56 protein-coding genes, 2 tRNA genes and 2 pseudogenes (1 of these 60 running past the window's edge) are annotated in these 57,671 nt (G+C 38.4%); 35 read left to right on the forward strand and 25 right to left on the reverse strand.

The window, feature by feature from the left end; translation table 11 throughout:
• The 3 genes from dnaA to EZY12_00015 all read left to right on the forward strand — a co-directional run bounded on the left by dnaA (position 1) and on the right by EZY12_00015 (position 3,258).
• Positions 1-1,377, forward strand: coding sequence for a chromosomal replication initiator protein DnaA (gene dnaA, locus EZY12_00005; protein QSX68151.1), 1,377 nt, complete (start codon positions 1-3; stop codon positions 1,375-1,377).
• Positions 1,378-1,662: 285 nt separating this feature from the next.
• Entirely contained in the window at positions 1,663-2,094 is a 432-nt protein-coding gene (locus EZY12_00010) for a nucleoside deaminase (protein QSX68152.1), read from the forward strand.
• 525 nt (positions 2,095-2,619) lie between these two features.
• Positions 2,620-3,258, forward strand: coding sequence for a transaldolase (locus EZY12_00015; GenBank protein ID QSX68153.1), 639 nt, complete (start codon positions 2,620-2,622; stop codon positions 3,256-3,258).
• A 676-nt stretch (positions 3,259-3,934) separates the two neighbouring features.
• On the opposite strand, the gene EZY12_00020 is transcribed toward EZY12_00015, so the two are convergent.
• Together EZY12_00020 and EZY12_00025 are read right to left on the reverse strand one after the other, a co-directional pair.
• The gene (locus EZY12_00020) at positions 3,935-4,426 is read right to left on the reverse strand and encodes a hypothetical protein (protein ID QSX68154.1); all 492 of its coding nucleotides are present in this window, start codon (positions 4,424-4,426) and stop codon (positions 3,935-3,937) included.
• A 140-nt stretch (positions 4,427-4,566) separates the two neighbouring features.
• Positions 4,567-5,280 (reverse strand): rubrerythrin family protein, encoded by a 714-nt coding sequence (locus tag EZY12_00025; GenBank protein ID QSX68155.1) that lies wholly within the window; start codon positions 5,278-5,280, stop codon positions 4,567-4,569.
• Between the two features lie 67 nt (positions 5,281-5,347).
• On the opposite strand from EZY12_00025, the gene EZY12_00030 reads away from it, so the two are divergent.
• On the forward strand, positions 5,348-6,733 hold the full coding sequence (locus EZY12_00030; GenBank protein QSX68156.1) for an aldehyde dehydrogenase: 1,386 nt from the start codon (positions 5,348-5,350) through the stop codon (positions 6,731-6,733).
• 172 nt (positions 6,734-6,905) lie between these two features.
• Here the strand turns inward: EZY12_00030 and EZY12_00035 are convergent, their stop codons facing one another.
• Positions 6,906-7,082, reverse strand: coding sequence for a 50S ribosomal protein L32 (locus tag EZY12_00035; GenBank protein QSX68157.1), 177 nt, complete (start codon positions 7,080-7,082; stop codon positions 6,906-6,908).
• 88 nt (positions 7,083-7,170) lie between these two features.
• Entirely contained in the window at positions 7,171-7,668 is a 498-nt protein-coding gene (locus EZY12_00040) for a hypothetical protein (protein QSX68158.1), read from the reverse strand.
• Between the two features lie 319 nt (positions 7,669-7,987).
• On the opposite strand from EZY12_00040, the gene EZY12_00045 reads away from it, so the two are divergent.
• Positions 7,988-9,835 (forward strand): caspase family protein, encoded by a 1,848-nt coding sequence (locus EZY12_00045; GenBank protein QSX70454.1) that lies wholly within the window; start codon positions 7,988-7,990, stop codon positions 9,833-9,835.
• An 83-nt stretch (positions 9,836-9,918) separates the two neighbouring features.
• Here the strand turns inward: EZY12_00045 and EZY12_00050 are convergent, their stop codons facing one another.
• From EZY12_00050 to EZY12_00065, 4 genes are all read right to left on the reverse strand, one after another.
• A complete protein-coding gene (locus tag EZY12_00050) occupies positions 9,919-10,296 on the reverse strand; it encodes a Mo-dependent nitrogenase C-terminal domain-containing protein (protein ID QSX68159.1) in 378 nt (125 codons plus the stop codon).
• 912 nt (positions 10,297-11,208) lie between these two features.
• Complete coding sequence (locus EZY12_00055) at positions 11,209-12,975, reverse strand: ribonuclease J (protein ID QSX68160.1); 1,767 nt, start codon at positions 12,973-12,975, stop codon at positions 11,209-11,211.
• A 219-nt stretch (positions 12,976-13,194) separates the two neighbouring features.
• A complete protein-coding gene (gene dapA, locus EZY12_00060) occupies positions 13,195-14,079 on the reverse strand; it encodes a 4-hydroxy-tetrahydrodipicolinate synthase (protein ID QSX68161.1) in 885 nt (294 codons plus the stop codon).
• 211 nt (positions 14,080-14,290) lie between these two features.
• Positions 14,291-15,301 (reverse strand): aspartate-semialdehyde dehydrogenase, encoded by a 1,011-nt coding sequence (locus tag EZY12_00065; GenBank protein ID QSX68162.1) that lies wholly within the window; start codon positions 15,299-15,301, stop codon positions 14,291-14,293.
• Positions 15,302-15,913: 612 nt separating this feature from the next.
• On the opposite strand from EZY12_00065, the gene EZY12_00070 reads away from it, so the two are divergent.
• The 13 genes from EZY12_00070 to EZY12_00130 all read left to right on the forward strand — a co-directional run bounded on the left by EZY12_00070 (position 15,914) and on the right by EZY12_00130 (position 27,508).
• Entirely contained in the window at positions 15,914-17,323 is a 1,410-nt protein-coding gene (locus EZY12_00070) for a trigger factor (GenBank protein ID QSX68163.1), read from the forward strand.
• A gap of 243 nt (positions 17,324-17,566) precedes the next feature.
• Positions 17,567-18,244 carry an ATP-dependent Clp endopeptidase proteolytic subunit ClpP gene (clpP, locus tag EZY12_00075; GenBank protein QSX68164.1) on the forward strand — a complete coding sequence of 226 codons (678 nt, stop codon included), beginning with the start codon at positions 17,567-17,569 and terminating at the stop codon, positions 18,242-18,244.
• 30 nt (positions 18,245-18,274) lie between these two features.
• Complete coding sequence (clpX, locus tag EZY12_00080; GenBank protein ID QSX68165.1) at positions 18,275-19,618, forward strand: ATP-dependent protease ATP-binding subunit ClpX; 1,344 nt, start codon at positions 18,275-18,277, stop codon at positions 19,616-19,618.
• A gap of 238 nt (positions 19,619-19,856) precedes the next feature.
• The gene (locus EZY12_00085) at positions 19,857-20,681 is read left to right on the forward strand and encodes an alpha/beta hydrolase (GenBank protein ID QSX68166.1); all 825 of its coding nucleotides are present in this window, start codon (positions 19,857-19,859) and stop codon (positions 20,679-20,681) included.
• Positions 20,682-20,848: 167 nt separating this feature from the next.
• A complete protein-coding gene (locus tag EZY12_00090) occupies positions 20,849-21,295 on the forward strand; it encodes a DUF29 domain-containing protein (protein QSX68167.1) in 447 nt (148 codons plus the stop codon).
• A 208-nt stretch (positions 21,296-21,503) separates the two neighbouring features.
• Positions 21,504-21,950: a DUF29 domain-containing protein gene (locus EZY12_00095; protein ID QSX68168.1), complete on the forward strand. Its 447-nt coding sequence runs from the start codon at positions 21,504-21,506 to the stop codon at positions 21,948-21,950.
• A 90-nt stretch (positions 21,951-22,040) separates the two neighbouring features.
• Entirely contained in the window at positions 22,041-24,089 is a 2,049-nt protein-coding gene (locus EZY12_00100) for a hypothetical protein (protein ID QSX68169.1), read from the forward strand.
• 190 nt (positions 24,090-24,279) lie between these two features.
• Entirely contained in the window at positions 24,280-24,495 is a 216-nt protein-coding gene (locus tag EZY12_00105; protein ID QSX68170.1) for a hypothetical protein, read from the forward strand.
• A 275-nt stretch (positions 24,496-24,770) separates the two neighbouring features.
• Positions 24,771-25,073, forward strand: coding sequence for a DUF4351 domain-containing protein (locus tag EZY12_00110; GenBank protein QSX68171.1), 303 nt, complete (start codon positions 24,771-24,773; stop codon positions 25,071-25,073).
• Positions 25,074-25,199: 126 nt separating this feature from the next.
• Positions 25,200-25,487: a hypothetical protein gene (locus EZY12_00115; protein QSX68172.1), complete on the forward strand. Its 288-nt coding sequence runs from the start codon at positions 25,200-25,202 to the stop codon at positions 25,485-25,487.
• Positions 25,478-25,897 carry a type II toxin-antitoxin system VapC family toxin gene (locus EZY12_00120; protein ID QSX68173.1) on the forward strand — a complete coding sequence of 140 codons (420 nt, stop codon included), beginning with the start codon at positions 25,478-25,480 and terminating at the stop codon, positions 25,895-25,897. Before EZY12_00115 ends, EZY12_00120 begins: the two co-directional genes overlap by 10 nt.
• Positions 25,898-26,099: 202 nt before the next feature.
• Positions 26,100-26,696 carry a hypothetical protein gene (locus tag EZY12_00125; GenBank protein ID QSX68174.1) on the forward strand — a complete coding sequence of 199 codons (597 nt, stop codon included), beginning with the start codon at positions 26,100-26,102 and terminating at the stop codon, positions 26,694-26,696.
• A gap of 362 nt (positions 26,697-27,058) precedes the next feature.
• The gene (locus tag EZY12_00130; GenBank protein ID QSX68175.1) at positions 27,059-27,508 is read left to right on the forward strand and encodes a DUF29 domain-containing protein; all 450 of its coding nucleotides are present in this window, start codon (positions 27,059-27,061) and stop codon (positions 27,506-27,508) included.
• 155 nt (positions 27,509-27,663) lie between these two features.
• On the opposite strand, the gene EZY12_00135 is transcribed toward EZY12_00130, so the two are convergent.
• Positions 27,664-28,650 carry a GntR family transcriptional regulator gene (locus tag EZY12_00135; protein QSX68176.1) on the reverse strand — a complete coding sequence of 329 codons (987 nt, stop codon included), beginning with the start codon at positions 28,648-28,650 and terminating at the stop codon, positions 27,664-27,666.
• Positions 28,651-28,970: 320 nt separating this feature from the next.
• Between EZY12_00135 and EZY12_00140 the strand changes: the two genes are divergently transcribed.
• From EZY12_00140 to EZY12_00150, 3 genes are all read left to right on the forward strand, one after another.
• Complete coding sequence (locus EZY12_00140; GenBank protein ID QSX68177.1) at positions 28,971-29,711, forward strand: dienelactone hydrolase family protein; 741 nt, start codon at positions 28,971-28,973, stop codon at positions 29,709-29,711.
• 40 nt (positions 29,712-29,751) lie between these two features.
• A complete protein-coding gene (locus tag EZY12_00145) occupies positions 29,752-30,654 on the forward strand; it encodes a 30S ribosomal protein S1 (GenBank protein QSX68178.1) in 903 nt (300 codons plus the stop codon).
• A 232-nt stretch (positions 30,655-30,886) separates the two neighbouring features.
• Positions 30,887-33,157 (forward strand): FdhF/YdeP family oxidoreductase, encoded by a 2,271-nt coding sequence (locus EZY12_00150; protein ID QSX68179.1) that lies wholly within the window; start codon positions 30,887-30,889, stop codon positions 33,155-33,157.
• Between the two features lie 236 nt (positions 33,158-33,393).
• On the opposite strand, the gene EZY12_00155 is transcribed toward EZY12_00150, so the two are convergent.
• The 9 genes from EZY12_00155 to EZY12_00195 all read right to left on the reverse strand — a co-directional run bounded on the left by EZY12_00155 (position 33,394) and on the right by EZY12_00195 (position 42,466).
• Positions 33,394-33,465 (reverse strand) — tRNA-Thr (locus tag EZY12_00155).
• Positions 33,466-33,546: 81 nt separating this feature from the next.
• Positions 33,547-33,629 (reverse strand) — tRNA-Tyr (locus tag EZY12_00160).
• A 114-nt stretch (positions 33,630-33,743) separates the two neighbouring features.
• Entirely contained in the window at positions 33,744-35,561 is a 1,818-nt protein-coding gene (locus EZY12_00165; GenBank protein QSX68180.1) for an ABC transporter ATP-binding protein, read from the reverse strand.
• 426 nt (positions 35,562-35,987) lie between these two features.
• A complete protein-coding gene (locus tag EZY12_00170) occupies positions 35,988-36,764 on the reverse strand; it encodes a hypothetical protein (protein ID QSX68181.1) in 777 nt (258 codons plus the stop codon).
• A 58-nt stretch (positions 36,765-36,822) separates the two neighbouring features.
• Complete coding sequence (locus tag EZY12_00175; protein QSX68182.1) at positions 36,823-37,230, reverse strand: heme utilization protein HuvX; 408 nt, start codon at positions 37,228-37,230, stop codon at positions 36,823-36,825.
• Between the two features lie 255 nt (positions 37,231-37,485).
• Positions 37,486-38,439 (reverse strand): PhoH family protein, encoded by a 954-nt coding sequence (locus EZY12_00180; protein ID QSX68183.1) that lies wholly within the window; start codon positions 38,437-38,439, stop codon positions 37,486-37,488.
• 366 nt (positions 38,440-38,805) lie between these two features.
• The gene (locus EZY12_00185; protein QSX68184.1) at positions 38,806-39,219 is read right to left on the reverse strand and encodes a KH domain-containing protein; all 414 of its coding nucleotides are present in this window, start codon (positions 39,217-39,219) and stop codon (positions 38,806-38,808) included.
• On the reverse strand, positions 39,200-39,460 hold the full coding sequence (gene rpsP / locus EZY12_00190; GenBank protein QSX68185.1) for a 30S ribosomal protein S16: 261 nt from the start codon (positions 39,458-39,460) through the stop codon (positions 39,200-39,202). Before rpsP ends, EZY12_00185 begins: the two co-directional genes overlap by 20 nt.
• An 873-nt stretch (positions 39,461-40,333) precedes the next feature.
• The gene (locus tag EZY12_00195; GenBank protein ID QSX68186.1) at positions 40,334-42,466 is read right to left on the reverse strand and encodes a PatA/PatG family cyanobactin maturation protease; all 2,133 of its coding nucleotides are present in this window, start codon (positions 42,464-42,466) and stop codon (positions 40,334-40,336) included.
• Positions 42,467-42,535: 69 nt separating this feature from the next.
• Between EZY12_00195 and EZY12_00200 the strand changes: the two genes are divergently transcribed.
• From EZY12_00200 to EZY12_00210, 3 genes are read left to right on the forward strand one after another with little or no spacing between them, the layout of a single operon-like run.
• The gene (locus tag EZY12_00200) at positions 42,536-42,952 is read left to right on the forward strand and encodes a XisH family protein (protein ID QSX68187.1); all 417 of its coding nucleotides are present in this window, start codon (positions 42,536-42,538) and stop codon (positions 42,950-42,952) included.
• A complete protein-coding gene (locus EZY12_00205; GenBank protein QSX68188.1) occupies positions 42,940-43,275 on the forward strand; it encodes a XisI protein in 336 nt (111 codons plus the stop codon). Before EZY12_00200 ends, EZY12_00205 begins: the two co-directional genes overlap by 13 nt.
• Before the next feature lie 42 nt (positions 43,276-43,317).
• Entirely contained in the window at positions 43,318-43,923 is a 606-nt protein-coding gene (locus EZY12_00210) for a hypothetical protein (protein QSX68189.1), read from the forward strand.
• Between the two features lie 199 nt (positions 43,924-44,122).
• On the opposite strand, the gene EZY12_00215 is transcribed toward EZY12_00210, so the two are convergent.
• The 5 genes from EZY12_00215 to EZY12_00235 all read right to left on the reverse strand — a co-directional run bounded on the left by EZY12_00215 (position 44,123) and on the right by EZY12_00235 (position 46,487).
• A complete protein-coding gene (locus EZY12_00215; protein ID QSX68190.1) occupies positions 44,123-44,287 on the reverse strand; it encodes a hypothetical protein in 165 nt (54 codons plus the stop codon).
• 474 nt (positions 44,288-44,761) lie between these two features.
• Entirely contained in the window at positions 44,762-44,917 is a 156-nt protein-coding gene (locus EZY12_00220) for an anacyclamide/piricyclamide family prenylated cyclic peptide (protein QSX68191.1), read from the reverse strand.
• Between the two features lie 369 nt (positions 44,918-45,286).
• Positions 45,287-45,427, reverse strand: coding sequence for an anacyclamide/piricyclamide family prenylated cyclic peptide (locus EZY12_00225; GenBank protein QSX68192.1), 141 nt, complete (start codon positions 45,425-45,427; stop codon positions 45,287-45,289).
• A 369-nt stretch (positions 45,428-45,796) separates the two neighbouring features.
• Positions 45,797-45,940, reverse strand: a complete 144-nt coding sequence (locus EZY12_00230) for an anacyclamide/piricyclamide family prenylated cyclic peptide (protein ID QSX68193.1) — start codon at positions 45,938-45,940, stop codon at positions 45,797-45,799.
• Between the two features lie 406 nt (positions 45,941-46,346).
• Positions 46,347-46,487 (reverse strand): anacyclamide/piricyclamide family prenylated cyclic peptide, encoded by a 141-nt coding sequence (locus EZY12_00235; GenBank protein QSX68194.1) that lies wholly within the window; start codon positions 46,485-46,487, stop codon positions 46,347-46,349.
• Between the two features lie 706 nt (positions 46,488-47,193).
• On the opposite strand from EZY12_00235, the pseudogene EZY12_00240 reads away from it, so the two are divergent.
• From EZY12_00240 to EZY12_00265, 6 genes and pseudogenes are all read left to right on the forward strand, one after another.
• Positions 47,194-48,327: pseudogene (locus EZY12_00240) on the forward strand (S8 family serine peptidase).
• 58 nt (positions 48,328-48,385) lie between these two features.
• Positions 48,386-48,994, forward strand: coding sequence for an IS607 family transposase (locus tag EZY12_00245; GenBank protein QSX68195.1), 609 nt, complete (start codon positions 48,386-48,388; stop codon positions 48,992-48,994).
• Positions 48,995-49,021: 27 nt separating this feature from the next.
• Positions 49,022-50,503, forward strand: a complete 1,482-nt coding sequence (locus EZY12_00250) for an addiction module component (protein ID QSX68196.1) — start codon at positions 49,022-49,024, stop codon at positions 50,501-50,503.
• 20 nt (positions 50,504-50,523) lie between these two features.
• Positions 50,524-51,366 (forward strand): annotated as a pseudogene (locus tag EZY12_00255) (PatA/PatG family cyanobactin maturation protease).
• A 220-nt stretch (positions 51,367-51,586) separates the two neighbouring features.
• Entirely contained in the window at positions 51,587-51,790 is a 204-nt protein-coding gene (locus EZY12_00260) for a cyanobactin biosynthesis system PatB/AcyB/McaB family protein (protein ID QSX68197.1), read from the forward strand.
• Positions 51,791-51,804: 14 nt separating this feature from the next.
• Positions 51,805-51,993 (forward strand): cyanobactin biosynthesis PatC/TenC/TruC family protein, encoded by a 189-nt coding sequence (locus tag EZY12_00265; protein QSX68198.1) that lies wholly within the window; start codon positions 51,805-51,807, stop codon positions 51,991-51,993.
• Positions 51,994-52,042: 49 nt separating this feature from the next.
• Here EZY12_00265 and ffh read toward each other — a convergent pair whose 3' ends face one another.
• On the reverse strand, positions 52,043-53,491 hold the full coding sequence (gene ffh, locus EZY12_00270; GenBank protein ID QSX68199.1) for a signal recognition particle protein: 1,449 nt from the start codon (positions 53,489-53,491) through the stop codon (positions 52,043-52,045).
• 495 nt (positions 53,492-53,986) lie between these two features.
• On the opposite strand from ffh, the gene EZY12_00275 reads away from it, so the two are divergent.
• On the forward strand, positions 53,987-54,211 hold the full coding sequence (locus EZY12_00275) for a hypothetical protein (protein ID QSX68200.1): 225 nt from the start codon (positions 53,987-53,989) through the stop codon (positions 54,209-54,211).
• Positions 54,212-54,219: 8 nt separating this feature from the next.
• The gene (locus EZY12_00280; protein ID QSX68201.1) at positions 54,220-54,597 is read left to right on the forward strand and encodes a type II toxin-antitoxin system VapC family toxin; all 378 of its coding nucleotides are present in this window, start codon (positions 54,220-54,222) and stop codon (positions 54,595-54,597) included.
• 29 nt (positions 54,598-54,626) lie between these two features.
• On the opposite strand, the gene EZY12_00285 is transcribed toward EZY12_00280, so the two are convergent.
• Positions 54,627-56,093, reverse strand: coding sequence for an ATP-binding protein (locus EZY12_00285; GenBank protein QSX68202.1), 1,467 nt, complete (start codon positions 56,091-56,093; stop codon positions 54,627-54,629).
• 738 nt (positions 56,094-56,831) lie between these two features.
• Here EZY12_00285 and EZY12_00290 point away from each other — a divergent pair.
• The 3 genes from EZY12_00290 to EZY12_00300 all read left to right on the forward strand — a co-directional run.
• The gene (locus EZY12_00290; protein QSX68203.1) at positions 56,832-57,050 is read left to right on the forward strand and encodes a hypothetical protein; all 219 of its coding nucleotides are present in this window, start codon (positions 56,832-56,834) and stop codon (positions 57,048-57,050) included.
• Positions 57,043-57,462: a putative toxin-antitoxin system toxin component, PIN family gene (locus EZY12_00295; protein ID QSX70455.1), complete on the forward strand. Its 420-nt coding sequence runs from the start codon at positions 57,043-57,045 to the stop codon at positions 57,460-57,462. The genes EZY12_00290 and EZY12_00295 overlap by 8 nt, the downstream gene beginning before the upstream one ends.
• Before the next feature lie 112 nt (positions 57,463-57,574).
• Positions 57,575-57,671 carry the 5' portion of a type II toxin-antitoxin system HicB family antitoxin gene (locus tag EZY12_00300; GenBank protein QSX68204.1) on the forward strand. 65 nt of this gene lie beyond the right edge of the window, so 97 of the gene's 162 nt are visible here — the first part of the coding sequence; the start codon lies at positions 57,575-57,577; its stop codon lies off the right edge, out of view.

Genomic DNA, 57,671 nt, shown 5'->3' on the forward strand with positions numbered 1-57,671 from the left:
ATGGAAATTCCCATAGATGGTTTGTGGAATCGTGTATTAGAGCGTTTACAGTTAGAGTTAGCTCCTCCTACCTTTGAAACTTGGATTAAGACAGCTAAAGCACAGCAACTAGAAAACAACTGCTTGGTAATATATGCTCCTAATCCTTTTGCTCGCAATTGGCTTCAGAAGTATTACATTCATACTATTGCTAATGTAGTCCAAGATATTGTGGGTTATCCAATAGAAATTTATATTACTGTAGTTGAAGATGAGGAAGTTTCTTCTTTGGGGAAACAGGAACTGGGGGGAAATTTACCAGCAATAAATCATATTTTGGCAAATGCCACTATAAATAACCAAAAAACTTCAGATTTAAATTCTAAATATGTTTTTTCTCGGTTCGTTGTTGGTGCTAATAATCGCATGGCTCATGCGGCTTCCTTAGCTGTGGCAGAATATCCAGGGAGGGAATTTAATCCGTTGTTTTTATGTGGTGGTGTGGGTTTGGGGAAAACTCACTTAATGCAAGCGATTGGTAATTATCGCTGGGAAATCTGTCCTAATTCTAAGATATTTTATGTGTCTACGGAGCAGTTTACCAATGATTTAATTACTGCAATTCGTCAAGATAGTATGCAAAGTTTCCGAGAACATTATCGGGCTGCTGATATGTTGTTAGTTGATGATATTCAATTTTTGGAGGGGAAAGAATATACTCAAGAAGAATTTTTTCATACTTTTAATACTTTACATGAGGCGGGTAAGCAAGTTGTAATTGCTTCAGATCGTCCTCCTAATCAAATTCCCAGTTTGCAAGAGCGGCTCTGTTCACGGTTTTCTATGGGGCTAATTGCGGATATTCAAACGCCTGATTTAGAAACAAGAATGGCGATTTTGCAGAAAAAAGCTGAGTATGAAAATATTCGCTTACCACGGGAAGTGGTTGAATATATTGCCACTAATTGTACTTCTAATATTCGTGAGTTGGAAGGAGCGTTAATTCGGGCTTTGGCTTATATTTCTATTTGGGGTTTACCTATGACTGTGGAAAATCTGGCCCCGATTTTAGGGACTCCTAGCCAGAAAATAGAAACGACTCCAGAGATAATTTTAAAGATAGTCGCAGATGCTTTGAATGTTTCTATTGAAGACTTAAAGAGTAATTCCCGTCGTCGAGAAATTAGTTGGGCTAGACAAATAGGAATGTATTTAATGCGACAGCTTACAAATTTGAGTTTACCGAAAATAGGTGAGGAGTTTGGTGGTAAAGACCATACAACAGTGATGTATAGTTGTGAGAAAATTACCCAGTTACGAGAGAGTGATCAGAGTTTAATTCAAACTTTACACCAATTGAGCGATCGCATTCAAATGGCCACTCGTTCGCAAAAATAGAATTAATTTCCTTGATGTTTTCCACAACCAAGAAACTAATTTATGAAATTAAAATCTCTCCTATTCAGTCTAAATTTTAAGATAAATATCATAAATGATTAATTTTTATTTAAGATTGCGGTAAAAATCCAACTTTTTGCAGAAAATCTGGGGAAAAATTGATTTTATTATTTGTCAGTTTTATGAAGTATTGTTATTTTGTAAAAATTGAGGATAGGTTTTCCACAGCTTTTCCACAGGCAAACATTTATATTAGTTGTTTTTTTATATCAGGAGCATTGACAAATGGACGAATTTATGAATGCGGCAATTTTGGAAGCTCAACAGGGTAGACAAGAAGGGGGAATTCCTATTGGTTCTGTTTTGGTGAAGGATGGTAAAATTGTCGGCAGAGGACACAATAAGCGCGTACAAGATGCTGATCCTGTTACTCATGCGGAAATTGATTGCCTCCGTAATGCGGGCAGAATTGGTAATTATAGAGGCACAACACTATACTCAACACTAATGCCGTGCTATTTGTGTGCTGGTGCTGTAGTCCAGTTTGGCATCAAAAAAGTAATTGCTGGAGAATCAAAAACTTTTCCTGGTGCTAAGGAGTTTATGGTATCTCATGGTGTGGAAGTCATAGATTTAAATTTAGATGAATGTGAACAATTGATGAGTGATTTTATTGCCACTAACCCGGAACTATGGAATGAAGATATCGGTAAATGAAGTTTGGATGTAATTTGATTAATCTGCTGATCATGAGGACAACTTTTCTGATTTTTGGAGAATAAGAAAAATAAATAATGGCAATTATCTTCTTCAGTTATAGTAAGTAAGTGAACAAAAAAACAAAGGTGTGTAAAGATACAGCGGTTCTTGATTGAGTGAGTTACATGAACCCCACCCCCAACCCCCTCCCCGCTCTTCGAGAGGGGGCTATGATGTACCTCATAACAGCGGGAAGTGCTGTAACATCGCTGTTGAGAAGTTTAGGCATTATGGAAAAAGTGCAAAAGCCAAGGTTTATATATGTTTTTTCTTCCTAAATATCGCTCATGAGAATGGCAACATCTTAAACTAGATTTTACATACCTTTAAATTTTTCTGTTCACCTACTTACAGCGGTTTGCGCTCTTATGAGGTACATCTTAGCCCCCTCCCCGCAAGCGGGGAGGGGGTAGGGGGTGGGGTTCATGTACCTCATAACATCGGGAAGTGCTGTAATCTTCATAAGTTCTTACGAGGATAAATATGGCACTTTACTTAGATTCAGCTATTACCGCAGAAGCCGAGATCGTTAAAAAATGGGGTTGGGTAAAAGGTATCACCACCAACCCCACATTATTAGCGCAAGCTAACACCCCAGCAGAAACCACCCTGAAAACATTAGTTTCCTTAACTTCAGGCCCGGTATATTATCAACTCCTCGCTTCAGAACAAGAGAAAATGATAGCTGAAGGTAGAAAAGCTTTTCAAATAATTGGTTCTCAAACCATCTTGAAAATACCCGCCACACCCCTAGGATTTGAGGTAGTAGCCATACTATCAGCAGAAATCACCTGTTCCGTTACTGGTATTTATAGCCCCACACAAGCTGCAATTGCCAAGGAAGCGGGGGCAAAAATCGCCATAGCTTATGTGAATCGTGCTGAACGCTTATTAGGAGACGGTATTGCCTTGGTACGAGATATGGCCATCATTCTCAAGGGCAGTGATGTGGAAATTTTAGCAGCTAGTATCAAGTCACCAGCGGAAGCAGCCGCGTCTCTTCAAGCCGGTGCGAATCATCTCACCTTACCTTTACCAATGTTGACAGCCATAGCCACCCATGAATTTTCTGATCAAACCGTGATTGATTTTGCGACTGGAGGAATTGGTTTAACAATTTAACTTGATAGCCAAAAATCCTAGATAGAGAATACAGTTAGTGAATCAATGAAGGGTTTCACCCCTCATCCTTAAAACCTTGATTTTGCATGATCAAAGTATGATAAAATCGGTTTTATAGTCGTAAATTAAATGCCTTGAAAACCTGTAAGATTAAGTCATATTAGGGATGATGGGTGTGACCCCCTATTAATTATTCCCGGAAAATATAGATTAAAAAACTGTTAGATATGAACAAATAAAAAATTTTAAAAGAAATGCCAAATTGGCAACCATGATGAAACGAACCAGGATAAATTATATAAAGACAAGGGCAAACAAGAGAGCGGTTAAGAGGCTGAATCAATTAACTTCACCCTCTTGTAGAGGTTGTCTCAGAATTAAATAGAATTAGTATTTGCTGCATAGGAATACCTGCTAAGTATAGACGTTATCGTTAACCTGCAAATTACCCCCCTAATTAGCGGTTTTCGTCTGTATTAATAAAATTCCTAATCGCTTCAGCAGCAAATGGTAGAGTGGGAGAGAAAGGCGCTTGGTAATGCCTCCTCCCACTCTCTTTTTTTTGGGTACTAGGAGTCACCGAGTCAGTAGGGGCGTATAGCAATACGCCCGTACTGAACCACCTATCCCTGACGGGACCGGAGGGATATAGGAGCGTTCGCGGAGCATTAATTCATTAATTTTCTTGGAGAAATATAATGTAATCAACTATTTGTTGTTTACAATTAAACAGGGTAGTATCATAATAAGTCAAGCGAAGAGATTTGCCGGAATTTAAAACTATTACAATCCAGTAAAACTGATTCTCTATTTGGATATTTTTCCCAAATCTATTTTTTAAGTTAAAGGCAGAATTACGGGATTTAATCAGTGCAGTTTCAATTTCATCTAGGGGTAATTCAATCACTCCATGAGAAAATAAATTCCGTTGTTGTAAGGTAATGCGACGACGTGAAGAATTAAAACTAATTGTTAATACTTCATGACAATTATCAATATCTAAAACTAAAAGACTAATAAATACACCGATAAATAAACAAAAACAAGCTGATGGCCAGTTAGCAAACAAACTGAAGAATATAGCCATAATTGGCGCAACTGAATGATACAGGATGTTTTCTTGGGAATATTCTTCCAGTCTGTATATTTTTCTGATTTTTGGCAGCATATTTGTCCTAACTACAGCAATCCCTCTTCCATGTTTTATACATTATCGTAAGAAGAGGGATCATCAGTAGTTAAACGGCAACTTTCTCCTCAAGGGGTTTAAAAGTTTTCTTGGTTGCACCGCAAAGGGATCATCAGTAGTTAAGCGGCAACTTTCTCCTCAAGGGGTTTAAAAGTTTTCTTGGTTGCACCGCAAATCGGACAACTCCAATCGTCAGGAATATCTGCAAAGGCTGTACCTGGGGCAATTCCTGAATCAGGATCACCTGTAACAGGATCATAAATCATACTGCATTGTCTACAAACCCATTTTTGAGTTTGCGGATCTTCACCCGCAACTCTGGTGACTGCCTCTCCACCATTTAATACTTCTAAAGCTTCAGTGTAGCGATCTGCGTGATAATTTTCAATGAATTTGAGCAATCCAAACCGATGGGCTGCGGTGCGAAATGTGTTAGCGTGATCACTAGATTCTTGAGCTTGTTTGAGAAATTCTTCGGCTGCGGGATCATCTCGATCATTGGCAGCAGCAGCAGCAAATTCAGGATACATTGTAGTGTATTCATAGGTTTCACCTTCTATCGCTAAAGATAAACAACGAGAGATAATTTCCCGTTTTTGTTCATCAGTTAAAACTGCTGCATCTTTCACTACAAGTTCTGGATGTAATAACTCAAAATGGGCAAAAGCGTGTTCAGTTTCTTGATCTGCTGTTTCTTTAAAAAGTTTCGCTAAATCGGAAAACCCTAGTTTACGTGCTACCGCTGCAAAAAATAGGTATTTGCGATTTGCCATTGATTCCCCACCAAAGGCTGATTCTAGATTTTGTAGTGTACTAAAATTGGACAAATCCATAATTTGTGAATGCTAATGAGAGGTTAATATATAATATTAAACCACAGACTTTAAGCTTTGGTTAACAATGATTACTAACGAATTATCAAAATGCGCCGAGATTATTGCCAAACAACGGCAATTTTTTCAAACTGGTAAAACTAAGGATGTTACCTTTCGGATTGCCCAACTCAAAATACTAAAACAATTAGTAATTGAGAATAAGGAACTAATTATCCAGGCATTAAAAGCAGATTTACATAAACCAGAATTTGAAACTTACGCTACAGAAATTGGTGTGACTAAAGAAATTGATTATGCCCTCAAGCATATCAATAATTGGACAAAACCAAAAAAAGCCGCCGTTCCCTTAAACTTGTTTCCCTATTCGGCAAAGATATATCCAGAACCGTTAGGAGTAGTCTTAATTATTGGCCCTTGGAATTATCCCTTTCAGTTAATTATCTCACCTTTGGTTGGGGCGATCGCTTCGGGAAATTGTACCATTATTAAACCTTCGGAACTTGCGCCTCATACTTCCAATTTAATCACAGAACTTATTCATAAATACTTTTCTTCAGAATATATTGCAGTCGTCCCTGGAGCAGTAGAAACTAGTCAACAGCTATTAGCAGAAAAATTTGATCACATCTTTTTCACTGGTGGTACAGCCATTGGTAAAATCGTTATGGAAGCTGCTGCAAAACACCTGACTCCAGTTACTTTGGAATTAGGAGGAAAAAGTCCTTGTATCATTGATACAGATATTAATTTAGAACATACTGCCAAACGCATTACTTGGGGAAAATTTATTAATGCTGGACAAACTTGTATAGCTCCTGATTATCTTTTGGTAGATCAAAAAATCAAACCAGATTTAGTAAATGCTTTGCAAAAATGTTTAAAAGAATTTTATGGTGAAAATTCAGCTATAAGTCCAGATTATGCCAGAATTATTCATCAAAAGCATTTTGACAGATTAACTAATTTTCTCAAATGTGGTGAGGTTATTATTGGTGGAGAAACTAACCCGGAAGAACTTTATATTGCTCCCACTCTTCTGAAAAATGTTTCTTTAACAGATACTGTTATGCAGGAGGAGATTTTTGGGCCAATTTTACCAATCATTGAATATACAGATATCAATGAAGCTATTACCTTAATTAACTCTAGACCAAAACCCCTGGCTTTATATTTATTTTCCCAAAACAAAAACTTGCAAAAACGCATTTTACAGGAAACATCATCTGGGGGAATATGTATTAATGACACCGTAATGCAGGTTGGTGTTTCTTCCTTACCATTTGGGGGTGTGGGTGATAGTGGGATAGGTAGCTATCACGGTCAAGCTAGTTTTGACACTTTTTCCCATTATAAAAGTGTTTTGCAAAACTCATTTCCCTGGGATATAAATTGGCGATACGCACCCTATCAGGGTAAATTATCGCTTTTGAAAAAAATCCTTGGCATTTAAGATATTAGGAGTCAGGAGTCAGAATGAATTTTGTACGAATAATGTATGGATAATCGGGCTTAATACCACCACCAAATCGTAGATTCGGTGGTATTCAATCAGTCCTGCGTCAGAATCCTCCACTGATTGATTCTGACTCCTGATTCCTGACTCCTGACTCCTGAATTCTTCTTCAAGATTCTTCTGTTTGTTCTTCCTCAGTCGTCGGATAGACGAAGTTAGAACGACCACTTAAAATGGATTTACCGAGGGAGATAGCTTTTCGCGCTTCAACAACAGCCTTATGTCTCCAGGTAGCGCGGCGTTTATCTCGTTTAGATTTTGATGTTTTCTTCTTAGGAACAGCCATGACAGCGGTATATCGTAATTCTTGACAACCTTCCTATTCTAAGCGATCAATTGACATTATGGAACTATCAAAAGAACTGTTATCCAAATTATCGCTGATTAGAGGCTGGCGTTGTAGCTGCTGCTGGAGTGGTGGTCAACTGTTGGTCAAATAACAGTAAAAAGCGGGCTGTTTTGAAATAAGTTGTCCAACTTTGGGGATCGGGGCGTTCTTTCCATTGAGGACGACTGACATCTAATGATAAGATTGGTGCTATCGCTCCCTGATTTTGTGCTGAAATAATGACAGATACTTCTGTTACTAAAATATCTTGGTCAAAGCTCCGTTGAGTTGTAGCTCTAGCAGCAGCTTCTGCCCTTCTCAGCACTGTTTCATAGTTTTCCTCTGGTAAACGGTCTATCAGTACATCTACTCTGGCAGTGTAAGCTTGCACAATTTGCGGAGCGATCGCTTCCGTTGTTAACCATAAAGGAACTGCTAGTAATAGCCAAATTCCACTCTGAAAAATCCAGATTTTTTTGCTAATTTGGCTCATAAATGCCAAGGGGATCACTGAAAATGGTTGTTTTGTATAAATTCTGAACATAAACTTGTAGCTCCTGAGTAATCGATCATGGAAATCGAGTGCAAGTATTTTACGATTATTTATGTTGTATAAACTACAACTAATTTCAGCAATAAGTGAACGTTAACTAAACTATAAGAGAACTCCACAAAAAAAATAATCCAATCTTCTGGGATGGGCATCCTGCCTGTCCTTGTATTATTAGCAGGCAAGATGCCTGCACCATAAGATAATTTAGGATATTGTTTTATTTGGAAGTCTCTAAAAAATAAGTTAGCTTTGTGGTTAACGCCCCATGCTAACAGCAATTTCAGGCAAACAACAACCGACAAAGAGCGGGATGGTAAATTACTGGGCGATCGCCATCGGCATTAATCAATATCAATTATTTCAACCTCTCAGTTGCGCTCAAGCCGATGCCGAGGCAATCAGAGACTTTCTATTGTCACAAGCAGGGTTTTTACCCGAAAAATGCCTGTTAATGACAAACACTTCACCCCCCATAGGAGAACAATCCTCCTATCCAACAAAAGAAAATATTCTCTCGTTGATAGAAGGATTAGCAGCCACATTTTGGCAGCCAGAAGACTGTTTGTGGTTGTTCTTTAGTGGCTATGGAGTTAACTACAAAGAACAAGATTATTTAATGCCAGTCGCAGGAAATCCTGATCAAGTTCCCGAAACTGGTATAGAAGTGCGATCGCTCATGCAGAGTCTCCAAGTTACCGGACTCAATATCTTACTCATCTTTGATATTAACCGCGCTTTTGGGACTCAAGCAGATGCACCCGTAGGCCAAGAAATCATTGAATTAGCTCAAGAACTGCAAATGGGGGCAATTATTTCTTGTCAACCCGAAGAATTTGCCCATGAAAGCACAGAATTAGGTCACGGTTTCTTCACAGCAGCATTATTAGAAGCTTTGGGTTCGGGAAAAGGATACAACTTCTCCGATTTAGCCGCTTATCTGAGTTATCTTACCCCTAAACTTTGTCAACACCACTGGCGGCCGGTGCAAAACCCTATCACTGTGATTCCCTCGACCCAGCCAGTTATTCTCCCCACGTTGACATTAGATGAAAACTCAGCAGCACTAATTTTCCCAGCCGAAAGTTTTGCTGTTAACCGTACCTTACCCCCTCAAGAAAATAGCGCCTCTAGCAATACAGACAAAGCTTGGTGGAGAGAAAATGCCTCAGTCAAGACTACTTTAAGCCCGATCACAATTGAGAAACATTTAGCACTCCCGACAGTCTCAGTGTCAGTTGTTGAAAGCAATCACACCTTAGCGACTTCCCCACAATCTCAGTCAAAAGGTAGATTTATTCCCAATCTCACCACAGCCGGCACCTATCCTTCAGATCAGTCTGAGCCACCAATTTGGCAGCAATTTATGATTTGGGGCGGCGGTACTATGGTGGTAGTAGGTTTAATTGCCACATTTTTACTCCGTAATCCCGACAGTTTTCGGTTTAAAAATTTATCAAAAACAGTATCTATTAATAGGACTAGCAAATTTCAATTTCCCCAAATATTTCCTATTCCTCAAAATCCTAGTAATGCTAAAATTAGTTTAAATACAGACTCTAATAAACGTAATCAAGCGATTTTAGAGCTAAAAAAAATGTCTCTTGTCCCTACTCAACCTAGTCATTTAAGTATTGCGATCGCTAAAACTCAGAGAATTCCACCGGACGCACCACTATACGCCAAATCTCAGGAAAATATTCAGGTTTGGTGTCAAATGATTTTAGAGTTAGCACAGGCACAAGCTAAACAAAGAAAATATGAAACTGCTATAGCAACTACTCAGTTAATTACCAAAAAAGAGCCACTTTATTCTCAAGCTCAAACAGCTATTCAAAAATTGCAACTAGAAGCCAAGCAGTATACAAGTAATAAAACTCTCTTAGATGCAGCTAAAGCTTTAATAATTCCTGAACAAGCATCTACCTATAATCGCGCTATCGAAGTTGCTAAAAAAATCCCAAAAGGACAACCTGGGTTTGAAATTGCCCAAACATCAATTAATCAATGGAGTGAAAAAATTTTAAATTTAGCTAAAATCCGTGCCACTCAAGGAGATTTTAGCGCCGCTATCGCCACCGCTACATTAGTCCCAAAAATAACGATTGCTTATGAAGATGCCCAGGATGCTATCCAAAAATGGCAACTTCAAAAGAATTAGTCAGTAGGGGCGCAGGGCCTGCGCCCAGTTATTCGCCCAGTTATTAATCAGTTGTAAAATTTTTCACTCTTATCTATTACCCATTAGCAATACTGGGAAATATCTTCGCCACAGGTATCAGCCAGATAACACATCGCTCTAAATCGCAAACCTACTACTTCTTCGTATAAAGGATTAAGTTTACACATTGGGGGAATGTGAAATAGTGTTTTACCAAAAACTTTGACATCACGCTCAAATGGACACTGAGCCGGAATGTATTTACACAGGCGATGAGCTAATTGGCGATCGCTTACTTGGATGTTATCTAGCCAATTTCGGAAAGGGCGCAAAAAATTCCAAAAAGGCTTGATTGCCACATAGTGCAGCGGAGTAATATCAGCTTCACTAGCTTCCACTTGATGTAAACAAATCCAACTTGTTAAGAAAATATTTTTCTTGATATTTTTAGATACTTTCACGGTAATTCCTCTTCTTTTATGAGGGTATTCACCTTATTGATGAATATATAATATGACAAGAACCTGAACAAAAAAACAGTATGATTACGGGAATTATGTAAAAGTTGTAATTAACTGCTTCCTATGATTGAATCTATATGTTAATACGTCACTCAGATCCCAATTTCCCAAAAAACAATACTTGATTTATTCAATCTCACTACTAACGTAACACAGTTAAAATTGTAGTGAGGACATCTGCCTTTAGACATGATTTCTCTTAACTGCAACAAAACTTATTATAGCAATAATTACCAATAATTGAGATTAATAAAAATATTCGCAAATAGCTAAATCTAGACCGTGATTTTGACTAAACTTGCCATTTATAGTGCTTTTATCTTTAACCTATCCAGGTTTAGTCCTCTCGGCTGGCTTTCTCAATGACACCATAACCCTAATATTTACACCCCTTACCTTAAGTCTAACTCTATCTTTAGGCTTAAATCCCATTGCCTACTTATTGTCCGTAGCAGGTGCGACTAACATTGGTTCTGTAGTCATACATAGATCTCTAGTAAAAGAGTAGTCAAACCTTATTCTTAGAGACTTCCACACAAAAAATATCCCAAATTCTTTTGTGGTGCAGGCATCTTGCCTGCTAATAATATCATGAGGGGCCAGATGCTCATCCCACAAGATTGGATAATCTTTTTTTATGGAGTCCTCTTAGAGACTTCCAAACAAAAACGCAAAGAAGCTAAAAAACAACTTTGCGTTTTTGTGCCTTTGCGTGAGCTAATCTTTAGAGAACTACACAAAAAAGATTATCCAATGTTGTAGGATGGGCATCTGGTTCCCTCCTGATATTATTAGCGGGCAAGATGCCCGCACCACAAGAAATTTTGGGATATTTTTTTAATTGGAAGTCTCTTAAGAAGCTACAGCAGTAGAACGAGTGCGTCGTCTTCTCCCATCAGAAACCTTCACAGCAGGTTCTTCAGGGATTTGCATTAACAGAGTCAAAGCAGGTTGACATTGCAACTCTCTCCGCATTGAACGCGCCAACTCCCGCTCTAAAGTTTCCTGCAATCCACCCCAATCTGTATCTGCTGGCTGTCCTTCGAGGGGAGAAAACTCAGTCCAACGAACGCCGAGAATTTCTTCAATGCGTTGTTGTACCCATTTTTGCAAGAGCGATCGCTCGATACTTGTCACCACACCTTGCATATGAAGTTCTGGTTTAGCCATTAACTTACCACTCCAATCAATAGCAGCAGCAATAGTTACAGTTCCTTCAGAAGCCATGCGTTGGCGTTCTTCTAATACCTTAGAACTAACCATGCCAGAACTAGAAGTATCCACCAATTCAATTCCAGATGCCACTTTCCCAGCCACGCGGATAGAAGTTTCTGTCAACTCTATGACATCCCCATTTTGGATAATGATCATATTTTCCGCTGGGATGCCCATACTTTGAGCAGTTTCCGAATGTTTGACTAACATCCGATGTTCACCGTGAAATGGCACAAAGAACTTAGGACGAGTTAAGGCAATCATCAGCTTTTGATCTTCCTGACAGCCATGTCCAGAAACGTGAATCCCTTTATCTCGTCCATAGACCACTTTTGCCCCTTGAATCATCAATTTATCAATGGTATTAACCACTGCAATTGTGTTACCAGGAATGGGGTTAGCGGAGAATAGAACCGTATCTCCTTTGCGAATTTTGATATGGGGGTGTTCTTTGTTGGCAATTCTTGTCATTGCTGCCATTCTTTCACCCTGAGAGCCAGTGGTTAAAATCAACACTCTCTCATCTGGCATTCCCCGAACAGTATGCAACGGTTGGAAAAGGCTATCTTCACACTTGATATAGCCTAAATTTCGGGCATGGGCGATTAAATTCAACATGGAACGCCCTACAATCGTCACAACACGATTATGTTTTCTTGCTAGTTGCAAAATCATGTTAATGCGATGGACGCTGGAAGAAAAGGTTGTGACAAATAAGCGTCCAGTAGCGTGAGAAAATTCTCGGTCAAGGTTGGGAAAAACAGACCGTTCGGAAGGTGTAAATCCTGGCAATTCTGCGTTAGTGGAATCACTCAATAAGCAAAGTACGCCTTTTTCGCCATGTTCTGCTAAACGTTGCAAGTCAAACTTTTCACCATCCACGGGAGTATGATCAATTTTAAAATCTCCGGTGTGGATAACTACGCCTAGTGGTGTATGAATAGCAACAGTGAAACTATCAGCAATAGAGTGGGTATTGCGGATATATTCGGCAAAGAAATGTTTACCAATTCTCACCATATCACGGGGGAGAACTGTTCTTAATTCTGTGCGATCTCTTACTCCTGCTTCTTCCAATTTACCCTCTAGCATCGCCATTGCTAGTCTTGGTCCATGAATCACCGGAATATCAAATTGCTTCAAGTGAAAAGCAATCCCACCAATATGATCTTCGTGACCATGAGTGACGATCATGCCTTTGATTTTGTGCTTATTTTCCCGCAGATAAGTCGTATCAGGTAATACAATATTTACCCCGTGCATTGCTTCTGTAGGAAAGGCTAATCCTGCATCTAAGAGGATAATTTCGTCCTCATACTCGAAAACACAAGTATTTTTACCTATTTCGTGTAAGCCGCCTAAAGGGATAATTTTGAGAGCGGAATTAGCTTCGTTTTTAACCATGTTCTCCTGGAGATTGTTGTGAATCAGTTGATAGTTTGGTTTCTTGTATCAAAGAAATGACCAAATTTATATTTAAATTCAGCTTCTATAAAGTCCTATTTAATTTCGTTTACATCAAACTGAATGATTTTTATATTGTTCAGTTGTAGCACAAGTGTTAAGATAATAGGCTAATAACAATTTGTACACATTATTTATAAATCACTCACCTATTGTTGCTTAGATTAAATTCAGCTTTTGCATGACCGACTCTAACTTTTTAGATACATCTGTATCAGCTTCACATAGGGGTAGACGAAGTGAACCTACTTCCCAACCTTGCAGTTTTAGTGCTTCTTTTACAAGAATAGGATTTGTAGTTAAAAATAAAGCTTTAAACAATGGGAACAGTTGTAGATGAATCTCGGTAGCAATTTGAGTTTTCCCCATTTTCCATGCTTGAATCATTGATTGGATTTGATTACCCACTAAATGAGAAGCTACACTGACTATACCTTGAGAGCCTATCGCTAACATGGGCAGGGTTAAAGAATCATCTCCAGCGTAAATTTGAAATTCTTTTGGTGTCAAGCGCCGGATTTCACTCACTTGATCTAAGTTACCACTGGCTTCTTTAATAGCAACAATGTTCTCAATTTCTGCCAACTTTACAACTGTTTCTGCACTGAGGTTTTGACCTGTCCGTCCAGGAACGTTATACAACATCATGGGCAGGTCGGGACAGGATTGTGCTATTGCCTGAAAATGTTGATATAATCCAGCTTGGGGTGGTTTGTTGTAATAGGGAACTACTTGTAAAGAACCATGCACTCCTATTTTAGCCGCTTTTTGAGTGGCTGCGATCGCTTCTTGGGTGTTATTGGAACCACATCCAGCAATTACTTTAGCTTTACCTGATACAGTTTGCAATACCTCAATAAATAATTGGTATTCTTCATCCCAAGTTAGGGTTGGGGATTCCCCTGTTGTTCCACATACCACCAATGTATCTGTACCGTTGTTAACTAGATAATCTGCTAGTTTGGCAACTACATCATAATTAATACTACCGTCTGTTTTAAACGGTGTAATCATAGCGGTTACAATTATTCCAAAATCTCCCACACTCTTTTCTCTCCTAATTTGTTAGTTGACAGTTGACTGTTGACGGTTGACTGTTGACTGTTGGCTGTTGACGGTTGACGGTTGACTGTTGACTGTTGACTGTTGACGGTTGACTGTTGACGGTTGACTGTTGACTGTTGTTTGTTTTTGATTATCCAATGACCAATGACTAATGACCAGTAACCAATGAATGGGCGCAGGCCCTGCGCCCCTACTGACCAATGACTAATAATTCGGCAATTTGTACAGCATTTAAGGCTGCACCTTTACGGATTTGGTCGCCGCATAGCCATAATTCTAAACCGCAATCATGGGAAATATCCTGGCGAATTCTTCCCACTAAAACTTCATCTTTACCACTAGCATCTATGGGCATGGGAAAATAATTTGCTTGCCAATCTTCCACTAATTTCACACCAGGTGATTTTCTGATAATTTCTCTAGCTTCGTCTGGATCAAAAGGTGTTTCAAACTCTAGATTAATGGCTTCAGAATGGGCGCGGAGTACGGGAACCCGTACACAAGTTGCGGTAATTCTGATTTCTTGACTACCAAAAATTTTGCGGGTTTCGTTAACCATTTTCATTTCTTCCTCACAATATCCCCAAGCTGTTAAAGGAGAATTATGGGTAAATAAATTAAATGCCAATGGATAAGGTAAGACTTCCGCTACTGGTTGCTTTCCTTGTAGTATAGCTTCACTTTGGATTTTCACTTCCTCCATTGCTTTGGCACCGGCACCACTAGCAGATTGATAGGTAGCAGCTACGATCCTTTTCACTGGTTTGACTTGATGTAATGGCCACACTGCCAAAGACATGAGAATCGTTGTACAATTGGGATTGGCAATAATTCCTTTGTGAGTAAATGCGGCTTGGGGATTTACCTCTGGGACTACCAAAGGGACATCCGGATTCATGCGGAAAGCACTGGAATTATCAATTACCACTGCTCCCTTTTGCACAGCTATCCCCGCCCAAGTTTTGGATATGCTACCCCCAGCACTAGCTAAGACTATATCTATATTTTCCCAACTGCGATCGCTCACCGCCTCAACCGGGATATCCTCTCCTTTGAATCTTAATATTTTTCCCGCACTGCGTTCTGATGCCAACAATTTTAATTCCGCTAGGGGGAAATTTCGGCTTTCTAGTAATTCTAGCAACTCAGTACCTACAGCACCAGTTGCTCCCAAAATAGCTACACGATAGGACTTAGACAAACTCACTCCTCCTTTAAGAGGTAATTAGCACTTTTTATTTTCAGGACAACTTAAAAAATCAATTGTTTGTGTTGTTCCGCTCAACAGTAGATTTTAAATAGTAAAATTTACATATTTTTGTGATTATATCTCAATTTTTGATGGCTATTGGGGAATTTGAAATTTTATTGTTTATATTACAGTTAAAATTAAGTGATATCCTAGTTTTGCAGTCGTGGTAAGTTATAGTAATAAGGTTATAATACCACACTATCGTATAATATTCTATTATACAGCAAACTGCAAAAAAAAAGAAACCGAAGAGCGATAAACATTTAGGTATTTCCGAGAAGCCCTGCCTGTAAAGTTATGTTACCGAAACTAGGGCTGCTATGTTGAAAGAATATCATAAAGTGTTCAGTCCTTTACTTTTTGCAGTATACTGGATCTCTGCTAAAGGATATTCAAACGCATTTATGTCTGAATAACATTTATTCAAAAGATGATCGCGTCTTGAAGATAGAGCCTAAGCTGAAATCGGGATAAATAATCCCATAGCCCGTAGAAGTAAATGTCTAGACTTGTCTAGTATTTATATAGCACATTAAAATACCAGAAAAATAGAAATAAAGCATGAAAGTTACCCAGGAAAAACTTCCCGCCAGTCAAGTTGGTTTGGAAATAGAAATCACACCAGAAATTACCCAACAAAAATACGAGCAAGTCATTAGAAATTTAAGTAAGACTGTAAATATTCCTGGGTTTCGCAAAGGCAAAGTCCCCCGGCAAGTATTAATCCAACGTATCGGCGACACTCGTGTCAAAGCCACCGCCCTGGAAGAAATCATTCAAGAAGGCATTGAGCAAGCAATTAAACAAGAAGCCATTACCGCCATTGGTCAGCCTCAATTACGCTCTTCTTTTGATGATTTGATTATCAATTATAAACCAGGACAACCCCTGATTTTTGCTGCTGCTGTGGATGTAATTCCAGAAATCCAGTTGAACCAATACACTGGTTTAGAAGCCAAAGCGGAAGAAATCAAATATGATCCTACCCAAGTAGATACCGTTATTGAAGCACAAAGAGAAAAGTTAGCTACGTTAGTTCCTGTGGAAGGACGCGCTGCTCAAATCGGTGATATGGCAGTGATTGATTTTAAGGGTGTAATTGCCAAGAGTGAAGGTGATGATCCTGACACCGAACCAAAACCAATTCCCGGTGGCGAAGGAACTGATTTTCAAGTTGAGCTACAAGAAGATAAGTTTATTCCCGGTTTTGTATTGGGTATCGTGGGCATGAACCCTGGAGAAACCAAGGAAGTATCGGCTCAGTTCCCAGATCCTTACGGCAACGAAGAATTATCTGGTAAACTTGCTTTGTTTACCATCACACTCAAAGAAATTAAAGCCAAAGAACTACCAGAATTGGATGACGATTTTGCCCAAGAAGTTAGTGACTTTGAGACATTAGATCAGTTGCGAGCATCCTTAGAAGAACGGTATCAAAAAGAAGCCGCAGATAAAACCAAAACCAATCAGCAAGAAGCTTTAGCAACAGAATTGCTGAATCATGTCGAAATAGACTTACCGACAACATTTATTGACCAAGAGATTGATGCCATGCTGTCACAGACCGCCATGAAGTTGTCTGAACAGGGGATAGATGTCAAAAAGCTATTTACCCAAGAAATTATTCCTCAATTACGGGATAGATCCAAGCCTGAAGCGATAGAGCGTCTCAAACGTTCTCTATCCTTACAAGAAATTGGCAAGCGCGAATCTATTGAAGTGGCAGCCGAAGCAGTGCAAGCTAGAGTCGCAGAATTGATGGCGGAGTATAGTGATCAAGACTTGGATGAAGCTAGACTGCGTGGAGTTGTCAAAGAAGAACTTTTAACTCAAAAGATTTTTGATTGGTTACTAGAACGTTCATCTGTGGAACTAGTAGCGGCAGGTTCTTTAACTCCTACAGAAGTACCTGATTCAGAAGCAGAAAGCATTGAAGTAGTTCCGCAAGAAGAAACCAGTAATCCTGAGTAATGGGTAATGGGTAATGGGTAATGGGTAATGGGTAATGGGTAATGGGTAATGGGTAATGGGTAATGGGTAATGGGTAATGGGTAATGGGTAAAAGTTATTTTACTCCTACCATCCCTACCTCCTAACAACTGACAACTGACAACTGACAACTGACAACTGACCACTGACCACTGACCACTGACAATTCTGCCATAATGGTTAACAGTTCACAATTTCATTCCATTTATTGTTAAATATTCTAGTATGCTTGTATCGCAGTCGGGGAATTACCCAATCAACAGCTTGAGTCCTATCGGTACTAGAGGCAATTTAAGTACCTCTAGTAATATTGTGCCAATGGTAGTAGAACAATCTGGAATGGGAGAAAGGGCATTTGATATCTACTCCCGTCTACTCCGTGAGCGGATTATTTTTTTAGGAACGCCCATAGATGATGTTGTAGCTAATTCCATTGTTGCCCAATTACTTTTCCTCGATTCTGAAGACGCGGAAAAGGACATTCAATTGTACATTAATTCTCCTGGTGGCTCTGTCTACGCAGGTATGGCAATCTATGATACAATTCAACAAATACGTCCTGATGTTGTAACTATCTGTTTTGGACTAGCCGCGAGCATGGGGGCTTTTTTATTAACATCTGGAACTGCTGGAAAGCGGATGTCTTTACCTGACTCCCGGATTATGATTCACCAACCCCTAGGTGGCGCTCAAGGACAGGCCATTGACATTGAAATTCAAGCGCGAGAAATTCTTTATATTAAGGGTGAATTAAATCAATTAATGGCCAAGCATACTGGTCAACCCTTAGAAAAAATCGAAGCTGATACGGAGCGCGACTTTTTCATGTCAGCAGAAGAGGCGAAGAATTATGGTTTGATCGATCAGGTCATTTCTAGACAAAATCTTCCCACAGCAGGGTAAAAAGTCATCATTCTGAAATAAGAGGCTGATATGTCTAAGTACGACTCCCATTTAAAATGTTCATTTTGTGGCAAGTCCCAAGAGCAAGTACGTAAATTAATCGCAGGGCCGGGAGTCTACATCTGCGACGAATGCGTTGACTTGTGTAATGAAATCCTCGATGAGGAATTGCTGGATACCAATACAGCCGCAGCATCACCACCGGCGCAAAAATCAGAAACTACTGAAAAGCGGCGGACAAATTCGTCTAGTCTCTCGTTTAATCAAATCCCTAAACCGAGAGAGATTAAAAATTATTTAGACGAACACGTGATTGGCCAAGATGAGGCCAAAAAGGTGTTATCTGTGGCTGTTTACAATCATTACAAACGACTGGCGATTCTTCAGTCTAAAGGCAGTGCCAAAGCTGAGGCAGATGATGCTATAGAACTACAAAAGTCTAATATTTTACTTATTGGACCGACTGGTTGCGGTAAAACGCTATTGGCACAAACTCTCGCCAAAATTCTGGATGTTCCCTTTGCTGTGGCTGATGCTACAACCCTAACGGAAGCTGGGTATGTAGGGGAAGATGTGGAAAATATCTTGTTGCGACTGTTGCAAGTGGCAGATTTAGATGTGGAAGAGGCTCAACGAGGCATTATCTACATTGATGAAATTGATAAAATCGCCCGCAAGAGTGAAAATCCCTCCATTACCAGAGATGTCTCTGGGGAAGGGGTACAACAAGCTTTACTGAAAATGTTAGAGGGAACTATTGCTAATGTGCCTCCCCAGGGCGGACGTAAGCACCCATACCAAGATTGTATCCAAATTGACACAAGCAATATTTTGTTTGTCTGTGGTGGTGCTTTCGTAGGTTTGGAAAAGGTTGTAGACCAGAGAGTTGGCAAAAAGTCAATCGGTTTTGTGCAACCAGGAGATGTTCAAACTAAGGAAAAACGCGCTGCTGATACATTACGTCATCTGCAACCGGATGATTTGGTGAAATTTGGCATGATTCCTGAGTTTATTGGGCGGATTCCCATGGTGGCTGTGGTAGATCCTCTGGATGAGGAGGCACTGATGGCAATTTTGACTGAACCACGCAGTGCTTTGGTGAAGCAATACCAAAAACTACTAAACATGGATAATGTTCAGTTAGATTTTAAACCAGATGCGTTGCGAGCGATCGCTCAAGAAGCCTATCGGCGCAAAACTGGGGCGCGGGCTTTACGCGGTATTGTGGAAGAGTTAATGCTGGATGTGATGTATGAGTTACCTTCTCGTAAGGATGTGACTCGCTGTACTATCACTAAGGAAATGGTGGAAAAACGTTCTACTGCTGAACTAATAGTACATCCTTCTTCTTTACCTAAACCAGAGTCGGCCTAATAGTCAGTGGTCAGTGGTCAGTGGTCAGTGGTCAGTAGTCAGTTATTATGGAACTATTGATTATTGACTCTTGACTCTTGACTCTTGATTATTAACTCTTGACAACTAACAACTAACAACTGACAACTAACAACTAACAACTAACAACTGACAACTGACAACTGACAACTGACAACTGACAACTAACAACTAACAACTAACAACTAACAACTAACAACTGACAACTGACAACTGACAAATGAGTTATATAAATGTTCGGGGTGTTGATCATTATTACGAGTGGATAAAAAAACCATCAGATGTTATTAAACCGGTGATGGTTTTTTTGCATGGTTGGGCTGGTTCGGCTAGATATTGGCAAAGTACGGCCGAGGCTTTATTAGATAATTTTGATTGCTTATTATATGATTTACGGGGTTTTGGCCGTTCTCAATGTCAGCCTCATTTAAGTTATGAATTAACAGAATATGTGGAAGATTTGGCGGTTTTATTAAATGAGTTAAATCTTGATCGTGTTTATGTTAATGCCCATTCTATGGGTGCTTCTATTGCTACTTTGTTTTTTAATCGTTATCCCGAAAGAGTGGAAAAGGGGATTTTAACTTGTAGCGGAATTTTTGAATATGATGAAAAGGCTTTTTCGGCTTTTCATAAATTTGGCGGTTATGTAGTTAAATTCCGTCCCCAGTGGTTAAGTAAAATCCCGTTAGCTGATAAAATGTTTATGGCTAGATTTCTCCATAGTCCGATTCCTAAAGCGGAAAGTCAGGCTTTTTTAGAAGATTTTGTTAATGCTGATTATGAAGCGGCTTTAGGGACTATTTATACTTCTGTGAGTAAGGAACAAGCGGAAACAATGCCGGGAGAATTTGCGAAATTAACTATCCCAACTTTGCTAATTGCTGGGGAATATGACATTATTATTCCGGCTGAATTGGGGAAAACAGCGGCGGCTTTAAGTGATAAGGTGGAATTAAATATTATTCCGAATACGGCGCATTTTCCCATGTTGGAAGACTCAGAAACTTATTTAACGATAGTTAAAGAGTTTTTGAATAATTGATAAATATAAGATGGGGGGACCAGATGCCCACCCCACAAGATAATATTAATCAAGATAATATTAATATATTGATTGTGGAGTGGGCTTCTAGCCTGCTCAGAGTTAACAATACTATTTCTGCTCATCTACTTAATGTGTTATTTTAGAGGTAAATAGGGGGTAAATAGATGAAAGTTACTACTAATTTACAGCAACTCTATGAAACTGATGACTATTTATGGTTATTAAAAACTATTGATTTATTGAAACAAGGTCGTTTTGATGAGGTGGATTTAGAGAATTTAATTGAGGAGTTGGAAGATTTGGGAAATGAAAAGAAAAATGCAGTTAAAAGTTTATTAGAACAAGTAATTAGACATCTTTTATTAGTCCAGTTTTGGACAAAGGAATCTGAAATAAATTATTATCATTGGCAATCAGAAATTTTAGGTTTTCGTCATCAACTTGAGGATAGATTAACAACTAATTTACGTAATTATCTAGCTGAAGAGATGGGAATTATTTATAATAGGGCTTTAAAACAAGTTAAATTAAAAACTAAGTTTCAGGTTGATTTTCCTGAAATATGTCCTTATTCTCTGGAACAATTGTTAGATAAGGATTATTTAGGTTAAATTCAATTATAAAGCAATACGGTTCAGTTAAGAAGAAAGGTAGGTTGGGTAGAGCGGCAGCGAAACCCAACAAAGTCCTGATAATGTTGGATTTCGTTCCATTGCCCCGCGTTCACGCAGTGTCCCCCAGGGATACGTTCACATTCCACAACCCAACCTACATCATCTACTTAATGTGTTATTTTAGAGGTAAATAGGGGGTAAATCGATGAAAGTTACTACTAATTTACAGCAACTCTATGAAACTGATGACTATTTATGGTTATTAAAAACTATTGAATTATTGAAACAAGGTCGTTTTGGTGAGGTGGATTTAGAGAATTTAATTGAGGAGTTGGAAGATTTGGGAAATGAAAAGAAAAATGCTGTAGAAAGTCTATTACAGCAAATTATTAGACATTTATTACTGTATCAGTATTGGACTATTGAAGTTGAGAGAAATTCTGGTCATTGGCAAGCTGAAATTTATAGTTTTCGAGATCAACTTAATGCTAAACTAACCACAAATTTACGCAATCATTTAGTTGAACAAAGATTAAAAATTTACCAAAGGGCATTAGGATATGTGCAAAGAAAAACTCAGTTTCAGGTTGATTTTCCGGAAATATGTCCTTATTCGCTTGAACAACTGTTAGATATTGATTATTTAGGTTAAATTGCAGGTAAGATCCCCGATTTCTGATATTAATGTATAATTTGTTTATAAGATTAAAAAGAAGTCGGAAATCTGTTAGGAGTGCATTTTATGAAATTTAATCGCAGTCAAGTTAAAAAATATCTGCAATCCTCTGATTTTACATCGCTTTTTATTGAGGAGTTGGGTTGGGATTATGCTGATAGTTCTCCCATATATTTAACTGTAAATGAGGAAAATTATACTATAGAAGCTGCTGCCCAAAAACGCGGCATGATGGTTTATCATTGTGTGTCTGATTATGGGATTTTACCAAATTCTCAAATTAGAAAAAAAATTGATACTGAAGTTACTAGCTATAGTCAAGAACATTTAATTATTTATACTGATAAAAATCAAGATAAACAAGTTTGGCAATGGGTAAAACGTCAGGAAGGAAATAAAACTAAAAGCCAGGAAACTACTTTTAATATTACTCAATCTGGTGAATTATTAACTCAAAAGTTGGAATCTTTATTTATTGATTTTGCTGAGGAAGAAAATTTAACTTTAAGTGATGTTACTCAACGCACTCAAAAGGCTTTTGATATTGAAAAGGTAACTAAAAAGTTTTTTGAAGATTTCCAGTTAGAACATCGGAAATTTGTTACCTTTATCAAGGGAATAGATAATATAAAAGATGCTAATTGGTATGCTTCGGTAATGTTGAATCGGTTGATGTTTATCTATTTTCTCCAGAAAAAGGGGTTTTTAGATGATGGTAATATTAATTATTTACAAGATAAGTTGAAGGTTAGTAAAACTAAAAGTGAAGATTTATATTATCAAGAGTTTTTACAGACTTTATTTTTTGATGGTTTTGGGAAAAGTGAGAAGTTTCGGAAATTGTCAACTCCCACTTTAATTGGTAAGATTAAATATATTAATGGTGGTTTATTTTTACCCCATTATATTGAAGAAAAATATCAGGGGAGAATTACCATTAGTGATGCTGGTTTTGAGGATATTTTTCAGTTGTTTTCTGGTTACACTTGGCATTTAGATGATACTCCCAGTGGTAAAGATGATGAAATTAATCCTGATGTTTTAGGGTATATTTTTGAGAAGTATATTAACCAAAAAGAGTTTGGGGCTTATTATACTAAACCAGAAATTACTAATTATCTCTGTGAAAGAACTATTAATAAGTTTATTGGTGAGAAATTGAACCCCCCCCAACCCCCCCTTATTAAGGGGGGGAGTGAAGAGGAAGAAGAACATTATCTCTGTGAAAGAACTATTAATAAGTTTATTAGTGAGAAATTGAACCCCCCCCAACCCCCCCTTATTAAGGGGGGGAGTGAAGAGGAAGAAGAACAAAAAGCCCCCCTTTTTAAGGGGGGTTGGGGGGATCAAAATCTCAATAATCAATTATGTCAGCAATTATTAGATGATATTTTACCTCAGCTTTCAATTTTAGATCCTGCTTGTGGTAGTGGGGCTTTTTTGGTGGCTGCTTTACAACATTTAATTAAGATTTATACGGCTATTTTTGATTTTATTCAAGTTTCTGGAGATGAGTTAAATCAAGGGAGATTAAGGAAGATTAAAAAGGATCATCCTTCGTTGGATTATTATATCAAAAAACGGGTAATTACTGACAATCTCTATGGTGTGGATATCATGGAGGAAGCGGTAGAAATTGCTAAGTTACGCTTGTTTTTAAGTTTGGTTGCTTCTGCGAAAACTGTTGACGATTTAGAACCTTTACCTAATGTTGATTTTAACATTATGGCAGGTAATTCTTTAATTGGTTTAATTCGGGTAAATGAGGAAAGTTTTGATACTGTGGGAAATGTTAGACAAGGTAATATTTTACAGTCTTTGAAATCTCAGGATTATCAAGCTATTTTAAATGAAAAAAATCAAAGTATTCAAAAATACAAGGAACACGCTTTTATTGTCGGAGAAGTTGAAGGAACGGAACAAGAAGATCGTTTAGAGAGTTTGAGACATCATATTCATGATGTTTATCGGGAATCTCTGGTTAAGTTAAATCAATTGTTATTAGATGAGTTTGGGAATTTGAAGATTAAATATGAGGAGGTACAGTTAAAGGGGAAAGCTACTAAGCGGGTTTTAAATAGTTCCCAGATTAACAGAAAAAGATCCATATTTTAGCGAAATAGTAGAACGTGCAGCCAAACTAATCTGTACAACACCAGAATATGATGAGTTAGCGAGAGAGGTTGGTTTAGGAAGTCATGAAAATGGAGTTACGGAAGAGATAGCAAGAGGGAAAATCCGTGCAGAATTAGATGGAATAGTTGCCCATTTGTATGGGTTAACAGAAGCGGAATTTAGTCATATATTGAGTACATTTCCTATTGTTGCGGAAACGGTGAAAGTATCGGCTTTAAAGGCTTATAGAGCGATCGCTAATTTATTTACTCGCAGTATTTTAGAAGATCAATATCAAGTTATCTCTAAAAAAATTACAGAGCAATTTGATGCTAAATGGTTAGAAACTCTGGAAACAGAAGATGATTTGCTGGAAGCTGCTGTTGAACTAACTAAACATGAATAATAGCTTACGTCTAGAAGAAAAAAGCCAGAAAGAAAGCCAGAAAGAAAGCCAGGGAATAAATTCCCTGTCTAATAGCTAAAGTCGGTTAAAACCGACTGGATGTTTTGGTTTTTTCTATTTAGAGAATAATATGTGATCTTTGATTAAATTAATTTAAAGGAGTGCGTTTTAACGCACTTTAGCTATGAGCCAGGAAATTTATTTCCTGGTGGTTATAAAATACACTTAAATGAATTAGAAAATAACCATCATCATCAAATAGCGTCATAATAGAAATGATCACAACTATCATGATGTACAAGTTTGAAAATCTCAACCGTCAAGAGGTAGAATCTATGTTAGGAATCACACTCAAACAAACACGAGTTTATCAAGAAATTAAAGAAGAAGGAAGAGAAGAAGCAACTTTTAATTTAGTCATGCGACAATTGACTAAGCGGTTTGGTGAAATATCGCCGAAAATACGCGGTTCTGTTGCTGGTTTATCCTTACATATTTTAGAAGAGTTGAGTGAAGCATTATTAGATTTTAATAATGTGGATGATTTACTTGCTTGGTTAGCAAAAGTTGCAGATTAAGATTTGATGATAATTAAAGATCCCCGACTTCTATTATCAATTTATCATTTATTCACACAGTTAAAAAAGAAGTCGGGGATCTAACAATGTGTTATAATATCAAAATTAGCAACAGGAGTAAAAACCATGACTGTTAAACAATTGATTCAAGCAGAAATTGACAATATACCTGAAGAAGCACTTGAACAGGTTTATCAATTACTTAAAGAATTGAATAAAAGCACAAAAAAAGGGATGTTGTCATTAAATGACACATCAAAAACCACATTACAAAAATCAGAAAAAAATGGATCTAATTTTTATCCTTATCATGATTTAGATTATCTTGCGGGAACATGGGGAGAAGAAGATGAAACAGAATTTTTAGCGAATACTAAACAATTTAATGAAGTTGACAATAACTTATGGAAATAAAATCAATTCTACTAGACACTAATGCTTATACAGCCTTTAAACGTAATCAAAATGAAGCAATATCAATTATTCAAACTGTAGATATTATTGCTATGAATACAGTTATTATTGGAGAGTTATTAGGAGGTTTTGCTGTAGGAAATAAACAAGAAATTAATTGTTATGAATTGCAACAATTTCTTGACGGTACTAGAGTTAAAATATTAACTATAGATCCAAAAACCTCAGAATATTATGCGATGATTTATTGTGAATTAAGGAAAAAAGGAAAACCTATACCTACTAATGATATTTGGATAGCAGCTACAGCAATTCAACATGATTTAATTTTATTTACTTATGATAGTGATTTTCAGCATATTCAAGAACTGAAATCAGGAAATCGTTTAGCAGATTTTATTGATAAATAAAAATCTTTTTTATATTAATTGTAGTAATAAAATATGATCAAGATTTTGATGAATTATGAACACAAATATCATTAATTTATTTATCATTTTCATAAATAATGAATCTTTGCTAAAATTCAGATATCTATTCCATTCCATCCTGAAAATCCTTAAATCCTGGATATCCTGATTCTGACAATTAATTAATATAATATAAAAAACTATGCCCCGGATTTTTGATAATATTAATGATCAACTATTACCTATTCTTAAACAAAGTCTACAAGCTGCAAATAGGGCTGATTTTTGTGTCGGTTATTTTAACTTGCGAGGATGGAAATTAATTCAAGAGGAAATTGAACAATTTAGCGGAGGAGAAAATAATTGTTGTCGGTTATTAATTGGAATGCAAAAATTACCAAAAGATGAACTTCATGAAATGTTAGGTTTAGGAATATCTCATAAACCTATAGATACAAATAAATCTTTTCAACTGCAAAAACGCATAGTTCAAGAATTTCGACAGCAGTTAATGATCGGAAAACCCAATAATGCTGATGAATTGGGTTTAAAAAGACTGAAATCACAATTACAATCTCAAAAAGTAGTTGTTAAACTCTATTTGCGTCATCCTCTCCATGCTAAACTTTATTTAATTCCTCAAAATCACCCCAATTTACCGACAATCGGCTTTTTAGGAAGTAGTAATTTAACCTTTTCAGGATTATCAGATAATAATTCCTTGTGTGTGATTCATCCTGAAGATATCCAACAGGAAGCGCAAATTATTTGTTCATTAGGATTATTTTCTGGGGAATAGGAAAATTAAACTTATTTTCAACCCACGAAGGTGGGTTTTGCCTGTGTAGATGCGGTTTCTAACCGCCGATTTAATATTACTTATGGCTTGCTGAAAGAAAGCAAAAGTATTACTAGATAAGGCTTTACAGGTTTTTTTAACCAAAAAAGTGCAAGATTATTGACAATAAATGTTTAAAATCCTTGCATTTTTACTAAAAATCACTGAGTAAATTTTAGAACTCATTGGCGAACCCTTCTCTTCCTTCTTCCTGACTCCTGACTCCTAGCCCTAACGGAAAGACTTTTATGGCTAAAGCCACGCTACGCTATCAGCAAGCCCTACTTAATGTGTTATTTTAGAGGTAAATAGGGAGTAAATAGATGAAAGTTACTACTAATTTACAGCAACTTTATGAGACTGATAACTATTTCTGGTTATTAGAAACTATTGATTTATTAAAACAAGGTCGTTTAGATGAGTTGGATTTAGAGAATTTAATTGAGGAGTTGGAATCATTGGCAAAAAGAGATCAACATAAAGTTAAAAGTTTATTAGAACAAGTCATTAGACATCTTTTATTGTTACAATATTGGGCTAATGAATATGATAGAAATAAAAATCATTGGCGTTCTGAAATTAGAAGTTTTCGAGTCCAGTTAAAAGATAGATTGACATCTAACTTGTATAATTATTTGCTTTCTATTTTTGCAACCATTTATGAGGATGCTTTGGGGTATGTACAGGAAAAAACAGGTTTTACTGTGAATTTTCCCACAGAATGCCCTTATTCTCTGGAAGAAGTTTTAGATATTAATTATTTACCTAATTGAGTTAGAGAAATAATTACAAAATAATCAAAAGGGTAATATCAAGACTGCACAAAATCCTAAAATCAATTAATTGACACATCTGCGTTCATCCGCGTTCAATTATCTTTAAAATATTATGCAGCTTCATATTAATTTGCTGTCAAAACCGACAAAATTTAAATTAACCCTAGTTCGCGTTTGAGTAAATTAATTGATTGAGTACCGATATAGTTTTCACAGCGAACGAGTTTAGGTGGACGAATTAGGTCTTCTAAGACTGTTTGCATAGCTGCTTGTGCTGTAAAATAGCTGACTTGATCAGTACAAAAGATGATTTCTGCGCGTTTGACAATGGCGTTTAGTTTGTAAGCATCCTTGGGTTGAGCAGTCATTACCAATAATTCATCCCCCCGTAAACCATGAAGAATGACTTCTGTAGCTCGAAGAATACCAGAACTGAGGCTAACTATCCCTATACAACTAGATTTAGCCAAGTTTTTAACTACAGTCATTTCTTTGGCATAGTCGTGAATATCCAGGGGAATGACACGGACAGCTTTGGGTGCAGCGATCGCTTCCACTTCTCCGATAAAATAACGACTGGTAACTAATGTGGCCGAGGTAGTTTGATCTAGTACCCCGATAAGTTCTTCCATTGCTACTAGCTGAACTGGGATTTGCAGGGATTCTTCCAATTCATCAATCATTAATTCCCCAGCCCCAATATCTTGAGATGGTGTTACTACTAACACTCTGGCACTACAACGCAAACGCCAGTCAACTTCTGCTAAAAATAGTTCCCGGGCTTGATTCAGGGAACAGCCTTCACTTAATAATTCATCTAGTGCCTGTTGCACTACTTTATAGGCTTCAGGATGCTGTTTAAGCATGGGAGATTGGGATTTACTTTCTCCCTCATGTCCTTGGGCGCGGACATAGATTCCTGAACCTGCTAGACTTTCAACAAATCCCTCTTCTTCCAATTGGCGGTAAACTTTGCTGATGGTATTGCGATGTAATCCCGTTTGCATTGCTAAAGCCCTGGTACTAGGCAGTTTATATGCAGGTGAATACTGTCCAGAAGCGATCGCAAATCGGATTTGATTAAACAGTTGATTAGATGCAGGAATTTCAGTATCTGGCTGAATACGGAATTGAATCATTACCAATTCTGCTCCACAAGACTTATACAAGTGGTCATAATTTACCTCTTAAATATATGATTAATGGGTTAGTTTACTTTGAAAAATATTACCACAGAAGAATACAGCGGTCAGGAATTAGGAGTCAGAATGAAGGAGAGTCCCACAGATGGATAAATCGTAGTGCAAAACTCCATTAGTAATTGCTAATAGATACAAGTATTATTAACCCTGGCCTATTCTCTTACTAGTAGAGTCCGGCGTAAGTTAATGAACCATTCCAAATTTGTGAAAATCTCATGCTGTATTCATTCTAAATTCTAAATTCTAAATTCTTAATTATGACAGAGCCAGCAATCCAGACTACAACAATTCAAATTCCCGAAGATAATCGGCAAATTGCCGCTTATTTGGCTAAACCAACAGCACCCGGTTCTTATCCAGGAATTGTCGTTTTACAGGAGATTTTTGGCGTTAATGTGCATATTCGAGATGTCACAGAACGGATTGCTAAACTGGGATATGTAGCAATCGCTCCAGCACTGTTTCAGCGTCAAGCCCCTGGATTTGAAACTGGTTACACTCCCAAAGATGTGGAAATAGGCAGAGAATACGCAGCAGCAACCACAGCATCAGAACTGTTGAGGGATGTTCAAGCAGCTATTAACTACCTGAAAACTTTACCCGAAGTCAAACCAGATGACTTTGGCTGCATTGGCTTTTGTTTTGGTGGTCACGTCGCTTATTTAGCTGCCACTCTCTCTGATATTAAAGCCACTGCGTCTTTTTACGGTGCGGGAATTACTAGCCGCACTCCCGGAGGTGGAAACCCGACTATTACGCGGACATCAGAGATTAAAGGCACTATCTACACCTTTTTTGGTCAGAAAGATGCGAGTATTCCTCCAGAACAGGTAGACGAAATTGCCGCCGAATTTACAAAATATCACATTTCTCATCGTCTGTTTCGCTACGATGGATGTGATCATGGATTTTTTTGTGACCGTCGTGCCAGTTATAATTCTAAAGCTGCGGCAGATGCTTGGGAACAAGTCCAAGAACTTTTTAGCCAACTGGGCTAACAACTGACCACTAACAACTAACAATTTATCTTCAAAAGTCATGAATTCCGAATCTCAACTTTCTCAAACAGCCAATGCATCTTTTTCAATGGACGATTTTGCCAAAGCACTGGAAAAACACGATTACCAATTCCAAAAGGGTCAAGTTGTTCGTGGCAAAGTGTTCCAAATTGACCATGATGGTGCTTATGTTGATATTGGTGGTAAATCATCTGCATTTCTTCCCCAAGATGAGGCTTCTTTGAGAACAGGAACTGATTTGTCGGAACTGTTACCGATGAATGAGGAACTAGAGTTTTTGATTATTCGGGATCAAGATGCTGAAGGTCAAGTTACTATTTCTCGCAAGCAATTGGAAGTTAAACAAATTTGGGAAAAACTGTTAGAAATACAGGAGAAGTCCCAAACTGTACAAGTGCGAGTAACAGGTGTGAATAAAGGTGGTGTCACTGTTGATCTTCTGGGTTTACGGGGGTTTATTCCGCGATCGCACCTATCCGAACGTGATAACCTAGAAGCACTCAAAGGTCAAAATCTCACCGTTGGCTTTTTAGAAATTAATCGTGATAACAATAAACTCGTTCTTTCTCAGCGTTTAGCCGCTCGTTCTAGTAACTTCAGTTTATTAGAAATCGGTCAATTGATAGAAGGAAAAATCACAGGTATCAAACCTTTTGGTGTATTTGTAGATTTTAATGGTGTCAGCGCTTTACTACACATTAAACAAGTTAGCCAAAAATTCATTGACTCTTTAGAAAAAATCTTTCAAATCGGTCAACCAATTAAAGCTGTAATTATTGATTTAGATGAAGGTAAAGGTCGAGTTGCTATTTCGACCAGAGTCTTAGAAAACTTCCCCGGTGAAGTTGTGGAAAACTTTGCAGAAGTCATGGATTCAGCCGAAGATCGTGCTAATCGTGCAGCTAATAAAACTGCTGAATAGGTAATAGGTAATTGGTAATTGGTAATTGGTAATTGGTGGTGCGGGCATCTTGCCCGCTATAATAATATTGAATTAATATAGTGGTTCTTGGTTGAGTGAAATACAAGAACCCCACCCCCAACCCCCTCCCCGCTCTTCGAGAGGGGGCTATGATTTATCTCATTCAAGTGCATATTGCTATATCAAACCAACACACTAAAAATCAAAATTATCTCCTCATAGATAGATGACTATGGATAATTTACCTGAAAATAACTCTAACTCCAAAGCAGGGGGCGGTTTACCTGTAATTCAATACTGGGTAGAAAAAACTCTGTCACCACAAGGTTTAAAATTATGGCAAACTCTCAATCATAAAAGTGCCTGTTTATCCTGTGCTTGGGGTACAGGGGGACAAAAAGGCGGGTTTGTTAATGAAGCCGGAGAATATTTACAACGTTGTGCTAAGAGTGTAGAAGCGATCGCGGCAGAATTGCAACCAGGAATTAAACAAGATTTTTTTCAGAAATATAGTATTAGTGAATTACAACAACTGACTTCTCAAGAATGCGATAAATTAGGCAGATTAACTTATCCTCTCATTCTTAGATCAGGTTCATCCCATTACCAACACATTAGCTGGGAAGAAGTTTATCAAATTGCTGAAAAAGCGTTTAGTTTAGCCCCAGAAAGAATTGCTAGTTATAGTTCTGGACGTTCATCAAATGAAGCCGCTTATTTATTACAATTACTCATGCGATCGCTTGGTAGTAATAATCTAGCAGATTGTTCAGATTTATGTCACGCCCCCTCAACCATAGGCTTAAAAAAAGTTTTCGGTTCGGGGACATCAATGGTAAGTTTAGAGGATTTAAAACATACTGATTGTATCGTTTTAATTGGTTCTAATGCACCCGCAAATCATCCGCGCTTAATGAACGAATTAATCCAATTGCGGTCAAGAGGCGGTAAAATAATTATTATTAACCCCCAAATTGAAATAGGTTTAGTTAAATTTGCCTCTCCTGCATTTCCCATCAAATCATTACTTACAGGAGGTTCAGATATATCTTCCCTATATTTACAACCGATTCCTGGTAGTGATGTTGCGTTATTTGTGGGTTTGCAAAAATCCCTCATTGAACAAAATTTAATTAAAATAGAATATCTCAAATCATATACACAAAATTGGCAACAAATTTTAGATTATGCTAATAATACACCCTGGGATAATATCACTAATACCTGCGGATTATCTCCAGAAGAAATCACAGCCACAGCTTATCTAATTGGTAAATCAGAAAATGTAGTATTTGCTTGGGCTATGGGAATAACTCAACAAAAAAACGGCGTAGAAAATGTTTTTAGTATTGCAAATACAGCCTTAATTACAGGTAATGCTGGCAAAATTGGTGCGGGAACAATGCCCATTCGTGGACATTCCAACGTGCAAGGATTTGGTTCAATGGGTGTAACTGTAAACTTGCGAGAAGAAATCAAACAAGCACTATCCAAACTGTTAGGAAAACCCTTAAATGAAACACCTGGTTATCATACCCGTGATTTAATTACAGCAGCAGAATTAGGAAAGATAAATACACTATTTTGTTTAGGGGGAAATTTGTATGCAGCCAACCCAGATTTACAACAAGCCAAACAAGCATTATCGCAAATAGAAACTATTTTTTATGTAGCGACAAAACCGAATTTAGGACATTTTCACGGACTAGGAAAACAGCAAACTTTAATATTACCTGTATTCAATCGGTTTGAAAATCCCCATAAAACCACAACAGAATCAGGTAATAACTTTGTCAGGTTAAATGATGAAGGTAAAAGTCATTTACAACCAGATAATTCTGATTTGATTTCGGAAGTAAAATTAATTACAGAAATTGCTCATCGTTTACATGATGAAAATCCGATTAATTGGCGTAAATTGCAAGATACAGTTTATGTAAGAGAATTAATTGCTAAAACCATTCCTGGTTATGAAAAAATAGGCACAATTGATCAAAATCAAGAAGAATTTACTATTAAAGGACGAATTTTCAAAGAACCTAAATTTCCTACATTTGATGGTAAAGCGCAGATGTTTGTCACACCTTTACCGCAATTAGTTTTACCGAATAAATCAGCTTTTGATGTTGCAGAAAATCAGCCAGGAATTGTAGTAATATTGGGAACAGGACGCAGTTATGGACAACATAATACGGTAGTTTATCGCAATGAAGATAAATATCGCAATATGCCCCATCGGCATTGTATATTAATGAATAGTTTGGATATTAAAAAAGCAGGATTTAAGGAACATCAACGAGTTACAGTTAAAGGAAATGCAGGGGAATTAGAGAATATAGAAATTATTTGTGGTGAAATTCGTGAAGGAGTAGCTTTTATGTTTTATCCTGAAACTAACGTTTTATTTAAAGCAGAAATTGATCCAAAAAGCGGTACTCCTGCTTATAAAAGAGTTCCGGTTTTCGTGTATGAGAAAATAATTTCAGGAGTTCCCTTTTCTTAACGTCTTCTACTACTTCCTTCCCAGTATAAGATTACCTATCTTCTTCCTTCTTCCTTCGTGTTCTATTCCTATGGCTCCTGCGTCGCCACGCAAGCTATCGGAACGCTCCGCGAACGCTCCTATATCCCTCCGGGACGCTTCGCGAACGTGGTTCATTTAATCCAAATTATTCTAGTGGGAAAACAGTTAAGTTATCCAACTGGCTCAAATCATTGATGTTTAGTAGCTTATCAAAAAGCCCGTGACGAGGATTGAACTCGTGACCTCACCCTTACCAAGGGTGTGCTCTACCACTGAGCCACACGGGCGAAAATAGAACAGTGATTAAGATTTATAACGCTGTGGTCTTTTCAGTACACAGCAATTATAATTCCTAAAATCGTGGAAGGTGGGCCGAGCTGGATTTGAACCAGCGTAGGCGTAAACCAACGGATTTACAGTCCGTCTCCATTAACCACTCGGACATCGACCCGTTCTGTCCCACGCTTATCTATAATAGCAGTAGTCTCTAGGTTTGTCAATTGCAAAAAGAAAAGAAATTCTTAAAAGTCTGTATTCCTTGCATCAAGCCAGTTTCCGAGATTTATTATATGAGTTCTCCCGTTTGTTGCAGAGAATGTAAGCGGTGGTAAATACCACTCTGACTTAAAAGTTCAGCATGACTACCAACTTCGGCAATTTTCCCTTTGTCGAGAACCACGATTTTATCAGCATCCCGCACGGTGCTGAGACGGTGAGCGATAATAATTGTGGTGCGAGTCCCCTGAATTGAGCGCATAGCTAATTGAATAGAACGCTCAGACTCGTAATCTAGACTAGAGGTAGCTTCGTCAAAAATCAGCACATCTGGTTCTACTAACAACGCCCTCGCAATTCCTAACCGCTGTCTTTGTCCCCCCGATAACCTCACCCCACGTTCCCCCACAACGGTGTAATAACCGTGGGGTAGGTGTTCAACTACTTCATCAACTTTGGCGATTCTACAGGCTTCCTGCACCTGTTCAAAGGTTGCATTTGGTCTACCGTATTTGAGGTTATCTAAAATAGTTCCATTGAAAAGGTCTACTTCTTGGTGAACAATCGCTAATCTGCGCCTATACTTACCTACATCTAAGGTACAAATATCTTCACCATCAATTAAAATTTTTCCTGTTTGTGGTTCAAAATAGCGCAATAGCAACTTGATTAAAGTAGACTTACCAGAACCAGATTTTCCGACGAAAGCAATTGTTTGATATGGCTCAATTAACAAGTTGATATTTTGCAAAACTTGACGATTGCTATCATATCCAAAACTTATCTGCGAAAATTCCACTTTCCCAGTAAATTTATATGGTGAGTCTGTCAGATTTACCTCTGCTAAAAGTCCATCTGTATCTCTTCCTGATGGCGTTTGCAAAAATTCATGAAATTGCATCATTGCTGAATATCTACGAGTAAAAAATTCTGCTAACTTACTGATAGGTTCTAACTCTGCATAAGCCATACTTGAAAGAGTTAAGGTCATCACAAAATGACCCAGAGAAATTTTTCCATTGATAGTAGCAGCTAGAGTCAAACCGAGAATCATAAACACACAAAACTGAATTCCAGTTTTTTGGAAAGCAGCTAGACTTGTATAACCTTGATGCAGACGATACACAACTACTGTCAATTCTCGATGTAAACGTTGCTTTTGTCGTTCTAGTTCTTGATTTTCCGTTGCATAAGCTTTAACAGTTTTGATGTTAGTAATAATTTCTGAAGTGCGGCTTTCTGTGTTCTCCATATACTTATTCAGACGATTTTCACATAAAATTAACCGCTGTAATTTTTTCAAACTAACGCTCAAAATAAGTATGCAAGAAATCAGAAATATAACTGCAATTCTCCATTCAATAAAGGCAATAAATACAAATATTCCCACCACACGCAAAAGTTTAGGAATCAATTGTCCAGCAATTTCCGGATAAACCCAAGTGTGGTTAGCAAGACCTCTACTTACTCTTCCCGCAATCCTTCCAGGGTTATTTTCATCATAAAATTCCAGTGGTAAGGTGAGAATTTTAGCTATGGCTGCTTGACTTTGATTTCGACGCGCTTTTAAGGCTATACCCCAGTGAAACCAACCCGTTAACCAAGGCTGTGTAGGTACTTTTACAACTGTAACTATAAATATTAAACTAAGCAATACAGCCAAAGATAGAGTTTGATTAACTGGGTAATTAGTAATGTTTGATAAACTAACTATTACTCTTTCTACTGGTTTATCCAATGGTTGATTAGATAAAACATTTAAAATCTGTCCAATCGCATAGGGGACAACTAAATCAATAATATCGTAAATACCAGATAGAGTAATACTGAAAATACTCAAATTCCAGTAAGGACGAAAATAGTCGAGAATATTTCTAACTTTAACCATGATGTAGACTATCCCAATGCACGAAAATTAGCCGGGAATACTTATACTACATATATACTAAATATGAATTATAAAAAGCTCACCCCCTTTGGGGATTTAAAAATAAAAAATAAGAATCTGATTTTTAATTGGAGTGTAATTAGGGTTTGCATAAAAGAAAGCAAAAAGGTTGATAGATAAAGGTTTGCAGGGTTTTATAACCAAACAAGTGCAAGATTATTGACAATAGATGTTTAAAACCCTTGCATTTTCACCAAAAATAATTGCGTAAATTTGAGGACTAATTGTCCAACCTTCTCTTCCTTCTTTCTTATTCTTCCTTCTTCTTCCTTCTTCTTCCTCCTTCTTCCTCTTTATTCCTCCTGACTCGGTGACTCGGTGACTCCTAGTCCTTACGAAAAGACTTATTCAGCAAACCCTAATTAGTTATAATGATGGGACAAATTCTAGCCGATACCGATATAATGCCACTGGTCGAGAACCTGCGGTAAAATAATCAGGATCTTGGGGAGAAAGGTAGACAGCGGTTACTTGATCTGCGGTAATGGTTGGAGAGGATGTAGAAAGTTTTTGATAAGCGGTGGTTGATTCTACAGAGTTGAAATAGGGACGAGAACCACCTTTAAATAATTGTTGAAAAACTTCTGTAGTCATGAATTGATCATCTGCTGTTGTTTCTGTAGCGCGAGCGGTGACAATGGAAATTAATTGCCGTTCACCACGTAAAAATGTAATTTGACGGTTGGGAGATTTAGGATCTACTTTGGATGATAATACAGCTTCATCTCCTAAATAAGCTTTGGTTAAATTTAAGCTATTAAATTCTCTGTCAGCTACTAATATTGATGCTTGATTTTGGAAATTACTAAGAATTTTTAAACCAGAATTAATTGGTTTAACTTTCACAAATTTAACTAAAAAACTAATTGGCTGATTTAATTGACTGCGATTACCTTCAAAACCTGGTGTCACTATATCCGGTGCTAAGGGTGCGGCTAAATCTACTAATGTACTGGTAACTTTCCATTTACCAGCTATCCATTCAGGGTAAACTAAATCTCCCTCTGCTGGTCTGACTGATGTTAATTTTTCCCATTGGGGGAATTTGGCTAAATGTTCTGCTAATTCTCCTGCTGTTGCTTCATTATTTCCTAAGAATAAACACAGCATTAAGCACAAACTGATAATTATTTTAATTAACATATCTTAAGATAAGGATAAATAAGATTCCCGACTTCTTAAAGAAATCGGGGATCTGGAATTACAAAGTTTCTAAGGCTAAAGGTTGCCAAATTTCCCCATACTTTTCTTTTAAAACCTGCCAAGCTTCTACTTGTCCTGGTTCGTATTCTCCGGGTTTACCCCATTGTAAAAATAGGCTTAATGCAGGTTCTGATTTTTCATCTAAAAACCGAATTGCATAAGTTGTAAAATTCCCTCTTTTTGCTTCACCCGTTTCAAATTTGACTTGGGTGATTTTGTCCATATTCAAATGAAATTCAAAGCCTTCTGTGTGCATATTCGCATATTTACCTTTGGGTAATTCGGCGTAAAATAGCTTTTCTATTTTTCCTCTGGCTTCTAAAACGGCAGCGCTGCTGGTGACAATTAAGCGCAAGGTTCCCAAGGTTTCACAAGCTTCTAAAAATTCTTTCAATGTTGTTGTCATAGTTGTTTATTTTTCAGCGCCTAGGGTTTAATTTCTGATTTATAGCGTTTTTTGTGTAATATGATCAAGAGCAAAAGGGCGCGGAATTAAGAGGGCGCGGAATTAAGAGGGCGCGGAATTAAGAGGGCGCGGAATTAAGAGGGCGCGGAATTAAGAGGGCGCGGAATTAAGAGGGCGCGGAATTAAGAGGGCGCGGAATTAAGAGGGCGCGGAATTAAGAGGGCGCGGAATTAAGAGGGCGCAGGCCCTGCGCCCCTACGTTTCGTATTTTTCATAAGCAGCAACAATGCGTTGTACTAAAGGATGACGCACTACATCTTTTTGCGAAAATTCGCAAACAGCAATTCCTTCTACATTTCTGAGAATCTGTAAAGCTACATCTAAACCCGATTTTTGATAGGGTGGTAAATCGGTTTGGGTAACGTCACCCGTAATCACCATGCGGGAGTTAAAACCCAACCGGGTTAAAACCATTTTCATTTGCGCTGGTGTGGTATTCTGAGCTTCATCAACAATGATAAAGGCATTACTTAATGTCCTTCCTCGCATATAAGCTAGGGGTGCGACTTCGATGATTTCCCGTTCCATTAAGTTGGGGACTTTTTCGGGGTCTATAAATTCATTTATGGCATCATAAAGAGGACGTAAATAGGGATTGACTTTTTGCTGTAAGTCCCCTGGTAAAAAGCCGAGTTTTTCCCCTGCTTCCACTGCGGGACGGGTTAAAATCAGCTTCTCAAATTGATTACTGAGTAAGGCTTGAACAGCAACGACTACAGCCAGATAGGTTTTCCCTGTTCCCGCAGGCCCAATACCAAAGGTTAAATCACGTCTCCGCAGTGCGTCTATATATTGGCGTTGGTGAAAGGTTTTGGCACGAACTTCTAAACCCCGACGAGTTTTAGCGAGGATATCCCGCTGTAAGTCCTGTAATTGGTCTTCTGTATTGGTGTCTAGGGCTTGACGGGCTGTGAGAATATCAGCACTAGAAATATTATTACCTTTACTCCACAAATTTTCTAGCGATCGCACTAATCTTTTTGCTAATTCTACTTGTTTAGCTGTTCCCGAAATTAATAATTCTTGTCCGCGCAGGACTAAGTTAGCTCCTGTTTGTTGCGATAGAAACTTGATATTTGCCTCTCCATATCCCGCTAATGCGATCGCACTGGACATACTAGGCAGTTGAATTATGCAATCATCTGCCATATTATTGCTGAGTTGGGTGAAATGTGGATTTTAACAAAATTAATATTTTCCTATTAAATGTAGAATGAAAATTCTATAATTTTCTGTTAATTAAGGCTTATTAAATAAAACTCAAACACTTTATCAGGTTCTATACTATTCTTCCTTTCTGCCTTTCTTCTTTCTTCCTCCTGACTCGGTGACTCGGTGACTCGGTGACTCCTCCCAATATTGGGAAATAGGCTGACAACATTTGTTAATTCTTGGCTGGTAAATCCGCAATAAACACAGAATTATTCGCCAAGATTTGACAATGCTGTTGTCCCCTGTCTCCATCTTTCCCAGAATTTAATCTGTTATCAACCATTTAAACTGACTAGTTGTAATCTAGCGTAAACGTGGTTTAACAACAGGTTTGGGAATATTGTTCTCTCTTTCTTTCGACTTGGGTGGTAGTATCCGCTCTTCTTGTTCTTCATCAAAAGACGTACTATCCCGACTTTGGGAACTGGTTCCATAGATATCCAGGTATACTGATTGCCCAGCTAGTTCTGCTGCGGTGGCAATTACAGTGCGAATTGCCTGGATATTCCGTCCCCCTCGACCAAACACTTTTTCTTTATCTGTGCTGTTAAAAGCAATGCGAATCCAAATCCGGTTAAGGATTTGAGATACTTCACAATCAACGCTTAAAGATTCTGGAGATTCTAAAAACGGTTGGACAAGAAACTGTACCAGCCCCACATAATTGGGACTGGTTGCTAGGGATTTAAGCTCAAAACTATGATGCGGCTGTTGCACTGACCTGTTCAAAAACGTTAGCTTTTACGAGGATACTACGAACTGTATCGGTAGGTTGAGCGCCTTGTTGTAGTCGCTTAACGATACCAGGAATGTCTAATTTTACTTCATCAGTTCTGGGGTTATAAAATCCTAGTTCTTCTAGGGGGCGGCCGTCACGACGAGCCAGACTGCTAATAGCAACAATCCGGTAACTTGCTTCGCGCTTTTTGCCAAATCTTTTTAAACGCAATTTGATCATGTTGAGAAATGTTTCTCCTGTTCCTAGTGAGTGAGTTTGTAACTGATTGATAAGGAAGTGATGGGGATATTATACCCGCCTTCACAACTTCCAACACTGAAATGCTAATTTTAGCACTTTCTAGCCGTGAATGGCTATTAGTTTAGTTGTCAGTTGTCAGTTGTCAGTTGTCAGTTGTCGGTTGTCGGTAAGAAAGATATTCTTTTTGCCCCCTACTCCCGTGGTTTCGGGATAAAACAGTTGTAGTAACTCAACCTTTCCTCCATTACAAGATTACTCGGTAAGCGTAAAGCTCAGTCACAAAGCGTGCTGAGATATAAGCGACACGGGCGAAAATATTTCGCCTAACTCGTTGACTAGTAACAGTAGGTGTGATATACTCTTAAAGGTTCCATAATTGAAGTATAACTAAACAACGTAAAAACTTAACTAATTTGGTTGAGTGCGTAGTCATACCTAACAGTATTGCAGTTTAGGAAAGCTAAATTTGGTGAAAAATGAAATACAAAAATCGAGTACGGTAGGGCATACCGGAATTAACGCTTTAGGAGAATCGACCTCTGTTTTTGTTGGAGTAATCCAGCAATTGTAAGTTGGCTCATTGATTAAAGAATCTCAGTGTCTTTAGACGGTGAGAGTGTCAACTGCACTAATTCATTATAAACAAGTTTGATAAATTATTGATTAGCGCATAGACTACTAGTTTGTCAAGATAAAAATGATGGACTGTAGTGTGAGCGTCTCGCTCACGCGGGCAAGATGCCCGCACTACCAAAAACAAAAACCCGTCAAAATAAATTTGACAGCTCACGCGGGCAAGATGCCCGCACTACCAAAAACCCGTCAAAATAAATTTAACATACTACTACGTGCTTATTTCCGCACAGACCAAGAGCGAACTTGACCTAAAGTTACAGGAATTCTGTCACTAACATCAATGGTAAACAAAAACACCTTTTTAGCCCTGCTGCCATTTTCTGGGTCAAAAAACTTTAATTTCACATCCCAACAATCACTATTAATCCGACAAAAAGGACTTTTTTCCACTTCAATACTATCAAGCTGCATCCCTGTAGAAATAGCTTGAGAAAAACTAGAAGCAGCTTGAAAAGCATTAGTTACAGAAAAATTCAACGCTCGATCTTTTGCCAATTGTCCTAAATTTTGCAAATCATAGTATACTCGATTTAAGAAACTACTCAAAGCCTTTCGCATGGCTATTTCTTGGGCTGGTGCAGTTTCTCCCGTAATTACAGTTTGCAAAGCCGCATCTACCAAACTATTGACTTTCCAGCCATACATTCCCCTAGTATTCGTAAGACTAATTACAGGCACAACTTGACCAGAAAATAACTCCACTGTTCTATCTGTTAACCTTGCAGGTATACTTACCCGTTCCACAAAATCATCACTGTTTTCTGGTTGAATTTGTCCCTCTAACATTAAAATCAGGATTTCATAGATATCTGCGGCAAAACCGCTTACAGGTTCTAAAGCATAAATAGGAGTTAATTCTTGGTTGAGAGTCCAAATTAAAGGTTTAGCTTCCGTAGGATTTACTGACAAGTAATCAACCATTTGTCGGCTATCATAGGGATTAGCAGGGATAATTGCCCCGTCCATATTCACTGCTGGCATTAACTGTTTAAAGGTGTCCCTTCTGGCTTCATTACCAAAATCATAACCAATAGTTCCTAAAGCATATACCAATTTAGAAGCTGCACTAGGGGTAATAGAATCAGTTGAGGAATTAATTCCCTGGCTAATAACTAAAGTTTCTCGTTCCCAGTCTCCGGCTGGGAATGCCGTCTCCAAGGCTCTGCCTGACGGTATAGTGAGAGGCAGAGCCTCTAATGTAGCATTCCCAGGTAGAACCTGGGAACGAGAGATTCCTACTCCTCTCTCCTCGTAGGAGAGGGGTTGGGGGTGAGGTTCTTGCACTCCCTGGTAGGAGAGGGGTTGGGGGTGAGGTTCTAACCTTTCTCCCGTCAATAATTGAAACGCACCGGGAATATTCAACTTACCTAATAAACAGCGTTCTGGTTCTTCCACCTCTTCCGGGTTACAGGGAATAGCACTATTTAAAATTGCTTGACGCACTGCTTCAGCGTTGGGTTGTTCTCCTCGTTGCAATTGCAGACTCATTAATAAGGCAGAAATACCTGTGACAATGGGTGCAGCGCAACTTGTCCCTTTTTCTCTGATAGGTTCTTCTGTTCCCGGTTGGGCGCCTAAAATGTTTTCACCGTTGGCCATTACCCCTTTATTTTGATATTCTCCGCCATAATTACTAAATTTAAACGGTTGGCCATCATCTCGCATTGCACCCACTGTAATCACACCAGGAAGAATAGAGGGAATACACCAACATTCACCTTTATCATTACCACCTGGGGCAACAATTAACATATTGTTATCTTGGCATTGTTTCACAGCACGGGCAAATAAATCTGGTGCTACTCCGGTTTGGGTGGGGTGACAAGCAGCAATATGAATCAGATTTGCTCCCCATTTCAAAGCCGTATTAATAGCATGAGTAAGGTTGACGGGGGAAATAAAATCATCACCAGCGAAGGAAATAGGAATATTTAATGCTGTACATAAAGGGGCAATACCAGGGGCAGGTGTGCCGTGTTGCCCTAAAATTGTGCTAGAAATGTGAGTAGCATGACCGGATAATTCAATGCGTTGTCTAATAGCTGGAGGGAAAGGTGCAAAAAATGCCTCCCGTTCTTTTTTTGCCTCTTCTTTATCGTGGTCGGGGTCGTCTTTTTTGTCTTTTTGTTGTTTGTTAAAATCTAAATATAAATTGAGATAATAATAGTATTCTTCGTTAAGTTCAATATCTTCTGCCCAATAGGGTTTAAATTGACTAAATTTTGCCCCTTGAAAACAACTGCGTTCTAAGTCGGCTGCACCATCAAGGATAGCAATTTTAATGCGGGGGTCGCCTTTTGTGCGTGTCCAAATTTGGGAGATTCCGGGGATGTCGGTAAGGTTAGGCATAGGTTTTGATTGTGTTATTGTAATTGATGTTATAATTGTGGGTGAAAAGTCTAATTTTTTATAAAGTTAATGCCAGCTAAAGATGTTTTTCATGATGCTGTTAGGATAGGGTTAGAAAAAGAAGGTTGGGTAATTACAGATGATCCTTTAAGGATAGAAGTTGGTGATGTGGAAATGTATATTGATCTCGGTGCGGAACAAGTTTTAGCTGCTGAAAGAGAAGGAGAAAAAATAGCGGTGGAAATTAAGAGTTTTATTGGTACATCTAATATTTCTCAATTTCATCAAGCCATTGGACAATTTTTTAATTATCATTTGGCATTAGAAGAACAACAACCAGAACGAGTTTTATATTTAGCTGTTCCTTCAGGAATTTATTACTCTTTCTTTCAATTGCAGTTTATTAAAACAGTTGTTCAGCGTTCCCAACTTAAAATCATGATTTATGATCCAGTTCAGGAGGTAATTGTAGCATGGAAAAACTAGAACAATATCGCAATTATGTCAAACAAGTGATCACAGAATATGCTCAATTAGGTTCAGCTAAAGATGAAATTGAACAACAATTGATTTTTGATACTTTTAGTGATCATTATCAATTAATGTATGTGGGTTGGAAAAATAGAAAACGGCAGCATGGTTGTGTTTTGCATTTAGATATTAAAGATCAGAAAATTTGGATACAACATGATGGAACTGAAATTGGTATAGCAGATGAGTTAGTTAAATTAGGAGTGCCAAAATCAGATATTGTTTTAGCATTTCATGAACCTTTAGTGAGACAATATACAGATTTTGCTGTTGGTTGATTTTCACATAAATTTTACATATTTTTTGGAAATATTTACATTATGTCATACAGTGATTTTACTCTCAAAAAAGTTAAGCAAACCTTTGGCATAAATACCGTTGAAAATAAAAAGTTTCTGCCAGAAATCCAACCAATTGCTGCTAGTGCAACCCTGACTGATTTTTTAGCAGAAAGTTTGCCATTAGCTATAGCGACGGGAAGTGAAAAAGCTCGTTCTGAATTAATCATTAGTCCGGTTTTACTAGAAGTACGTAAGATTTTAGAAAGAAAAATTAGTCTATTCTCTGGTGCGGATTTTACTGTAGATTCGGCTTTAGGATTGAATGGAGTTTGTGATTTTGTTCTCAGTCTTTCAGCAGAACAGTTAGAAGTTGAAGCACCAGCAGTTATGATTGTGGAAGCTAAAAAATCAGACTTAAATCCGGGTATTGGCCAGTGTATTGCGGAAATGATTGCTGCTCAAAAATTTAATGAAATTAATAATCAATCTATTCCTACAATTTATGGTAGTGTGACTAATGGTACTGTTTGGCGATTTCTACAATTAACCGAACAAACTGTAACAATTGATTTTACAGATTATTCACTTCCTCCTGTTGATGTCATTTTAGGAATTTTAGTTTGGATGGTAACTTCTCGTAATTAAATAATTGTCTGAATCAGGATGTCCAGGATTTAAGGATTTACAGGATGTTACCCAACATTTCGGTGATTTTGTGATTTAATTTTGTTGGGTTGCGCTGTCGCTTAACCCAACCTACATCTACTGTATTCATCCTGTTCATCCTTTAATCCTGGATATCCTGATTCTGACACTTTTTGGCGTATGGTTTCAGATAGAGAACTCATGGTGATAAAGGAGTTTTTATTCCCCGTTTAACAGCTTCGGCTAAACCTTCAGATTTTCTTAATTGTCCCATTTGATAAAGGGATATTAAAATTAATAATTCATAACGTTCGACAGAAGCAGCTAAACTTTCGGGTAAGTTAATAGTTATGGGAATTGTCATAAAAATAAAATTCTTTATTACAATTACAGTTTAGATGATGAAATTGTCTGAATCAGGATATCCAGGATATCCAGGATTTACAGGATGTTACCCAACATTTCGGTGATTTCGTGATTTAATTTTGTTGGGTTGCGCTGTCGCTTAACCCAACCTACATCTTTTTTACGACTGGGAAACAGCTTAGAAGAATGTGCCAAAAAGTATAAAGGCTTCTGCCAAAAGTATAAACCCAAGGAGAAGAACCCAAGCCAATGCCACTGGGGTAGTAAGCTGTTGGCTGGGGTTCATCTCACAAATCAGGGTTCAACCACTAACCCTAAAAAATCCAAGTCCGGTTTTCCACCTCCCCCGTGCCAGTGATAAACCCCCGAACTGACAGAGGTTGTCCGTCAATTCATCGAGGCAAACCGTGCGCCAAGGGATGTAGAAATAGACTTTTGATATTTTTTGAGGTGAGTGGTAGAATGGGGTGACTTACTCCGCGTCGTCGCCCGCAAAAGGATTTTCATTTACATATCCCTTATATATATAATATAGGGCTGTAACCTGACCGCTTTGATCCTTAGCGGTGGAGGTAGTTTCGCGTTCTACGGGAGCAACTTGTTGGGGGCGGATGTTCTTCTTAGTCATGGTGTGTTTTCCTTTTTGTTTGTTCGTTTAACTTCTTCCTTGTGAAGAAGACTGGTTTGGTGAAGGCGTTAAATTGGTGTTGAAGGGTAATTTAACGAGTTGTCAATCACCAGAAGCTTTATATAAAACCTCTCTCCAAACCTCTCTCCTACAAGGAGAGAGGCTTTAAACTCTTTAAATTCTCAAGTTTTTTTCCTGTTCCCTCTCCTCTTAGGAGAGGGTTAGGGAGAGGTATCTTATCCCCCGTGCCAGTGATAAACCCCCGAACTGACAGAGGTTGTCCGTCAATTCATCGAGGCAAACCGTGCGCCAAGGGATGTAGAAATAGACTTTTGATATTTTTTGAGGTGAGTGGTAGAATGGGGTGACTTACTCCGCGTCGTCGCCCGCAAAAGGAAGGTACCTCCTATTGATTTGGGCTGTAACCTGACCGCTTTGATCCTTGGCAGTAGAGATGGTTTCGCGTTCTACGGGAGCAACTTGTTGGGGGCGGATGTTCTTCTTAGTCATGGTGTGTTTTCCTTTTTGTTTGTTCGTTTAACTTCTTCCTGATGAAGAAGACTGGTTTGGTGAAGGCGTTAAATTGGTGTTGAAGGGTAATTTAACGAGTTGTCATTCACCAGAAGCTTTATATAAAACCTCTCTCCAAACCTCTCTCCTACAAGGAGAGAGGCTTTAAACTCTTTAAATTCTCAAGTTTTTTTCCTGTTCCCTCTCCTCTTAGGAGAGGGTTAGGGAGAGGTATCTTATCCTTCGTGCCAGTGATAAACCCCCGAACTGACAGAGGTTGTCCGTCAATTCATCGAGGCAAACCGTGCGCCAAGGGATGTAGAAATAGACTTTTGATATTTTTTGAGGTGAGTGGTAGAATGGGGTGACTTACTCCGCGTCGTCGCCTGCAAAAGGATTTGGGAACCCAGGATAATATAGGGCTGTAACCTGACCGCTTTGATCGTTAGCAGTAGAGATGGTTTCGCGTTCTACGGGAGCAACTTGTTGGGGGCGGATGTTCTTCTTAGTCATGGTGTGTTTTCCTTTTTGTTTGTTCGTTTAACTTCTTCCTTGTGAAGAAGACTGGTTTGGTGAAGGCGTTAAATTGGTGTTGAAGGGTAATTTAACGAGTTGTCATTCACCAGAAGCTTTATATAAAACCTCTCTCCAAACCTCTCTCCTACAAGGAGAGAGGCTTTAAACTCTTTAAATTCTCAAGTTTTTTTCCTGTTCCCTCTCCTCTTACAAGTTTTTTTCCTGTTCCCTCTCCTCTTAGGAGAGGGTTAGGGAGAGGTATCTTAATTCACCTCCCCCGTGCCAGTGATAAACCCCCGAACTGACAAGGGTTGTCCGTCAATTCATCGAGGCAAACCGTGCGCCAAGGGATGTAGAAATAGACTTTTGACCTTTTTTGAGGTGAGTGGTAGAATGGGGTGACTTACTCCGCGTCGTCGCCTGCAAAAGGAAGCCAGGGCCACGCTATAAGGGCTGTAACCTGACCGCTTTGATCCTTAGCTGTAGAGATGGTTTCGCGTTCAACGGGAGCAACTTGTTGGGGGCGGATGTTTTTCTTAGTCATGGTGTGTTTTCCTTTTTGTTTGTTCGTTTAACTTCTTCCTTATGAAGAAGACTGGTTTGGTGAAGGCGTTAAATTGGTGTTGAAGGGTAATTTAACGAGTTGTGATTCACCAGAAGCTTTATATAAAACCTGTCTCCTTGTAGGAGAGAGGCTTTAAACTCTTTAAATTCTCAAGTTTTTTTCCTGTTCCCTCTCCTCTTAGGAGAGGGTTAGGGAGAGGTAGAGTTTTAGTATTAACTAATGTGAATTTTTCAGAATAATCAATGCAACTCCCTACCATGAGATGATAAAAAGTGCAATTACTAATCAGTAGGCTAAGTGAAGCTACCCTGATTCTGATAGTACAGCCAATTATGATTCAACGCAAGACCTTATTAATAAAAATTACTTATAGTAAATCAGGTTGTTAACACTCCTATTTGCTTGATATTTCCGTGAAGCGGAAATCACTATCTCCTCCCGTCAAGTATTTGTAAATACTGATTTTCATCCACAGCACAGGAGAAAATAAACACTTACCAAAACCGTTTTTTTTTTTGACATAAGAAAAAATTATATCAATTAAAATATGTAAATTGAGTTGACATTTCAGCCGAATGGTATGAGAATTACTTTTGTGTTCTAGAAGCACAATCGTAATAAAAATGTCATAAAATAGATATTTATGGCGCAAAATAGATGTTTAAGCAGATAATTAACAAATTAAATGCCAAAATCCTCAATTGAAACGGAAATCCAGAAATTATGGAACTTGACACAGGGTGATTCACAAATATGTGTAGCTATACTCGACGGATTGGTTGATCAATCTCATGATTGCTTAAATGCAGCAAATTTAACAAGATTGCCAACACTTATTCAGGGAGAAGCGACAGCTAATGGATCTATGTCTGGACATGGAACTCATGTAGCAAGCATCATATTTGGTCAACATAATTCCTCAGAATTACGGGGAATTGCTCCCCAATGTCGAGGGTTAATCGTCCCTATTTTTGGTGACAATAATAAGAAACTTTCTCAACTAGACCTATCTCGTGCCATAGAACAAGCCGTCAATGCTGGAGCGGATATTATCAATGTCAGCGCTGGACAACTCACTGATAATGGTGAAGCAGAAGGCTGGTTAGATAGGGCTGTGCAACTATGCAAAGATCACAATGTTTTAATTGTGGCTGCTGCTGGTAATGATGGTTGCGAATGTTTGCACGTTCCTGCATCTTTACCCACCGTATTAGCAGTAGGGGCAATGAATGACCAAGGTAAACCCATAGACTTTAGTAACTGGGGGGAAAAATATCAAAACCAAGGCATTCTTGCACCGGGAGAAAACATTTTAGGGGCAAAACCGGGGGGAGGGACACAAAAACTCAGTGGTACTAGCTTTGCTACTCCTATTGTTTCCGGTGTCGCTGCTTTACTCCTAAGTCTGCAAGTTCAACGTGGTGAAAAACCCGACCCCGCTAAGGTGAGAGCGGTTTTATTAGAAACTGCTATACCTTGCACAGATAAGGATACAGACGATATTAGTCGCTGTTTATTAGGTAAATTAAATATTTCTGGTGCATTGCAATATTTTACAGGAGGAACAATGTCCGAAGAATTAGATACAGTAGAAACCGTTGACAGTATTGAAGCTGCTGGTTGCGGTTGTGCAGAGATTACAAATAGTGCTGAACCAGAACCCAACCCGGAAGAATTTATACCCCCTGAATTTTTCCCAGTAGTTCCTGCTGTGACAACTTCCGCACCTTTAACAAATTCATCCAATTCTCAATTTACTACCATGTCAAATCGTACATCTAATTACATTACTGCTAGTCAAGCACCCAGCGATCTCGCCACACTCTCTAATCTCAAAATAACGTAGTATACTGGGGTTAATCGTATTTAACCGAAAGATGAAATACCTAACCCCAGAACAAGTTTATAAACAGTTCGGCTATCACCCTAAGACGACGGCAGAATGGGCTGACTTAGGGAAAATAGAATGTATCCGTTCCCCTGGTGGACATCGAAGATATCCAGAATCAGCGTTTATAAAAACAGTCTCAACGGATAAAGAGCGGGTTCTTTACGCCCGTGTCAGCACAAAAACCCAGTTGTTAGACCTTGACACACAAATAGAATTTTTAGGTAAAACCTACCCAGGATGTCGAGTCGTCAAGGATGTGGCTAGTGGCATGAATTGGAAGCGGAAAAACTTTCTTAAATTAATGACTCAAGTTGCCCAGAATCAAATCTCTGAAATTGTCGTAGGGCATAAAGACAGATTATGCAGATTTGGATTTGAGTTCGTTGAGTGGTTTTGCAACCTTCACAGCTGCAAAATTGTTGTGGTAAACAATGCCAAGTTATCACCACACGAAGAGTTAATGCAGGACTTTATGGCTATCATGCACTGCTTTTCCTCCAAACTTTACTTCCTTCGGGCTTACAAGAAAAAAATAGCCGAAGAGCAAAATATTCATGAAACAAATAGTAGTCAATACGAGTCAATGGGTGTATAGTAGTAAAAGACGTAGTAAGCCAAACTCATGAAACTCAAGGTAAAGAATCAGTTAACCGTTACGAGAATCGCTATTTTAGGAACTGAAAAACTAAATAACTGGAAATCTAACGAGCTTGATTTGATCGCTTTGAGCTTGGGTAAACTACGCTCTGACCTGTGGAACGAGTTCGGGTCGTTGAAAGCCTGGGGTGTTTCTAAATTTGAGATTGACAAACAGCTACGCACCTTAAAAGACAAATATCAATTACCTGCTAAGTTATGGGAAGCGACTCTCTATGACGTAATTGATGATATTCATTTAGTTCAGGCTGCTTGTGTTGAGAAGGTGATAAAATCTTTGGGGCAATCGTTCCAGTCTTTTCAGGCTAAAAAAGGAGTTTTACAACTTACCTTAGAAAGTCGGGAATGGTTGGAACATCCCAAACTTTGCACCTTAGTTAGAAAGTTTTGGTATCGAGGACACACGAAAGTTTGTAACCAAATTATTGTAAAGGCTTATGATACTAAAACAGATGATAAAGGTGTGGTGTGGTTGCGTTTTGGAGGTTTAACTCCATGTAAAACTCTCAAACTACCAACGACTTTACCAACAGAAATCAAGTGTCAGATAAGGCTAATTAAGCGTAATAGTAGATGGCAAATACATTACACAACTGACATCCAAAAAGCTGAAAAAAAGACCGAGGGTAAAATAATTGGATGTGATAGAGGTTACACCGAAGTTTATGCCACATCTTCTAACGATGGCGCTAGATTTTTAGGTAATGACTTTGGTAAAATCCAAACTCAAGAAACCGATTACAGAACAGCGAAACAAGTTAAACGTAATAAAATCAAGTCAGTTTTTAACAAGTCTACAGCTAAAGGAAATGGTGCTAAGGCTGATAGAATTAAACGGAATAATCTTGGTAGAATCAAGTGGGACAATCGGGAAACATCCTTTAAAGGTAGGATTCAAACAATAGTTTTTACAGCTACGCATGACTTGATGACAGATGCGATCAAGGTAGCTTTTGAAGATTTGACGGAGCAAATAAAAGGCAAAAAGCCCATGAGAAAGCGCATGAAGAGAAATGTTTCTTCATGGTGCAAGGGGATAGTTGCGGATGCCCTCAAACAAGTTTCAACCCGTGTAGGTTGCACGGTTGTTAGTGTTAATTGTGCGTATACGTCACAACTTGACTCCAGATTTAGTACCTTAACGGGGACTAGAAATGGTGACAAGTTTACCGGACATGATGGGGTCGTGATGCACTCAGATACTAACGCTGCTGATAACGTTCTAGTAAGAATGGGTGACGTTGAAATCACTCGTTACATGAAACATTCAAACGTAAAAGTAATATTACTAGAACGAACTCAGAAGTTTCGGGAATCCCTAATAGTGGAGACTGAAGCGAAACCGGGCAAGGATAAGCCCCAGACTCTAGAACCTAAAAGCAAACTTGCGAACAAGGTCAATCAGAGAGCGAACTATAAGCAATTGACGTTGTTTGACCTTGGTTAACTACGTTATTTGTGTATCCCGAAGTTAACTTAGTGTATGCTTTAGGTACACTGGGTTACGATTTTGGTTCAGAAGCCAGAAGAGACTCTTTTAAACAATTAATGCCGGGAGTACAAATAGACGGAACAGCGATTCCCGCTAACCCTTATGATGCGCGGCAGATGGTAGATTATTTAGGAGATAATCTTTCTGAGGCTAAGTCCTTAATTTGGACATTGAATTTAGAATTAACTCCTGTCTATGCAATTGAACCAGGTGGGGCTTTTGCGAGAGATGTTTATGGGATTTTACAAGAATTATTATCGGGACAAATTCAAGCAGAAGACAGCGAGAATTATGTAGAGAGAGTCAGTATTCCCGGTATTTTATCGGGACGCAGTGTAAAACTATTTTCTGGTCAAGTTGTTCCTGTAATTGAAGTTCCCAACATTCGGGGAATGTATGGTTGGAAGGTTAACACCTTAGTTCAAGCTGCTATTCAGACAGTGCAAGCACAAGCTTCAGAAGCCCAAGAAGAGTCTATTCGTCGGACTTTGGGTAGTTTCCTCAGCCGCATTTATTATGATTTACGCAACTTGGGGACAACTTCCCAAGATAGGGCGTTGAATTTTGCCTCTACGAATGCTTTTCAAGCGGCTTCTACCTTTGCGGAAGCTGTGGCTACAGGTATGGAGTTGGATAGTATTACAGTGGAGAAAAGTCCTTTCTGTCGTTTAGATAGCGATTGTTGGGATGTAAAATTGAAGTTCTTTGACCCTGAAAATAGTCGTCGGGCGAAGAAGCTATTCCGGTTTACAATTGATGTGAGTGATATTATTCCTGTTACTTTGGGCGAAGTCCGTTCTTGGTCTACTCCTTATTAATATCTCACCTGGCGAATATAATTTACAGCCCCAACAGCCCCGGCGAATAGAATTCGCGGCTACACAAACAAAGTCCACCTTCGTGGACTAAAAAACTAACTGTTTCAAACCTACGTAGGTAGGTTTCGCCTGTGTAGACGCGGTTTCTAACCGCCGATTTAATGTTAATTACTAATGTTGGTTGACATACGTCAACCCAACCTACAATCTAAAATTGATTATGAGATTACCCAAACTTTCCCCACCAGTAAAAAGACCGGATATTATTTATCCTCATCGTTCTGTTGATGTAATTCACGGTAGAGTCGAAGATTTAGTGAGCATTCGTATGGATTTATTACATGGTGCTAATTATAATGACCCCGCTGCATTTCAAAATCGTAGTTATCAGCAAATTAAATCTTCTTGTAGTTGCATGATTTAGGAGTTATCAATATTATGAGTAAACAAAAGAAAACCCCCGCAAATTCTAGCGAACTAGAACCTAAACCACCAGCAGAAATTGAACGTAAATTATTATCTACTGGTTTGGAAGATTATGGTTTTTGGTCACAAGAAATGGCTAAACAAAAAGCCCAACAAACTGAACCTGATAAACCTTTTCGTCGTGGTCGGATTTGGTGTTAATTTTCAGATCCCCGACTTCTTTAAGAAGTCGGGGATCTAGTTTTTTAAACTAAAGAGTCCCAAAACCTTTTTTCTTTTTCTCCTTCTTTTTCTTCGCTGGTGGTGCGCCACCGGGATAACCGCGCCAGCCTGCTGCGGGACGATTACCACCCGCTGCTAAGGGATTACCACCGCCAAACATTCCTCCCATACCGGGAATGCCACCCTGTCCCATTTGCTGCATGAGCGATCGCATTTTTTGGAAATCCGCTACCAGTTTGCTTACATCCCCTTCTCTATAACCAGAACCAGAGGCTATTCTTCTTCTGCGACTGGGAGAACTCGATAATAAATCTGGATCACGGCGTTCTTTGCCTGTCATGGAATTAATCATGGCTTCACAGCGTTTTAGCTGGGTTTCTCCCTGCTTCAACTGGTCATCAGAAAGCTTATTCATGCCCGGAATCATCTTCATGATTCCCCCCAAAGAACCCATGTTTTTCAATAACCGCATTTGCTTGAGAAAGTCAGTAAAATCAAATTTCGCTGACAGGATTTTCTCCTGCATTTTCTCCGCATCTTCCAAATTTATTTCTTCTTGGGCTTTTTCTACTAAGGTGAGAACATCCCCCATGCCCAAAATCCGCGAAGCCATGCGGTCAGGATAAAACGGTTGTAGTGCTTCGACTTTTTCCCCCACACCCACAAATTTAATTGGCGCTCCGGAAATTTGCCGGACTGACAACGCCGCACCACCCCGGCTATCGCCATCCATTTTAGTCAGGATTGCCCCAGTAATCCCAATTTGATCATGGAAGGTGCGAGTTAGATTTGCTGCCTCTTGACCCGTCATTGCGTCAACAACTAACAGGGTTTCATCGGGCTGGACTATTTCCTTGATGCGGGCTAATTCCGCCATCATATCTTCGTCTATTTGTAAGCGTCCGGCAGTATCAATAATTACTGTATTTATGCCTTCGGCTCTGGCACGTTCCACACCTTGACGGGCGATTTCTACGGGGTCAGCTTCAATTCCCAATTCAAAGACGGGGACATCAATTTGCTTACCCAGGGTAAGTAACTGGTCAATAGCTGCGGGACGGTAAATATCTGTAGCCACTAGCAAACAACTACGGTCTTGTTTGCGTAAATGCAAAGCTAATTTAGCGGTGGCTGTGGTTTTCCCTGTCCCTTGCAAACCAGCCATTAAGATCACGGTGGTCTTACCTACATTTTCTGCAAGGGGAACATTTTCTTCCCCCATGATTTGCACTAATTCATCATGAACAATTTTGATGAACTGTTGGTCAGGACGCACACCGGCGATAACTTCGGCTCCCTGGGCTTTGGTTTCGACTTCGCTAATAAAATCTTTGACTACCTGGAGGTTAACATCTGCCTCCAACAAAGCCCGACGCACTTCCCGCAAAGCGTCTTGAATGTTGGATTGGGAGATTTTATCCTGTCCTCGGATTTTTTTCCAGGCGGATTCTAAGCGGTCAGATAGTGCATCAAACATAATTCATTTACAACGTAGTTAGTCTGTTAAGGATTTTTGGTCGAGTTTTTCAAGATCTTTATTTACCAGCTTATCTGACTCTAGCGATCGATTGATGTGGTGAACCGTAATTTTAGATGTGTTGCTGTGAGTATAGTAATCGTCTATGCTTTAATTGCTAGAAAAAAATCGCATTTTATCAATAAAGGTAGTTGACTCGGGCTTCAAAATTTGCTATACTCAATCTTGATAAGGAAGAACTATCTTAAAATATTTAAAGTATTTATATATAAACCAGTGAAGACAATCTGATACAGGTTGTCACTTATATTTATTTCCGATGCACCGTACTACCTATAACCTGATGTTCATTATACTGAATATTCCCCGGTATGTGGATAGCGATTAATTTGAATGCGATCGCTTTACAATTAAAACAGATTGAGTAGAAAAATAAAGTTAGTTTATTCTGTGATGAGTTGGAAATTGAGTCACCGTTTTAGGAGAATAAAACTTATGCAAGTTGTGATCGATCTACCTGATGAATTAGGAAAAAAACTTTTAGGGTTTCCTAATATGCAGATGTTTGTCCAAGAAGCGGTTAAAAAAATGTTGTTGGAGGAGCAAAGAAAACAAGCAAGTTTAGAAATAAAGTCGCTGATGTCATCTGTTCCAGCTTCGGTAAGTTTGGTAGATGAGTTAATAGCTGATAGAAGAATCGAAGCAAATAAAGAATTATAGGATAGCGAATGATAGTATTAGATGCTTCTGCACTATTAGCGTATTTGAATAAAGAAAAAGGAGGTTTATTAGTTGAAGAAATTTTGCCCAATGCAATAATCTCAACAGTGAACTGGTGTGAGGTTGTGCAAAAATTACGGTCAAAATCTATTTTATATCAAGAGATTTATATCCGTTTGGAGATTATTGGGCTTGGGTTTATTCCCTTTAATAAGGAATATGCCGAGAAAGCTGGGGAATTATGGCAAATTACTTCACCTTTTGGACTATCATTAGGAGATAGAGCTTGTTTAGCTACTGGTTTAGTTGAAAAAATGCCTGTAATGACTGCGGACAAAATATGGCAAGAATTATCTTTACCCATCGAAATTAAATGTATTCGCTAACTTTTTTAAAATTTATAATTCGTGAAACACTATGTCCTATTCTGTATCCGGTGCTGCTGAACTTTTTCATCTATGTGGCGCAATATATTGGCACTAAGCGCGTAAGCATACAAACTTGCTGGCTCAAATTTAAACTGAACTCCTTTATACATAAAATTTTCATCCGCAATAGTTCGACTTGTAATTTTAATGGGCTGAATTATGCTTTTATTTTTCTTGATAAATTCTATGCAATTATCAAGCTCAGAGTGAGACTTATAGGGTCTGTCACTCCACTTAACTTCAACTAGCCATGAGGGTAACTGGTCTACGAGATTCAAGTGGACAATATCAATTTCTCCCGAATTCCAGCGTGCATAATAAAGTTCAGTAGTCATACTGTGTTGCCACTGACTAAAAATAGCAGTTTCAGTCATTGCACCCATTGCCTCAGAATCTGCCTGAAGTTGTCCAAATAATGCGGCTCGCATGGACGGATTAGTTAAATAAACCTTAAAGTACAAAGCCCTCTTAAATCTCTTAGCATTTTGGTCAATTCTCTCAACACGCCGAATTAAAAACGCGGCTTCAAGGTATTCTAGATAACGCTTAATAGTATTCTTAGCTACGCCAGAAGATTGAGACAATCCCTCTAAATTAACTTCATTACCGGAATTGTATGCCAAGGTAGTAAAAAGCCTGTTCAATTCTTGAATATCATTAATACCATAAAGACTTGGCAAATCACGCAATAGCACTTTGTCAATAATATCACTTTTAATATACTGTCCAGGATCTTGGCGGATAGTTTCTGAAAAAACCGCTTCTGGGTATCCACCAAAATTCAGGTAGTTAACAAACTCTTCATTGAGTGCCTCAATATTGGAGGCAGAATATTTATAGGTATCAAAAGGTTCTTTAGGTGATGTAGCCGTTATCAGTTCATTTTCTCGACCAATAAACATCAAGTATTCAGCAAAAGTTAATGGTGGCAGAATATAATCACTGAATCTACCAGCACCAGATTCTATACTCTTTAATCGTAGTGCAGCAGCAGAGCCAGTAGCAATAAAACGGTAATCGGCAAAGGAGTCAACTAGAGATTTCAGGTGTACTTCCCAATTACGAAAGTATTGAATCTCGTCGAAAAATACAAATAGCTGGGAATCGCGTTTATGATTGAATAGCTCTTGAAAGTAACTAAGTATTTTTTCTAGTGGAAGTCCGGTATAAATGGGGGTTTCAAGGGAGAGATATAAGATCCTCTTTTCATCAATACCAGAGTTCAATAGTTCGCGGACACTGTGATAGACCATAACAGTCTTACCGACGCGCCTGGGTCCCATCAAGACAATCGCTCGACGAACACTCACATCCAAAATTTTCTGATAAAAAGGCTCAAAATATTTTCGTCGAGGGGTATTCTCATAAGCAATTTTCCCCTTTTCACCTTGCTCCCACCAAGGGTTATCAAATTCAAGGCGCGATAAGATATCCTTTTTCGCAATTTCCAGCATGGAGATATAAGATTAGTCGGTTGACCTTAGTTTAGCCGAAAAATAATATTAAGGTCAATTGATTAATCTTAGTTCTCTAGTTTTTATATGAACAGCCGGTAAGCGTAAAACTCAGCGGCTTTAGCCCTGAGATGTCAGTAACCCAGCCCTAAAGGGACTGAGCTTGCAAGAGAAATCAAACAAGCTGTACTGGACCACCTAGAAATAGGTAGCCGTTATTTGAGTCACGACACCCACCGAATGCGTTCGCGCCAGCGTGCCGTCAGGCATAGCTAGTTCCCTGCTCTGTCATTTGCAATTAAACAGTTTTAAGGTCACTGAAACAGTGTTGCAAGTATAACAAGCTCTTATAACGCAGTCGTTGCTAACATCACCCCAGAAATGGGAGTTGGTTTTTCAGGTTTCCAATCAAAAAACCTGACTAAAATTTAAGATGCTTTGGAAGCTGTTATAGAAATGTATGAAGATTTAGGTAAACAACTTCCTCATAACCTACAATCTGTAGACCAAAATTCACCAGCTTTGATAGAAACAATTATATCCGTCAGATGAACTATAGAGAAGTTACTAAAAAATTATCTAGGCTGGGATGTGTCATGTACAACAGCTTAATCTGTTTGAATAAAGTACGATAGCGAAGCGCAACCTAGAAATCACATATCTTATAGCTTAGGTTATCGTACTTTAGGTATTGAATGCTATAATTAAACAAATGTAATTTATTTTTCCTATCAAAATATGGAAACAATTGCAATTCAAGTTGATACTGAAGTTGCCAAAGCTTATCAAAAAGCAGAACCGCAAAAACAGCAAAAAATTCAGAGTATTGTTAACGATTTTCTCAAATCAATTATTCAAGATAAATCCCTAGATGATATTATTCAAGAAATGCAAGAACAAGCTCAAGATAGAGGATTAACTCAAGAAATTTTAGATGAGATTCTTCAGAATGGATAAAATGCGGTTTGTTATTGATACAAACATTTTAGTTAGTGCCATTTTGATTAAATCATCTGTTCCAGATGTAGCATTCAAAAAAGCCAAAAGCTTAGGAATAATTTTATTTTCAGATGCGATTTTTCAAGAATTGCAAGAAATTCTCAATCGCTCAAAATTTGATAAATATATTTCTATGAGTATTCGTACTCAATTCTTAGCTAAATTCAAACTTGAATCAGAAGAAATTGAAATAGTCCAGATTATCAAAGAGTGTAGAGATCCAAAAGATGACAAATTTCTTGAAGTTGCTATTAATGGTAATGCAACTCATATTATTACAGGAGACAAAGATTTATTAGAACTTCATCCCTTTCGAGGAGTTGATATTATTACCGCCACGCAATTTTTAGGAAGTTTTTCAGATTTATAATAAAATACGATGGTGAAGGTTCATAATTAGGTGTTACCAACAAACCAGAAGCTATTATTAAGATATAATTGTTTTTGATCATCTCCCTACTGGAAAACTTGAACTTCAACCCATGAAAATAAAAGTCATTATTCACAAAGAAGAAGCAGGTTATTGGGCAGAAGTTCCTGCTATTCCTGGTTGTGCTACCCAGGGAGATACTTTTAAAG

The sequence above is a fragment of the Dolichospermum sp. DET69 genome, assembly GCA_017355425.1.
GTDB lineage: Bacteria > Cyanobacteriota > Cyanobacteriia > Cyanobacteriales > Nostocaceae > Dolichospermum.

Coding starts and splice junctions, on each gene's coding strand:
- dnaA (QSX68151.1), top strand. CDS start 1: ATGGAAATTCCCATAGATGGTTTGTGGAATCGTGTATTAGAGCGTTTA.
- EZY12_00010 (QSX68152.1), top strand. CDS start 1,663: ATGGACGAATTTATGAATGCGGCAATTTTGGAAGCTCAACAGGGTAGA.
- EZY12_00015 (QSX68153.1), top strand. CDS start 2,620: ATGGCACTTTACTTAGATTCAGCTATTACCGCAGAAGCCGAGATCGTT.
- EZY12_00020 (QSX68154.1), bottom strand. CDS start 4,426: ATGCTGCCAAAAATCAGAAAAATATACAGACTGGAAGAATATTCCCAA.
- EZY12_00025 (QSX68155.1), bottom strand. CDS start 5,280: ATGGATTTGTCCAATTTTAGTACACTACAAAATCTAGAATCAGCCTTT.
- EZY12_00030 (QSX68156.1), top strand. CDS start 5,348: ATGATTACTAACGAATTATCAAAATGCGCCGAGATTATTGCCAAACAA.
- EZY12_00035 (QSX68157.1), bottom strand. CDS start 7,082: ATGGCTGTTCCTAAGAAGAAAACATCAAAATCTAAACGAGATAAACGC.
- EZY12_00040 (QSX68158.1), bottom strand. CDS start 7,668: ATGTTCAGAATTTATACAAAACAACCATTTTCAGTGATCCCCTTGGCA.
- EZY12_00045 (QSX70454.1), top strand. CDS start 7,988: ATGGTAAATTACTGGGCGATCGCCATCGGCATTAATCAATATCAATTA.
- EZY12_00055 (QSX68160.1), bottom strand. CDS start 12,975: ATGGTTAAAAACGAAGCTAATTCCGCTCTCAAAATTATCCCTTTAGGC.
- EZY12_00070 (QSX68163.1), top strand. CDS start 15,914: ATGAAAGTTACCCAGGAAAAACTTCCCGCCAGTCAAGTTGGTTTGGAA.
- clpP (QSX68164.1), top strand. CDS start 17,567: ATGCTTGTATCGCAGTCGGGGAATTACCCAATCAACAGCTTGAGTCCT.
- clpX (QSX68165.1), top strand. CDS start 18,275: ATGTCTAAGTACGACTCCCATTTAAAATGTTCATTTTGTGGCAAGTCC.
- EZY12_00085 (QSX68166.1), top strand. CDS start 19,857: ATGAGTTATATAAATGTTCGGGGTGTTGATCATTATTACGAGTGGATA.
- EZY12_00090 (QSX68167.1), top strand. CDS start 20,849: ATGAAAGTTACTACTAATTTACAGCAACTCTATGAAACTGATGACTAT.
- EZY12_00095 (QSX68168.1), top strand. CDS start 21,504: ATGAAAGTTACTACTAATTTACAGCAACTCTATGAAACTGATGACTAT.
- EZY12_00100 (QSX68169.1), top strand. CDS start 22,041: ATGAAATTTAATCGCAGTCAAGTTAAAAAATATCTGCAATCCTCTGAT.
- EZY12_00110 (QSX68171.1), top strand. CDS start 24,771: ATGATCACAACTATCATGATGTACAAGTTTGAAAATCTCAACCGTCAA.
- EZY12_00115 (QSX68172.1), top strand. CDS start 25,200: ATGACTGTTAAACAATTGATTCAAGCAGAAATTGACAATATACCTGAA.
- EZY12_00120 (QSX68173.1), top strand. CDS start 25,478: ATGGAAATAAAATCAATTCTACTAGACACTAATGCTTATACAGCCTTT.
- EZY12_00125 (QSX68174.1), top strand. CDS start 26,100: ATGCCCCGGATTTTTGATAATATTAATGATCAACTATTACCTATTCTT.
- EZY12_00130 (QSX68175.1), top strand. CDS start 27,059: ATGAAAGTTACTACTAATTTACAGCAACTTTATGAGACTGATAACTAT.
- EZY12_00135 (QSX68176.1), bottom strand. CDS start 28,650: ATGATTCAATTCCGTATTCAGCCAGATACTGAAATTCCTGCATCTAAT.
- EZY12_00140 (QSX68177.1), top strand. CDS start 28,971: ATGACAGAGCCAGCAATCCAGACTACAACAATTCAAATTCCCGAAGAT.
- EZY12_00145 (QSX68178.1), top strand. CDS start 29,752: ATGAATTCCGAATCTCAACTTTCTCAAACAGCCAATGCATCTTTTTCA.
- EZY12_00150 (QSX68179.1), top strand. CDS start 30,887: ATGGATAATTTACCTGAAAATAACTCTAACTCCAAAGCAGGGGGCGGT.
- EZY12_00165 (QSX68180.1), bottom strand. CDS start 35,561: ATGGTTAAAGTTAGAAATATTCTCGACTATTTTCGTCCTTACTGGAAT.
- EZY12_00170 (QSX68181.1), bottom strand. CDS start 36,764: ATGTTAATTAAAATAATTATCAGTTTGTGCTTAATGCTGTGTTTATTC.
- EZY12_00175 (QSX68182.1), bottom strand. CDS start 37,230: ATGACAACAACATTGAAAGAATTTTTAGAAGCTTGTGAAACCTTGGGA.
- EZY12_00180 (QSX68183.1), bottom strand. CDS start 38,439: ATGGCAGATGATTGCATAATTCAACTGCCTAGTATGTCCAGTGCGATC.
- rpsP (QSX68185.1), bottom strand. CDS start 39,460: ATGATCAAATTGCGTTTAAAAAGATTTGGCAAAAAGCGCGAAGCAAGT.
- EZY12_00195 (QSX68186.1), bottom strand. CDS start 42,466: ATGCCTAACCTTACCGACATCCCCGGAATCTCCCAAATTTGGACACGC.
- EZY12_00200 (QSX68187.1), top strand. CDS start 42,536: ATGCCAGCTAAAGATGTTTTTCATGATGCTGTTAGGATAGGGTTAGAA.
- EZY12_00205 (QSX68188.1), top strand. CDS start 42,940: ATGGAAAAACTAGAACAATATCGCAATTATGTCAAACAAGTGATCACA.
- EZY12_00210 (QSX68189.1), top strand. CDS start 43,318: ATGTCATACAGTGATTTTACTCTCAAAAAAGTTAAGCAAACCTTTGGC.
- EZY12_00215 (QSX68190.1), bottom strand. CDS start 44,287: ATGACAATTCCCATAACTATTAACTTACCCGAAAGTTTAGCTGCTTCT.
- EZY12_00220 (QSX68191.1), bottom strand. CDS start 44,917: ATGACTAAGAAGAACATCCGCCCCCAACAAGTTGCTCCCGTAGAACGC.
- EZY12_00225 (QSX68192.1), bottom strand. CDS start 45,427: ATGACTAAGAAGAACATCCGCCCCCAACAAGTTGCTCCCGTAGAACGC.
- EZY12_00230 (QSX68193.1), bottom strand. CDS start 45,940: ATGACTAAGAAGAACATCCGCCCCCAACAAGTTGCTCCCGTAGAACGC.
- EZY12_00235 (QSX68194.1), bottom strand. CDS start 46,487: ATGACTAAGAAAAACATCCGCCCCCAACAAGTTGCTCCCGTTGAACGC.
- EZY12_00245 (QSX68195.1), top strand. CDS start 48,386: ATGAAATACCTAACCCCAGAACAAGTTTATAAACAGTTCGGCTATCAC.
- EZY12_00250 (QSX68196.1), top strand. CDS start 49,022: ATGAAACTCAAGGTAAAGAATCAGTTAACCGTTACGAGAATCGCTATT.
- EZY12_00260 (QSX68197.1), top strand. CDS start 51,587: ATGAGATTACCCAAACTTTCCCCACCAGTAAAAAGACCGGATATTATT.
- EZY12_00265 (QSX68198.1), top strand. CDS start 51,805: ATGAGTAAACAAAAGAAAACCCCCGCAAATTCTAGCGAACTAGAACCT.
- ffh (QSX68199.1), bottom strand. CDS start 53,491: ATGTTTGATGCACTATCTGACCGCTTAGAATCCGCCTGGAAAAAAATC.
- EZY12_00275 (QSX68200.1), top strand. CDS start 53,987: ATGCAAGTTGTGATCGATCTACCTGATGAATTAGGAAAAAAACTTTTA.
- EZY12_00280 (QSX68201.1), top strand. CDS start 54,220: ATGATAGTATTAGATGCTTCTGCACTATTAGCGTATTTGAATAAAGAA.
- EZY12_00285 (QSX68202.1), bottom strand. CDS start 56,093: ATGCTGGAAATTGCGAAAAAGGATATCTTATCGCGCCTTGAATTTGAT.
- EZY12_00290 (QSX68203.1), top strand. CDS start 56,832: ATGGAAACAATTGCAATTCAAGTTGATACTGAAGTTGCCAAAGCTTAT.
- EZY12_00295 (QSX70455.1), top strand. CDS start 57,043: ATGGATAAAATGCGGTTTGTTATTGATACAAACATTTTAGTTAGTGCC.